The sequence below is a fragment of the Maledivibacter halophilus genome, from assembly GCF_900167445.1.
GTDB classification, from domain to species: Bacteria; Bacillota; Clostridia; order Peptostreptococcales; family Caminicellaceae; genus Maledivibacter; species Maledivibacter halophilus.
This window is the reverse complement of record NZ_FUZT01000015.1, coordinates 1-57,671: the sequence shown is the minus strand read 5'-3', so window position 1 is coordinate 57,671 and position 57,671 is coordinate 1. Positions and strand designations below refer to the sequence as shown.

General features: G+C 30.0%; 64 protein-coding genes (1 of these 64 running past the window's edge). 56 read left to right on the top strand and 8 right to left on the bottom strand.

The window, feature by feature from the left end; translation table 11 throughout:
• From ffh to B5X81_RS22320, 12 genes are all read left to right on the top strand, one after another.
• Positions 1-1,161 carry the 3' portion of a signal recognition particle protein gene (gene ffh, locus B5X81_RS22375; protein ID WP_079495060.1) on the top strand. Its footprint begins 180 nt before the window's first position, so the window shows 1,161 of its 1,341 coding nt (coding positions 181-1,341); its start codon lies beyond the left edge, outside the window; it ends in the stop codon at positions 1,159-1,161.
• A gap of 38 nt (positions 1,162-1,199) precedes the next feature.
• Positions 1,200-1,469: a 30S ribosomal protein S16 gene (gene rpsP, locus B5X81_RS22370; protein WP_079495059.1), complete on the top strand. Its 270-nt coding sequence runs from the start codon at positions 1,200-1,202 to the stop codon at positions 1,467-1,469.
• Positions 1,470-1,492: 23 nt separating this feature from the next.
• Entirely contained in the window at positions 1,493-1,723 is a 231-nt protein-coding gene (locus tag B5X81_RS22365; RefSeq protein WP_079495057.1) for a KH domain-containing protein, read from the top strand.
• Positions 1,724-1,949: 226 nt separating this feature from the next.
• On the top strand, positions 1,950-2,459 hold the full coding sequence (gene rimM / locus B5X81_RS22360) for a ribosome maturation factor RimM (protein WP_079495056.1): 510 nt from the start codon (positions 1,950-1,952) through the stop codon (positions 2,457-2,459).
• Positions 2,456-3,223, top strand: coding sequence for a tRNA (guanosine(37)-N1)-methyltransferase TrmD (trmD, locus tag B5X81_RS22355; protein WP_079495055.1), 768 nt, complete (start codon positions 2,456-2,458; stop codon positions 3,221-3,223). The genes rimM and trmD overlap by 4 nt, the downstream gene beginning before the upstream one ends.
• 173 nt (positions 3,224-3,396) lie before the next feature.
• Entirely contained in the window at positions 3,397-3,741 is a 345-nt protein-coding gene (gene rplS, locus B5X81_RS22350; RefSeq protein ID WP_079495209.1) for a 50S ribosomal protein L19, read from the top strand.
• Between the two features lie 73 nt (positions 3,742-3,814).
• The gene (lepB, locus tag B5X81_RS22345) at positions 3,815-4,288 is read left to right on the top strand and encodes a signal peptidase I (RefSeq protein ID WP_170917559.1); all 474 of its coding nucleotides are present in this window, start codon (positions 3,815-3,817) and stop codon (positions 4,286-4,288) included.
• A 5-nt stretch (positions 4,289-4,293) separates the two neighbouring features.
• Positions 4,294-5,145 (top strand): ribosome biogenesis GTPase YlqF, encoded by an 852-nt coding sequence (ylqF, locus tag B5X81_RS22340; RefSeq protein WP_079495052.1) that lies wholly within the window; start codon positions 4,294-4,296, stop codon positions 5,143-5,145.
• A gap of 426 nt (positions 5,146-5,571) precedes the next feature.
• Positions 5,572-6,327, top strand: a complete 756-nt coding sequence (locus B5X81_RS22335) for a ribonuclease HII (RefSeq protein ID WP_244282214.1) — start codon at positions 5,572-5,574, stop codon at positions 6,325-6,327.
• 76 nt (positions 6,328-6,403) lie between these two features.
• The gene (locus B5X81_RS22330) at positions 6,404-7,876 is read left to right on the top strand and encodes a hypothetical protein (protein WP_079495048.1); all 1,473 of its coding nucleotides are present in this window, start codon (positions 6,404-6,406) and stop codon (positions 7,874-7,876) included.
• 4 nt (positions 7,877-7,880) lie between these two features.
• A complete protein-coding gene (locus B5X81_RS22325) occupies positions 7,881-8,138 on the top strand; it encodes an EscU/YscU/HrcU family type III secretion system export apparatus switch protein (RefSeq protein WP_079495047.1) in 258 nt (85 codons plus the stop codon).
• A gap of 8 nt (positions 8,139-8,146) precedes the next feature.
• Positions 8,147-8,506: a YraN family protein gene (locus B5X81_RS22320; protein ID WP_208985122.1), complete on the top strand. Its 360-nt coding sequence runs from the start codon at positions 8,147-8,149 to the stop codon at positions 8,504-8,506.
• Positions 8,507-8,553: 47 nt separating this feature from the next.
• Here the strand turns inward: B5X81_RS22320 and B5X81_RS22315 are convergent, their stop codons facing one another.
• From B5X81_RS22315 to B5X81_RS27650, 3 genes are all read right to left on the bottom strand, one after another.
• Positions 8,554-9,087, bottom strand: a complete 534-nt coding sequence (locus B5X81_RS22315; protein WP_079495044.1) for a LysM peptidoglycan-binding domain-containing protein — start codon at positions 9,085-9,087, stop codon at positions 8,554-8,556.
• Between the two features lie 96 nt (positions 9,088-9,183).
• The gene (locus tag B5X81_RS22310) at positions 9,184-9,411 is read right to left on the bottom strand and encodes a DUF2164 domain-containing protein (RefSeq protein ID WP_079495043.1); all 228 of its coding nucleotides are present in this window, start codon (positions 9,409-9,411) and stop codon (positions 9,184-9,186) included.
• Between the two features lie 340 nt (positions 9,412-9,751).
• A complete protein-coding gene (locus B5X81_RS27650; protein ID WP_170917558.1) occupies positions 9,752-9,898 on the bottom strand; it encodes a hypothetical protein in 147 nt (48 codons plus the stop codon).
• 323 nt (positions 9,899-10,221) lie between these two features.
• Here B5X81_RS27650 and B5X81_RS22305 point away from each other — a divergent pair, with 323 nt between their 5' ends.
• The 3 genes from B5X81_RS22305 (at position 10,222) to B5X81_RS22295 (ending at position 12,301) form a co-directional block, all read left to right on the top strand.
• Complete coding sequence (locus B5X81_RS22305) at positions 10,222-10,665, top strand: MarR family winged helix-turn-helix transcriptional regulator (protein ID WP_079495041.1); 444 nt, start codon at positions 10,222-10,224, stop codon at positions 10,663-10,665.
• A gap of 29 nt (positions 10,666-10,694) precedes the next feature.
• Positions 10,695-10,922, top strand: a complete 228-nt coding sequence (locus B5X81_RS22300; RefSeq protein ID WP_330397441.1) for a DUF2798 domain-containing protein — start codon at positions 10,695-10,697, stop codon at positions 10,920-10,922.
• A gap of 260 nt (positions 10,923-11,182) precedes the next feature.
• Positions 11,183-12,301, top strand: coding sequence for a YifB family Mg chelatase-like AAA ATPase (locus B5X81_RS22295; RefSeq protein ID WP_079495038.1), 1,119 nt, complete (start codon positions 11,183-11,185; stop codon positions 12,299-12,301).
• Here the strand turns inward: B5X81_RS22295 and B5X81_RS22290 are convergent.
• Positions 12,219-13,880, bottom strand: a complete 1,662-nt coding sequence (locus B5X81_RS22290) for a recombinase family protein (RefSeq protein WP_079495037.1) — start codon at positions 13,878-13,880, stop codon at positions 12,219-12,221. The two genes, B5X81_RS22295 and B5X81_RS22290, sit on opposite strands and share 83 nt — an antisense overlap.
• 253 nt (positions 13,881-14,133) lie before the next feature.
• Between B5X81_RS22290 and B5X81_RS22285 the strand changes: the two genes are divergently transcribed.
• Positions 14,134-16,764, top strand: coding sequence for an ATP-dependent helicase (locus B5X81_RS22285; RefSeq protein ID WP_079495035.1), 2,631 nt, complete (start codon positions 14,134-14,136; stop codon positions 16,762-16,764).
• 141 nt (positions 16,765-16,905) lie between these two features.
• Entirely contained in the window at positions 16,906-17,907 is a 1,002-nt protein-coding gene (locus B5X81_RS22280; RefSeq protein WP_079495034.1) for a hypothetical protein, read from the top strand.
• A 47-nt stretch (positions 17,908-17,954) separates the two neighbouring features.
• On the opposite strand, the gene B5X81_RS22275 is transcribed toward B5X81_RS22280, so the two are convergent.
• Positions 17,955-18,461, bottom strand: coding sequence for an ImmA/IrrE family metallo-endopeptidase (locus B5X81_RS22275; protein ID WP_079495032.1), 507 nt, complete (start codon positions 18,459-18,461; stop codon positions 17,955-17,957).
• A gap of 159 nt (positions 18,462-18,620) precedes the next feature.
• Between B5X81_RS22275 and B5X81_RS22270 the strand changes: the two genes are divergently transcribed.
• The 3 genes from B5X81_RS22270 (at position 18,621) to B5X81_RS22260 (ending at position 21,463) form a co-directional block, all read left to right on the top strand.
• The gene (locus tag B5X81_RS22270; protein WP_079495031.1) at positions 18,621-19,004 is read left to right on the top strand and encodes a DUF6979 family protein; all 384 of its coding nucleotides are present in this window, start codon (positions 18,621-18,623) and stop codon (positions 19,002-19,004) included.
• 250 nt (positions 19,005-19,254) lie between these two features.
• A complete protein-coding gene (locus B5X81_RS22265) occupies positions 19,255-19,764 on the top strand; it encodes an RNA-guided endonuclease TnpB family protein (RefSeq protein ID WP_079495029.1) in 510 nt (169 codons plus the stop codon).
• A 160-nt stretch (positions 19,765-19,924) separates the two neighbouring features.
• Positions 19,925-21,463: a DUF4829 domain-containing protein gene (locus tag B5X81_RS22260; RefSeq protein WP_330397436.1), complete on the top strand. Its 1,539-nt coding sequence runs from the start codon at positions 19,925-19,927 to the stop codon at positions 21,461-21,463.
• A gap of 491 nt (positions 21,464-21,954) precedes the next feature.
• On the opposite strand, the gene B5X81_RS22255 is transcribed toward B5X81_RS22260, so the two are convergent.
• Complete coding sequence (locus tag B5X81_RS22255; protein WP_079495028.1) at positions 21,955-22,167, bottom strand: DUF3006 domain-containing protein; 213 nt, start codon at positions 22,165-22,167, stop codon at positions 21,955-21,957.
• Positions 22,168-22,184: 17 nt separating this feature from the next.
• Positions 22,185-23,477, bottom strand: coding sequence for a ComEC/Rec2 family competence protein (locus B5X81_RS22250; RefSeq protein WP_139380439.1), 1,293 nt, complete (start codon positions 23,475-23,477; stop codon positions 22,185-22,187).
• 656 nt (positions 23,478-24,133) lie between these two features.
• On the opposite strand from B5X81_RS22250, the gene B5X81_RS22245 reads away from it, so the two are divergent.
• Genes B5X81_RS22245 through B5X81_RS22235 form a run of 3 tightly spaced genes read left to right on the top strand, consistent with a single transcriptional unit; the run spans position 24,134 to position 31,354 of the window.
• Positions 24,134-27,016 (top strand): ATP-dependent helicase, encoded by a 2,883-nt coding sequence (locus tag B5X81_RS22245; protein WP_079495026.1) that lies wholly within the window; start codon positions 24,134-24,136, stop codon positions 27,014-27,016.
• 13 nt (positions 27,017-27,029) lie between these two features.
• Positions 27,030-28,745 carry a DNA methyltransferase gene (locus tag B5X81_RS22240; protein ID WP_244282210.1) on the top strand — a complete coding sequence of 572 codons (1,716 nt, stop codon included), beginning with the start codon at positions 27,030-27,032 and terminating at the stop codon, positions 28,743-28,745.
• A gap of 2 nt (positions 28,746-28,747) precedes the next feature.
• The gene (locus B5X81_RS22235) at positions 28,748-31,354 is read left to right on the top strand and encodes a TnsA endonuclease N-terminal domain-containing protein (RefSeq protein WP_079495024.1); all 2,607 of its coding nucleotides are present in this window, start codon (positions 28,748-28,750) and stop codon (positions 31,352-31,354) included.
• A gap of 341 nt (positions 31,355-31,695) precedes the next feature.
• Here the strand turns inward: B5X81_RS22235 and B5X81_RS22230 are convergent, their stop codons facing one another.
• Entirely contained in the window at positions 31,696-32,046 is a 351-nt protein-coding gene (locus B5X81_RS22230) for a helix-turn-helix domain-containing protein (protein ID WP_079495022.1), read from the bottom strand.
• Positions 32,047-32,203: 157 nt separating this feature from the next.
• Between B5X81_RS22230 and B5X81_RS22225 the strand changes: the two genes are divergently transcribed.
• The 33 genes from B5X81_RS22225 to B5X81_RS22090 form a co-directional block, all read left to right on the top strand.
• Positions 32,204-32,425, top strand: coding sequence for a helix-turn-helix transcriptional regulator (locus B5X81_RS22225; protein WP_170917557.1), 222 nt, complete (start codon positions 32,204-32,206; stop codon positions 32,423-32,425).
• Between the two features lie 36 nt (positions 32,426-32,461).
• The gene (locus B5X81_RS27930; protein WP_139380438.1) at positions 32,462-32,683 is read left to right on the top strand and encodes a hypothetical protein; all 222 of its coding nucleotides are present in this window, start codon (positions 32,462-32,464) and stop codon (positions 32,681-32,683) included.
• 25 nt (positions 32,684-32,708) lie between these two features.
• Positions 32,709-32,852 carry a hypothetical protein gene (locus B5X81_RS27645; RefSeq protein ID WP_170917556.1) on the top strand — a complete coding sequence of 48 codons (144 nt, stop codon included), beginning with the start codon at positions 32,709-32,711 and terminating at the stop codon, positions 32,850-32,852.
• Positions 32,830-33,033, top strand: coding sequence for a hypothetical protein (locus B5X81_RS22220; RefSeq protein ID WP_079495019.1), 204 nt, complete (start codon positions 32,830-32,832; stop codon positions 33,031-33,033). The genes B5X81_RS27645 and B5X81_RS22220 overlap by 23 nt, the downstream gene beginning before the upstream one ends.
• A gap of 17 nt (positions 33,034-33,050) precedes the next feature.
• Positions 33,051-33,224, top strand: coding sequence for a hypothetical protein (locus B5X81_RS27640; RefSeq protein ID WP_170917555.1), 174 nt, complete (start codon positions 33,051-33,053; stop codon positions 33,222-33,224).
• Positions 33,225-33,263: 39 nt separating this feature from the next.
• Positions 33,264-33,509 carry a hypothetical protein gene (locus B5X81_RS22215; RefSeq protein WP_079495018.1) on the top strand — a complete coding sequence of 82 codons (246 nt, stop codon included), beginning with the start codon at positions 33,264-33,266 and terminating at the stop codon, positions 33,507-33,509.
• 102 nt (positions 33,510-33,611) lie between these two features.
• Positions 33,612-33,806, top strand: a complete 195-nt coding sequence (locus tag B5X81_RS22210) for a hypothetical protein (RefSeq protein WP_079495016.1) — start codon at positions 33,612-33,614, stop codon at positions 33,804-33,806.
• Positions 33,807-33,821: 15 nt separating this feature from the next.
• On the top strand, positions 33,822-34,787 hold the full coding sequence (locus B5X81_RS22205) for a ParM/StbA family protein (protein WP_079495015.1): 966 nt from the start codon (positions 33,822-33,824) through the stop codon (positions 34,785-34,787).
• The gene (locus B5X81_RS22200; protein ID WP_079495013.1) at positions 34,774-35,106 is read left to right on the top strand and encodes a hypothetical protein; all 333 of its coding nucleotides are present in this window, start codon (positions 34,774-34,776) and stop codon (positions 35,104-35,106) included. Before B5X81_RS22205 ends, B5X81_RS22200 begins: the two co-directional genes overlap by 14 nt.
• A 123-nt stretch (positions 35,107-35,229) precedes the next feature.
• A complete protein-coding gene (locus tag B5X81_RS22195; RefSeq protein ID WP_079495012.1) occupies positions 35,230-36,246 on the top strand; it encodes a helix-turn-helix domain-containing protein in 1,017 nt (338 codons plus the stop codon).
• A gap of 18 nt (positions 36,247-36,264) precedes the next feature.
• Positions 36,265-36,492 carry a hypothetical protein gene (locus tag B5X81_RS22190; protein WP_079495010.1) on the top strand — a complete coding sequence of 76 codons (228 nt, stop codon included), beginning with the start codon at positions 36,265-36,267 and terminating at the stop codon, positions 36,490-36,492.
• Positions 36,493-36,649: 157 nt separating this feature from the next.
• Positions 36,650-37,279: a hypothetical protein gene (locus tag B5X81_RS22185; RefSeq protein ID WP_079495009.1), complete on the top strand. Its 630-nt coding sequence runs from the start codon at positions 36,650-36,652 to the stop codon at positions 37,277-37,279.
• 110 nt (positions 37,280-37,389) lie between these two features.
• On the top strand, positions 37,390-37,665 hold the full coding sequence (locus B5X81_RS22180) for a hypothetical protein (RefSeq protein ID WP_079495007.1): 276 nt from the start codon (positions 37,390-37,392) through the stop codon (positions 37,663-37,665).
• A 49-nt stretch (positions 37,666-37,714) separates the two neighbouring features.
• On the top strand, positions 37,715-38,305 hold the full coding sequence (locus B5X81_RS22175) for a hypothetical protein (RefSeq protein WP_079495006.1): 591 nt from the start codon (positions 37,715-37,717) through the stop codon (positions 38,303-38,305).
• A gap of 271 nt (positions 38,306-38,576) precedes the next feature.
• Positions 38,577-39,008 carry a hypothetical protein gene (locus B5X81_RS22170; RefSeq protein ID WP_079495004.1) on the top strand — a complete coding sequence of 144 codons (432 nt, stop codon included), beginning with the start codon at positions 38,577-38,579 and terminating at the stop codon, positions 39,006-39,008.
• A gap of 12 nt (positions 39,009-39,020) precedes the next feature.
• On the top strand, positions 39,021-41,168 hold the full coding sequence (locus B5X81_RS22165; RefSeq protein ID WP_079495003.1) for a hypothetical protein: 2,148 nt from the start codon (positions 39,021-39,023) through the stop codon (positions 41,166-41,168).
• An 8-nt stretch (positions 41,169-41,176) separates the two neighbouring features.
• A complete protein-coding gene (locus B5X81_RS22160) occupies positions 41,177-42,133 on the top strand; it encodes a hypothetical protein (protein ID WP_079495001.1) in 957 nt (318 codons plus the stop codon).
• A gap of 26 nt (positions 42,134-42,159) precedes the next feature.
• On the top strand, positions 42,160-43,869 hold the full coding sequence (locus B5X81_RS22155; protein WP_079495000.1) for a P-loop NTPase family protein: 1,710 nt from the start codon (positions 42,160-42,162) through the stop codon (positions 43,867-43,869).
• 16 nt (positions 43,870-43,885) lie between these two features.
• Positions 43,886-44,701, top strand: a complete 816-nt coding sequence (gene cpaB / locus B5X81_RS22150) for a Flp pilus assembly protein CpaB (RefSeq protein ID WP_079494998.1) — start codon at positions 43,886-43,888, stop codon at positions 44,699-44,701.
• A complete protein-coding gene (locus B5X81_RS22145) occupies positions 44,698-45,591 on the top strand; it encodes a P-loop NTPase (RefSeq protein WP_079494997.1) in 894 nt (297 codons plus the stop codon). Before cpaB ends, B5X81_RS22145 begins: the two co-directional genes overlap by 4 nt.
• Complete coding sequence (locus tag B5X81_RS22140; RefSeq protein ID WP_079494995.1) at positions 45,584-47,155, top strand: ATPase, T2SS/T4P/T4SS family; 1,572 nt, start codon at positions 45,584-45,586, stop codon at positions 47,153-47,155. The genes B5X81_RS22145 and B5X81_RS22140 overlap by 8 nt, the downstream gene beginning before the upstream one ends.
• A 95-nt stretch (positions 47,156-47,250) precedes the next feature.
• On the top strand, positions 47,251-47,421 hold the full coding sequence (locus tag B5X81_RS27635; RefSeq protein WP_170917554.1) for a hypothetical protein: 171 nt from the start codon (positions 47,251-47,253) through the stop codon (positions 47,419-47,421).
• The gene (locus B5X81_RS22135; protein ID WP_244282207.1) at positions 47,422-48,126 is read left to right on the top strand and encodes a DUF2786 domain-containing protein; all 705 of its coding nucleotides are present in this window, start codon (positions 47,422-47,424) and stop codon (positions 48,124-48,126) included. It abuts the gene before it with no gap.
• Between the two features lie 57 nt (positions 48,127-48,183).
• Positions 48,184-48,609, top strand: coding sequence for a hypothetical protein (locus tag B5X81_RS22130; protein WP_079494991.1), 426 nt, complete (start codon positions 48,184-48,186; stop codon positions 48,607-48,609).
• Positions 48,610-48,645: 36 nt separating this feature from the next.
• Entirely contained in the window at positions 48,646-48,903 is a 258-nt protein-coding gene (locus tag B5X81_RS22125) for a hypothetical protein (RefSeq protein WP_208985121.1), read from the top strand.
• A 94-nt stretch (positions 48,904-48,997) separates the two neighbouring features.
• Entirely contained in the window at positions 48,998-49,948 is a 951-nt protein-coding gene (locus B5X81_RS22120; protein WP_079494987.1) for a type II secretion system F family protein, read from the top strand.
• Between the two features lie 15 nt (positions 49,949-49,963).
• Positions 49,964-50,899, top strand: a complete 936-nt coding sequence (locus tag B5X81_RS22115; RefSeq protein ID WP_079494986.1) for a hypothetical protein — start codon at positions 49,964-49,966, stop codon at positions 50,897-50,899.
• 28 nt (positions 50,900-50,927) lie between these two features.
• Positions 50,928-51,068: a hypothetical protein gene (locus B5X81_RS27630; RefSeq protein WP_170917553.1), complete on the top strand. Its 141-nt coding sequence runs from the start codon at positions 50,928-50,930 to the stop codon at positions 51,066-51,068.
• A gap of 3 nt (positions 51,069-51,071) precedes the next feature.
• Positions 51,072-51,461: a hypothetical protein gene (locus tag B5X81_RS22110; protein ID WP_079494984.1), complete on the top strand. Its 390-nt coding sequence runs from the start codon at positions 51,072-51,074 to the stop codon at positions 51,459-51,461.
• 45 nt (positions 51,462-51,506) lie between these two features.
• Positions 51,507-51,890, top strand: a complete 384-nt coding sequence (locus tag B5X81_RS22105; protein ID WP_079494983.1) for a hypothetical protein — start codon at positions 51,507-51,509, stop codon at positions 51,888-51,890.
• Positions 51,891-51,901: 11 nt separating this feature from the next.
• Positions 51,902-52,396 carry a hypothetical protein gene (locus B5X81_RS22100; protein ID WP_079494981.1) on the top strand — a complete coding sequence of 165 codons (495 nt, stop codon included), beginning with the start codon at positions 51,902-51,904 and terminating at the stop codon, positions 52,394-52,396.
• Between the two features lie 157 nt (positions 52,397-52,553).
• Positions 52,554-53,594, top strand: a complete 1,041-nt coding sequence (locus B5X81_RS22095; protein WP_170917552.1) for a tyrosine-type recombinase/integrase — start codon at positions 52,554-52,556, stop codon at positions 53,592-53,594.
• A partial coding sequence (locus B5X81_RS22090) for an immunoglobulin-like domain-containing protein (RefSeq protein WP_139380437.1) occupies positions 53,581-57,671 on the top strand: 4,091 nt, incomplete at its 3' end. The genes B5X81_RS22095 and B5X81_RS22090, both read left to right, overlap by 14 nt.

The window sequence follows — 57,671 nt, the reverse complement described above, 5'->3', positions numbered from 1 at the left end:
GTTGGTCATGGAGTTTTAGAGAGCTTAACACCAGGACAGCAGGTAATTAAAATTGTTAATGAAGAATTAACAGAGCTAATGGGAAATACCCAAAGTAAAATTACTTTTTCTTCAAAACCTCCTACTGTAATAATGTTAGTTGGATTACAGGGAGCAGGTAAGACTACAACTGGTGGTAAACTTGGAGGACAGCTTAAAAAGCTTGGTAAAAGACCTGTATTAGTTGCCTGCGATGTTTATAGACCTGCCGCTATTAAACAGCTCCAAGTAGTTGGAGAAAAGCTTGATATACCAGTATTTTCCATGGGAGATAAAATGAGCCCAGTAAATATTGCAAAGGCTGGTATTGAGCATGCTAAAAAATATGGCAATGATGTTGTAATAATAGATACTGCAGGAAGGCTTCATATTGATGAAAAGCTTATGAATGAACTTAAGGATATAAAGACAGAAGTCACACCCCATGAAATTATGTTAGTTGTTGATGCTATGACTGGTCAGGATGCAGTAAATGTTGCAAAGGCCTTTGACTCAGAATTAGGCTTAGAAGGTATTATATTAACTAAGCTGGATGGTGATACTAGAGGTGGAGCTGCTTTATCAGTTAGGGCTGTAACAGGTAAACCTATAAAATATATTGGGGTTGGAGAAAAGCTTACTGATCTTGAACCCTTTTATCCCGATAGACTAGCTTCAAGAATACTTGGAATGGGCGATGTATTAAGTCTTATAGAAAAGGCTCAAGCTAGTTTTGATGAAAAAAAGCTGAAAAATTTAGAAAATAAAATAAAAACCCAGGATTTTAATTTAGAAGATTTCTTAGACCAGCTTGAGCAAATGAAGAATATGGGACCACTTAGTTCAATATTGGAAATGATGCCTGGGATGAATAATAAGCAGCTAAAAAACTTAAATGTAGACGAAAAGGAATTAGTTCATATAGAAGCAATAATTCAGTCAATGACTGCTGAAGAAAGGAAAAATCCTAATATAATTAAAGGCAGTAGAAGAAAAAGAATTGCTAAGGGTAGTGGAACTAGCGTTCAAGCTGTAAATAAACTTTTAAAACAATTCCAGCAAACTAAAAAGATGATGAAACAAATGGCTGGTATGGAAAAAGGGCTTAAAAAAGGCGGTAAATTTAAATTGCCGTTCTTTTAAGAATAAATATTTTTATTAATTTAGAGGAGGTGAATTATATGGCAGTAAAAATCAGACTAAGAAGGATGGGTGCTAAAAAGAGACCTTTTTACAGAATAGTTGTTGCAGACTCACGTTCACCAAGAAATGGTAGATTTATTGAAGAAATTGGGTACTATAATCCTATCTCAGAACCCGTTGAGGTTAAAATAGATGACGAAAAAGCCGTTAAATGGATTAATAATGGAGCTCAACCAACTGATACAGTAAAGGATTTATTTAAAAAGCATGGTATAAACGAAAAGATTGAAGAAGCTAAAAAGGCATAAGTTGGCTTCTAGGGGGTGAAATTATGGGAGAATTAGTTAAAGTTATTGCTAAGGCTTTAGTGGACCATCCCGAAGAAGTACAGGTTAATGAAATTGAAGGTACTCAATCGGTTATTATTGAACTAAAAGTTGCATCTGAAGACATGGGTAAAGTTATTGGGAAGCAAGGTAGAATTGCAAAAGCAATTAGAACCGTTGTTAAAGCAGCTGCTACTAGAGAAAACAAACGTGTAGTAGTGGAAATTATTCAATAAAATTATAGGGTGTGGCATAATATTAGCTTAGAATATACTTGAAAATAATGATTTGTCATGAACCCGAAAGGATTAGGTCTACCCTAATCCTTTTCTGTGTAGTTAAGTTTAAATAAAGGTATAATCAATTTTTAATATTAATATTTTATGAATAATCCGAATTTAAAAAAGACATTATAAAGATACTGTTTTAGCTTTAGATTTTATATTATGAAAGGGTGATTGGGTGAAGGATAAAATAAGAGTAGGACAAATTGTTAATACTCAGGGTTTAAGAGGTGAAGTTAGAATATACCCACTTACCGACAGAAAAGAAAGGTTTGAAGAGCTAGATTGTCTATATTTAGAAGATGAAACTAATATGGAGCTTGAAATAGAGAAGGTTAGATATAAAAATCAACTTGTAATATTGAAATTTAAAGATTTAGATAGTATAAATGATGTAGAAAAATTAAAAAATAAATATATTGCAATAGATAAGGAAAAGATTAAAGAGCTTCCAGAGGATACTTATTATATTTTTGACCTGGTGGGTTTAGAAGTTATTGAAGAAGACAATACTTACATAGGAAAGCTTATAGATGTTATACAAAATCCAACACAAGATTTATATGTAGTTCAGCATGAGGATAGTAAAAAAAAGATATTTATTCCCGCTGTAAAGGAATTTATAAAGGAAATAGATATTGACAAAAATATAATAAAAGTCAAGCTTATAGAAGGTATGATGGAATGAATATAGATATACTAACGCTTTTCCCTGAAATGTTTAACAGTATAATGGGGGAAAGTATTATTGGAAGAGCTAGGAATAAGGGTATAATAAAAATTAATCCAATAAATATACGAGATTTTTCAAAGAATAAGCATAATAGGGTAGATGATTATCCATATGGTGGAGGAAGTGGAATGGTTTTAATGAATCAACCTTTATTTGATGCATTAAAGTCTATAACACAAAATAGGAAGAATAGTAGAATTGTTTATTTAACTCCCAAAGGAAAAACATATAATCAAAAAATTGCAAAGGTCCTTTCAAATGAAGAGAATTTAGTTTTGTTATGCGGGCATTATGAAGGCATTGATCAGAGAATTATAGATGAATGGGTTACAGATGAAATTTCTATTGGTGATTATGTACTTACTGGTGGAGAATTACCTGCTATGGTACTGATAGACTCAATTGCAAGATTGATTCCCGGTGTGCTGGGGAAAAGTGAATCCTTCATTGATGAAAGCTTTTATAGTGGGCTTTTAGAATATCCCCATTATACAAGGCCTTCAAATTATAAAGGACGTAAGGTTCCTGAAATATTATTGTCAGGTAATCATAAATTGATAGATGAATGGAGAACCAAAGAATCAATAAGAATAACTATTGAAAGAAGACCGGACTTAATTGCTAAGCTATTTAAAAGAGATGATATCAGTATGAAGGAGAAAGTAAAGTTAAAAAAAATGATAAATGAGGTTATAAAGATAAGTAACTCTAAAGTATGATGAATTTTTAATCTTGGTTGTTCATATAAATGAAAAAACATATAAAAATTTTCTAATTTATTGTTGTCTAGCAGTTAATGCTATGATATAATAACTTGTGGCAATACGGGCGGTCCTCTTCTAATAATTCTTAGAATGAACGTCTAGGATGAAGGGAGGTAAAAACTATGAATATGGAAATCATTAAGGAACTGGAAAAGGAGCAACTTAAATCTGACTTACCTGAGATTGGAATAGGTGATACTGTAAAAGTCCACCTAAAAGTTAAAGAGGGTAAGAGAGAAAGAATACAGATTTTTGAAGGTATTGTTCTTAAAAGACAAAATGGTGGCGCTAGAGAAACCTTTACTGTAAGAAAAATTTCATCTGGAGTTGGTGTTGAAAAAACTTTTCCAATGCATTCACCAAAGATTGATAAAATTGAAGTTACAAGAAGAGGTAAAGTTAGAAGAGCTAAGCTGAATTATTTAAGAGAAAGAGTTGGAAAAGCAGCTAAAGTTAAGCAAAAAAAATTTTAATTTAGCATGTTAAAGGGGACTGATATCAGTCCCTTTTGTTGTCTTTCATAAATATGAGATGGTGTGTAAAATTATGGCTAAAAAAATATTTAAATATATTTTGACATCTATTATATTTCTTGCTATAATTACTGCTTTTATATTAAAGCCCATTAGGATTCAAGGCAATTCTATGTATCCAATTTTAAAGGATGGTGATTGGGCTTTAATTAATAAAATTGCATTTTTATTTTCGTCCCCTAAGAGAAAAGATATAATAGTTTTTAGGTTGCAAAGAGACAATAGAGATTATATAATAAAACGTATTATAGGATTAGAAAATGAAACAATTAAGATCATATCTGGCAGTGTCTATATTAATAATAAAATGTTAAATGAGTCTTATTCTAGTGATTCTTCTAATAGTAATTTTCAAAGTAGAGTTATTCCTGAAAATAATTTTTTTGTAATTGGAGATAATAGGAAAATTAGCATAGATAGTAGATATCAAGATATAGGCTTTATTAATAAAAAACAGATAATAGGTAAAATAATTTTTAAGTGGTGATGTGTATGAATATAAATTGGTATCCAGGTCATATGAAAAAGACCAAAGAGCTTATTAGAGACAATCTAAGGCTTGTAGATGTTGTTTTAGAACTTTTAGATGCTAGAATACCAATAAGCAGTAAAAACCCTGATATAGATGGTATTATAGGGAATAAGCCCAAGGTTATTATTTTGAATAAGTCTGATTTATGTGACCCAAAGATATTGAGACAATGGATTGATTATTTTGCAATGCAAGGGACCGAAGCTATACCTATTAATTCCATTAGTGGTGAAGGAATGAACAATCTTATTGATGCAGTTAAAAATTCTGCAAAGGATAAAATAGAAGCTATGAGAAATAAAGGTAGAAAAATTCGTCCAATAAGGGTTATGATAGTTGGAATCCCAAACGTAGGGAAATCTTCACTGATAAATAAGCTAGCAGGGAAAAAAACAGCTAAAACTGGTAACAAGCCTGGTGTAACTAAGGGTAAACAATGGATAAGACTTAGAAAGGATTTAGAACTTTTTGATACTCCTGGTATACTTTGGCCAAAGATTCAGGATGAAAATGTAGGTTTAAACCTAGGGTTTACAGGAGCAATAAAGGACGAAATATTAGATAGGGATGAGCTGTGTGTTAAACTTATTGAAAAGATTAGCTTTAAATATCCTGATAACTTAAAAGAAAGATATAAGATTGACAAATTAGATGAAGATCCGGTTATTAATATGGAAAGTATAGGAAAGAAAAGGGGATGTATGAGGTCAGGAGGTATAATAGACTATTCTAAGGTTTCAAGAATAGTCTTAGATGAGTTTAGAAAGGGTATCCTTGGAAGGATTACATTAGAAGAGCCTGGGGATTTGTAGTAGGTTAAGTTACAAGTTCCATGTTCCAAGTAAAAGATAGAGCATAGGAGCACTTTAAAGTGCTCCTCGTTTTTGTAATGTGTTATTTTATTAAGTGAGCAAATTGCATAATTACCTTCCCAAAAGATTATCTACTACATATAGTTTTAAAATCTTCAAAGCCATACCATATATATTATGTAACCCAGCCAAATTAGAGTTATGCAATTTCCTCAATTAACATTCATAGGAAATTTAGCTTAAAAAATAGAGGAAATTAAAAGGAATCAATAGAAATAAAATAATAGCAGAAAACATAAAATTTTTTAATTACAATAGAATGATCAAAAAACTTGCAGCTTAGAATATGTAAGTTGTAACAACAAATAACTTGTAACAACAAAAATTTAATTTGGAAAGGATAATTAATATATGGATTTTTCAAAGATGTCTTGCAAAGAGATAGAAAAATATATTAATAATTTAGATGAGAAAGATAGATTTTCCTATATAGATATTCTTAATCAGGATAGTAGAAAATCAGTAAGAAAATATGCATTAAAATTGGAAAAAAAGCAGGAGAGTATTAATAAGGAAATAAAAAGATTAGAAGAGCTTTGGCAAATAGAAGGAAGATTTTTTGACTTAGGGTATAATTTGATAGCCGGCTTAGATGAAGCTGGTCGAGGGCCTTTAGCGGGTCCTGTAGTGGCTTCTGCTGTAATACTGCCTAAAAATAAAATCATCCTCGGAGTAGATGATTCAAAAAAGATACCTGAGAAAAGAAGAGAAAAGTTATTTAAAGAAATATATAATTCAGCTTTATATGTAGGAGTTGGAATTGTAGATAATAGAATTATAGATCAAATAAATATATTTAATGCTACAAAGCTTGCAATGAAGAGGGCTATATATGATTTAAAAATAAAACCAGACTTTTTATTAATAGATGCTTTAGAATTAGCCGATATAAATATAAAGCAAAGAAGTATAGTTAAAGGGGATAGTAAAAGTATATCTATAGCAGCTGCATCAATTATAGCCAAGGTAACGAGAGATAATTTAGTTAGAGAATATGACAGAAAATACCCAGGATATAATTTTTCAAAGCATAAGGGCTATGGAACAAAAGAGCATTATGAAGCAATTAATAAATACGGGGTAACTCCAGTCCATAGGAAAAGTTTTTTGAAAAATATATAGCTCCTAGTTATTGGCTTTTCGCTATTGATTTTAAACTATTTCTTTTGACAGTTTGTCCATAGAAAAGGTGATTATTATGGAAATACAAAACCTGATTAATGCAATATATAACAATAAAATCCAAGTTAAAAGTGACTTGCTCTCACGATTAATGTTAGGAGATATATTAAAGGCTAAGGTTTTAGCTATGGTGGGAGATACAATAACTCTTGAACTAAGCAATAAACTTACTATAGAGGCAAAGGATATCTCTGGATTTAATTATAATGTGGGAGATACTGTTGAATTTATTGTTGTTGACAAGGTAGATGAAAAGTTATTTATAAAAAGTAATGCTAAGGGATTGAATTCTTTAGAAGGTAAACTATCTCAAATGGGTATAAAATTAGATGAGAATAATAAAAAATTAATAGAACTTCTATATAAAAATCAAATACCAATAACTAAGGATATAATCTCAGAAATAGAGTCGACAAAAAAATATTATGGTAAAGTTATTGAATATATTAAGGAAAATGATATAGGATTTAATAAAAATATGTTAAATGATAATATTAAAGACCTTCTTAAGAATTTAGTTCAAAATAATCATGAACCCTATTTAAAAGCCACAACTAAAGAAAACATTGTTGAGAAGAATAATGTATTAGTTAATGAATCAGATTTACAGAATGAAAAGAATATGATTCCTAGCAAAATGTCTAAATCATATGATAGGCCCCCAATTATTAGTGAATTTATTAAGGGTGAGAACAATATTACTTTTGAAAAACTAGTTTTTATGCTTAAAAATAATATGGATTTTAATACTAAAAATATTGTATTATTAGACAATATAGTATTAGGTAAAAGGAATATAACAAATCAAATTGAAAATCTCATAAAGATTTTAGAAGAAAAAGTTTTACCAGAAGGTTCAGATGTCAATAATAAGGAAAATTATCCTATAAAAAATATTAAAGAAAATATTTTGCAAATACTCCGAAGATTTAATATATCTAATATAAAAGATAAAGATGAATTGAACTTAGCAATAAGGGAATTGATGGAAAAATTTGAGACTGTTAAAACCAGTGGTTTTAATAAGGAAGTCACCGAAATATTTAATAAACATGTAGAAGAAATAAAAACTTCATTGGATTTTGTCAATAAATTGAATGATAATATGTCTTTTTTTCAGATACCATTATATATTAATAAGTCCCTTAAAAACCTTGATGTTTACATAAAAAATGATTCTAAGAATAGTAAGAAAATAAATATTAATGACACTAAAATATTTGTATCTCTTAACACAAATAAGATGGATTTAGTACAGGTGCTTATTGAAATAAATAGAAAAGATATAAATTTAAATTTCCGAGTACGTAATGAAAAAATAAAAAGCATTATAAAGTTCAACGAAGGTATTTTAGTTGAAAGTCTTAAAAAATATAACTTTAATAATATTGCATTTAAATACAATATTTCATCTGATAAAATTGATTTAACTAATATAACAATGAATGAAAATAAAAATGAATTAAGTACTTTAGATATAAGGGTGTAGTGATATGAAAAAGAAAAGAATTGCCAATGCCTTGAGATATGACTCAAAGAAGGATACGGCACCTAAGGTAGTAGCTCAAGGTGTAGGAATTACAGCTGATAAGATAGAAGATGTCGCTAAAAAGCATGATGTTCCTATTTATAAGGATGAAAAGCTGTCACAACAATTATATAATTTGTCTATTGGGGAAGAAATACCTCCGGAGCTTTACAATGTTGTTGCAGAGGTTTTAGCCTTTATAGCTAAATTGGATAATGAATAGGGGGATATATGTTGAGGACAAAAACTATAGGGGATATGGGGGAAGCAGCAGCAGTAAAATATCTAAGAAAAAAGGGATATAAGATAATAGACTGTAATTATAGATGTAGATTTGGAGAAATTGATATTATAGCAAAATTTAAAGATTATTATGTATTTATTGAGGTTAAAACTAGACGTAGTACACTATATGGTAGACCTATCGAATCTATAAATGCGGTAAAAATGAAACATATATTAAAAACACTTCAATTTTATCTGTCCCAAAATAGAATCTATAATTCTAACATACGAGTAGATGCAATAGAAGTTTTTATGAATAAAGAAAATTATATAAAGATAAATCATGTAGAAAATATTTTATACTGAAGGTACAAAGAAAAAACGATTGAAAAAACAATCGTATAAAGAGAAAATTAGGTATTTTCAAATAGCACAAGGTCACCTGGAGGATTTAATGAGCTATTTTCCTTATTTGCACTAATTAGAATTTTAGTAAAAGGATTCAATTCGATATTTTTAATTTCTCCTAGCCAAATAGAGGGATTTTTAGATACGTTAGATAGTTTTACATAATCATAGTTAAACATTCCCATTGCATAGGCATAGTAACTGTTGTAATCTCCTTTTAATCTATCTATAGGAGGTAAATTTGCTAAAATACATATTCCATTAGAGCTTGCCACAAGAACATAAGAATCCTTGGGAGCATTAGATGAAGGTTCTATAAATGAACAATGGGGATGGGGCTTTGGAATACAAATCACATCACCTTCAGTAATATAATTTAAATTCATTATATGACGATTGTACTTTTTTAAATCCCGTAAAGAAATATTGAAATTTGATGCAATTTTATGAATTGTATCTTCTTTTTCAACAGTATACTTTATAGCACAATGATTAAAACACCTTTGTGGTTTACGAGGTTGTATTTTTCTATTTAACATATGATCACTCCACTTAAAAAGCTTTTCATTATATATTATGCATAGGAGTATGAATGTGTTAAACCTATAGATTAAATGTTAAATATTTCTAGATTTTTAGATTTCTAGGTTATATAAGTCATCCAATTTGTCATTTATATAGATGATTGAATCCTTTATTCCTTGATTATAAAAAATGGGACCTATATTTTCACATAAAAAGTCTAGTAGTATAGTGGCAGCTAAATCTCCAATATCTTCTTCACGTTCCTTTGAAAAATATCTTTTGATTTCTGAGGTAATCAAATCTTTCGCTTCCTTATTTAAATTAATTTTTCTTTTCATAGGTAAAAAAACCTCCTGGATTTTAAATTTGTTAAATTAACTCGTTGTGCTGGTTCCTATATCGGGAGTTTTAATATTTCCTTTTCGTTCATGCTATAAACCTGTTTTTATATACGATTTTTAAGGTGAAAACAGGTTTATAAAAATCACTAAAATGAAATATTAAAACTCCCTAGTTTATATTTTAGAACAGAAAATTTGATTTACTAGCACAACAGGTTAAATTAGTCATATTATAACATAAAAAAAGCTGAGAATTTTCCCAGCTCTTTTAAATATTATATTTTCTAATTTGCTATAAGGGTAAACAACACTAAAATTCAATTTGTTTTACTATATATTAATGATGGGGCCTATTATGAGGCCCTGAACAGTCCCCACCAAAGAGATCTCCACCACTAAATAAGAAGAAAATTAACAATAGTAACAGTAAATTATTGTCCTTTCCAAAACCACCAAGTAACCCATCAAATAAATTACCAGACATTGATTCACCTCCAATTAATTATTAAAATATTCTTTTGTTCAATAGTATAATATTCCAGTGAAAGGCAATATGTTAAGGAAAATAATATAAAAATATATATTAATAAAGATAAACTACTTTGAAGTTTAATAAATTTTGTTTATCTATGGATGTATGACTGAGAAAGTAAAGAAATGGAAGTAGCCACTGAGATTTCTTTACCAGTGGTTATGGGAGTTAGTTGAACTATATTTATATAAATTTCGAATAATATCTAAAACGAAATCTAGTATAATGTTGACATGTCATCTAAAATTACCTATAATTAAAATAGGTGATAAATTATGGAAAACATATATGAGGAACTAGGCAAATGGATTTCTCTTATATACAGACAGTTTCAAATTTATATTAATAATGAATTAAAAGATTTAAATATAACATCTTCAGAATATATTTTTTTAATAAAACTATATGAAAATAAAGAACTGAATCAGGAAAAATTATCTTCTATGTACTATATTGATAAGGCATTGACAGCAAGAAGTTTAAAAAAACTTGAAAGGAAAGGTTATATTAAGAGATATAAAGATGAAGATGACAAAAGGGCTTATAGAATTTGTGTTACTAATAAGGCTTTATCAATAAAATCTAGGATAGATGGGGCATTAAATTCATGGGATAAAATTATTTCAGTGAATATTAGCAATGATGAGATTAAAGAGGTCTCTAGAGTATTAAAGGATATGTCTTTAAGAGCATTAGAGAAGTCTAATGATAAAAAATAAGTAATAATTTATAAAAGGGGGTTAAGAAAATCAAAATAAACAAAAAGTACAAGGGTATTATATTTTCATGTATAGCAGCAATATTAATATCTGTTCCAATTGCGTTCTTTATGGTAATAATAAACGTAGGATTTACTAAAGACTTTTTAAAAGCTTTTTTAAATTCTTCTTTAGTTGGAGTAGGTATATCTATTCCTTTAGCTAATATAGCTATTCCTTTGACTGAAAAAATTGTTAATAAAATAATAGAAGATTAAATTTAAAATAATTTGCTAGGGCAAATTAGATTCAAAAACTGTGGAATCTTTAAAAGATCTATGATGATTTTTTAAAGCTCCACAGTTTTGTTTTATATACATTTATTTTTATCTTATAATCTTTAGCTTCTCCCTTCGTCTTTAGAATTTTATGAGCATTAATCTATAAATAAATGGAAAAATTGTAAAATAAAGAAGGGTATTTGAAAAAAATATTGAATTATAACTAAAATACTCAAATTATAAAGGGTGATCTACAGGTGTTGTCAAATATTATTAGCTGTGTTCTTATTGGTCTTGATGGAGAAATAGTAAATGTAGAAACAGATATATCCAATGGTTTACCTTCTTTTTCAATAGTTGGGCTTCCTGATACTACAGTTAGAGAATCAAAGGAGAGAATAAGAGCAGCTATAAAGAATTCCGGATTTAATTTTCCAATTAAGAGATTAACTATAAATTTAGCCCCTGCCAATACAAAAAAGGAAGGTACTCATTTGGATTTACCTATGGCAGTTGGATTATTAAGTGCTTCAAATCAGATTTCTAATAAAGATTTGTCTGAATATGTCTTTATTGGTGAGCTATCTTTAAATGGTAAGTTGAACAAGGTTATTGGGGTTCTTCCTATTGTTATTTCTTTAAGAGAAAAAGGATATAGAAAAATTATTTTGCCAATTGATAATTATAATGAAGCTAGTATTATTGAAGATATTGAGGTTTATCCCTTTGAAAATCTAGCGGAGGTTATAGATTTTTTCCGTGGGGAGTTTAATATACAAAAGAAAATAAATACCAAAAATGAAAATCAAAAGCATAGAATCTATAATATGGATTTTAGTGAAGTGTCAGGACAACAGGGAGTCAAAAGAGCTATGGAGATAGCAGCTGCAGGAGGACATAATATATTATTAATTGGTCCTCCAGGCTCAGGAAAAACTATGCTGGCCAGAAGATTTCCCACTATACTCCCCGACATGGACATAGAAGAATCAATTGAAGTAACAAAAATATACAGTATTTCCGGTCTTTTGCCAAGTAATAAAGGTCTAATAAAGGTCAGGCCATTTATTGCGCCTCATCATACCACATCAAAAGTTTCATTGATAGGTGGAGGCAAAACACCTAAACCTGGAGACGTTTCTTTAGCTCATCTAGGAGTTTTGTTTCTAGATGAACTTACAGAATTTCAAAAGAACCATTTAGAAGTGTTAAGACAACCTATGGAAGATGAAAAAGTAACTATTTCTAGAGTAAATGCAACGGTAACATATCCATCAAAATTTATTTTAGTTGCTAGTATGAATCCATGTCCTTGCGTAAGCAAAATGAAGAACTATCATATTTTTGACTTGGAAGAAAATATAGCTCTAGCTTAACTATGTTTCTATTAATTCTTATTTCTTTTACAATACTTTTCAAAAGCTTTTTCTTTTCATTAAAGTGTAAATATCTATATGAGTTTTTAAAATCTTTTATGTATTGAATAATGCTTTCTAAATCATAGCTATATTCATAGCTACTATTAAGTTCATATTCTATATTATTAAGTCTAGTTTTAATATCTTGCTTGTTTTTTTCAAGTTCTTTATATCTCTTTTTAATAATCAATTCTGGGAGTGTACCTTTTCCTAAAGCAGATGCAAGATTGTTTATTTCATTTTCGATACTATCCAATTTATTATAAAATTTATTTCTTTTAGCCACTAGAGGGAGTTTATTGTTTTCTATTTCATTGTTGCCGTTTTCTATTAGCTCCTGTATTAATTTTTTATTATCACATAGACCAATAATATGATTAACTATTAAATCTTCCAAAATATCAGCTCTTACGTTGCTATTATCGCAAAGTACTTTGGCCTTTTGTTCTTTAGTTATACATCTAAAATATCTGTATCGTTTTTTAGATTTGTTACTACCAAATACAGACATAGAAGCATCGCACCTGTCACATTTAACAAGTCCGGATAGAGGAGATATATAACTTTTTCCTTCTCTTGGAGCTCTGCTTTTGTTGAAATTTAACTTTTCCTGTACACTTTTGAATATTTCCCCAGAAATAATTCCATGGTGTTCTCCGATAGCTAAAATCCATTCATCTTTATTGCGTTTTCTAGTAGTCTTTTTATGGGATTTTCTGCGATTATAATACATTAGACCATTTGTAGTACCATTAAAATCTTCCTTATCGTTTATTATTTGCACGTCAGTATTATTTTTAAAGTAGGTATAAACTTCAGGGTCTGCTATACAATAAAGGGGATTTTTTAATATCCTGGACATTTGGTTATGAGACCAATCAGTTCTATTTTTAGTTTTATATCCTTTTTCATTTGCTCTGGTAGTATTACTTCTTATAGAGCCATCAGATTCTAAATACCATTTATAAAACTCTTTTATTTTTGCTGCTTCATCATTATTTATTACTAATTTTGAAATCTTTTTATTTCTTCCATTATTCTCTATAGTTTCTTTAAGTAGATCAAAACCATATGGTACTGGTCCACCATTCCATTTTCCCATTTTAGCACGGTCAATCATGTTATCTTTAACTCTTTCAGCAATAGTTTCTCTTTCTAGCTGAGCGAATACACTGGTTATGTACATCATTGCTCGGCCCATGGGTGTAGAAGTGTCAAAATTATCTTTAATACAAATAAAACCTATATCTATAGAGTTAAGTTCTTCAATTAGATTAGAAAAGTCATTTACACTTCTAGAAATTCTATCTAGCTTGTAACATACTACATAATTTATTTTCCCATTATGTATATCCTTCATCATTCTTTCAAATCCAGGACGTTCTAAAGTCTTACCTGAAACATCATAATCCTCATACACTACATGGTCCCATTCACGGAGCTCACATAGAGCTTTTCCCCTGTTTATTTGGTTTTCTAAAGATTCACCTTTATCGGTGGCTTTAGATTTTCTTGCGTAGATTGCTGCTGTTGGCATAGTAACTACTCCTTTCTATAATCGAACGTGTGTTTGATTATATTTTAGCATAAATATTAAGAGATTATAAGTTAAATAAAAAAACAACATAAAAAACAGAAAGTCGACAGTAATTTACAAAAAATAACTTCAAGATCGTTTAAAATGTAAATAAGTGTATTATGAGAAAATAAAATAAATTTTGCTTTAAAGTCATCAAAAAATATTTATTGATCATAGATAAACTCAAAGAGAGAATAGAAAGGAAATAATAATGAGACTATTAGATAAACTTACTGGAAAGCAACAATTACTTGCTGAACTAGAACTATTAAAGGCACAAAATAATCAGCTATTAATAGAGATATCAGAGAAGAAACAAGCTAAAAAAGAAATAATGACATTACAAGAGGATAATAGGAATTTACAATTTGAAAAAACTAAATACAAGAGAGAGCTGGATGAATTAACTGATAGAATTAAAGAACGTGAAGAGGAATTAAGAGAATTAAAAAGTAAAATTGATTGTTTTGAGTGCTCTATTAAAGAAAGTGCTATCACATTAGAAACGTATAAGGAAGATGTAGAGACTACTTCGAAATTAATAAATGTATATAGTAGACTTTATGGTTCGATAAATATAGATGAGAATAAAAAAAATAAAAGTGAGATAGTTAATAAGTACGATGATGACAGAGTATTTTTTGAAGATATGCGGAAAAAGAATGATGGAAACCCATTTAACCAGGAACAAACTGAAGCAATTAGATATAATAAAGGTCATTTAAGAATAGTTGCTGGTGCTGGTTCAGGGAAAACTCAAACTATTTGTGCAAAAGCTGTATATCTAAATCAAATGGAAGATGTAGATTATAAAAGAATTTGTATGATTACATTTACAAGAAAAGCAGCCACTGAGATGAAAGAAAGAATAGAGGAATTTTCGTCTTTTGATACGAGAGTGAATAGAATGTCTATAGGTACTTTTAATAGTGTTTTTAAAAACATTGTTATAAAAGAGTTAATTAGGAAGAATATTTTAACTCAAAATGAAATAGATGCATTAAATATTATACTACCTAAAATTAAGAATGCTAAGAAAGATGGAAGTTGTGAGTACGAGGATATAGATAGCGATAAAATTCAATACAATTCTATTTTAAATAAACTTATTAAAAAATATGGGCTTGACAAGTTTGAAGAATTAGAAAACGATGAGAATTGTATTGCAGACAGAATTTCTTATTGGCAAAGTTTAAATTATTCCTATGAGGAAGTAAAACAATTTATCAGAGATCAATATGATGATAAATATGCCAAAATGAATCAACAGGAGAATGATGATAGAGTAAGTGAGAAATTTTACAAAATGCTTAATGAGTTTGAAAAAATTCGAAAAGAAGAAAATATAATGGTTTTTGATGATCAAATACTTAATATATATAAAGCTCTACAACTAGATAGTGTAAAAGAATATATTGAAACTAGGTTTGATTATATATTCATTGATGAATTTCAAGATACAAACCAATTACAAATTGATGTATTAAAATTGCTTTCACCTCCTGATAAGGAAAATTTAGCTAAAGTTATTATAGTTGGGGATCCAAATCAATCAATATATGCATTTAGAGGGTCCGATTCAAAATATATTCAAGAGTTTAAACAAGATTATCCAAGTCTTTATACTATTAACCTAATGAAGAATTATCGATCTAAGCAACAAATAGTTCAAAAAGCTAACGTACTTATTAGTAATAATAGTTCTAATAAGATACCTCCAATGGAATCTCATAATAAAGAAGACCATGAGTGTACTTTTGTAAAAGAATTTGACTGTGAAGAAAAAGAATCTGATTTCATTATAAAAAAAATACATGAATTAAGCACAGGCTTTTTTACATATGAAGACGAAGAGTCTGGAGAAGAAATAGTAGATAAAAGTAATCCTAATTATACTAAATGTTCAATATTGTATCGAGCTAAGCATCAAGTAACAAGAATATTGCAGGAGTTAGAAAAGAGAAAAATCCCTTTTGTTATAGATGAAGAAATAGATTTAAGTATATTTAAAAATAAAACTTTCATGAAGTTTTTTGAGCCTTGGATTAAATTAACTGACCAAAATACAGATAAAAATGAAATATGGTTCGGGAAAAATGGAATCTTAAAAAACTTATTAAATAAGTATTTTGTGAAAAGTTCTAGTATAGTAGAGTATCGGAGATTAAATGGTATATCTATGACATATGATGATGTTATAAAACTTATAGAAACTAAGTCTAACGATAGAAATTTGAAGAACCTTGGTTCAGAGAGGGCTAAGCAAAAATATTTTAAAAAACATAAAGATAATATTAGCAAATATCTAAAGTATTTAACAAACATCGAGAATACTAAGGATACAAACCTTCACGAACTTTTAGACTGTATTATGAATTTTCCTGCTACTTATAGTGATATAGATGATTGGAAAAACATAAAAAATGAACTGCAAGCATTTAATACTTTTAAGGAATTGTATGAATGGAAAAATAATTCTGAAACATTTAATAAAGAAAGAAAAGATAAATTAAAAAAATATGAAAACAAGCAATTAAATGCAGTTTATTTACTTACTATTCATAAAAGTAAAGGATTAGCCTTTGAAAATGTTTTTAATATTGGCTGTTATGATGGGGGGATACCTAGTGCTAAAGCACAAAAAAATATGAGTAAAGAAGAGCTTGAAAAGTATAGAAGTGTTGCAACACCAATTTCAACTATTGAAGAAGAGAGAAGACTTATGTACGTTGCACTTACTAGGGCAAAGAAGAACGTATTTGTTACATATCCTACACATGTAAATAGTCAGGCTAAAAAAATCTCTGTGTTTATTTCTGAAATAATGTCACAAAAATATTAATATATTTATATCTTCCATATGCTGATAAAATAATATTTAACTATAGTGTTTGTAAGAGGAGATGGGAAAAATATTTAGAATGAATTATGCATAGATTTTAAGCTAATTGAAAAATTTATTATTGGATTTGGAGGTTAATACATGACTGATTTAATGAAAAACCCTCCTATGTGGGCAGCTGTAATTACAGGGGTAATAACTATACTTGGATTAATCATTCAATGTGTAACTTTTTTTGTTAAGCATAAATATGAATCAAAAAATAACTTTGAAGAAGTTCTAAAAGAAAAAATGGGAAAAATATACACACCATTATTAATTGAATTTTATAAAATGCCAGAGACAGGTTATTTTTTATCCGAATGTGCTAAGGAATTAATTAGTAAGTATGGATATTTACTTTCTGATTCTTTACTAACCAATATATTGGAACTTGAAAAAATTGAAGAAAAGCATGAAGAGAAAATAAATGATGAAGCTTCTAAGATAGAATATGAAAACTTAAAAGATAAAATTTTTCTAAAGCTAAGGAAAGATTTTGATGAGCTGCAGGATATTTATAATAATAATTTTACAGTTCGAAAGAATAAGTTCTTTAAATCGTGGTATATAAAAATAGAGTGGACAATGATAAAATTTTGTGTTTTCTTGACTAGTCTCTTTTATTTTAGACTTGCTATCTCTTTCTTATTTAGGTGGCTAAGTAAACCTTTATCGGACGGCACAAATAATAAAACTTTAGATGTTTTAATTTCTGCTTGGATTTTGATTGTAATTATTACGTCAATTATTGGTGTTCTTTTTATTTTGAGATGTGGAATAAATAAGCTAATAAATGTAATAGGGAGATTTAAAAAATACTATTATAATAAGGAATATGTAGAAAAAACAGCTAATTATTATTGTAGAGTTTGCAAAAAAGAATACAAGCTATACAAGTATTCTAGGTTTTCATCTTGTGAAGAACATAGTTTTAAACAAGATATTATTGGATTATTCAAATTATACCCTTGGGCTCTATGTGATGATAAATATTATAGAATAATTAAAAAGAAGAAAATTAAGAAGGAAAATAAAGAAAAAGAAAATGATCAACAAATTGAAACACACTGTGATACTAGTCAAATAGAAAAGAGTAACTAATTCAATCCAGTCCAGGAAATAAAAGAATAGCTTCCTGGACTATCAACTCAAATTTCCTCATAAATATACAAACTAGGCAAACTAGTCAAAACCAAATATTTCTTTTCATCAATTTGCCATTTAATCTTTTCCTTGGCCATAAATTTTAGCTTATGTACGAAGAATTCTTGAGTAACATAAAAATAATCAAGTATCTCGTCAACGGTCCCAACCAACCTATCTTTAATGGCCTTCAAGAGTAGCTCAGTCGGTAATAGAAAATTTGTTGCCCATCTAAGAGCAAGCAGCTCCTTTTTATCTATAGCTATTCTTTCTGAATATATCATTTTTCTTTTTGGAGTATAATCTCCAACAGCAGTTTTGTAGTGCCCCACTTCTTCAGCAAGAATAGTTCGATATAGTCTCTCATCCCTTTGGATTTCTTTATTAATAAGGATCAAATGAAAATCCCCATCAGAATAAAAATATCCCAAAGCGGAGTAGGGGAGAGGAGCAAATTCTTTGACAATACCTGAATTATTGATTATGGATTCAAGCTGTTCAGTCTCAATCATATAATTCCCCCTTTACATAACGAACTTATGTTCTATTTTAACATATTTTTTTAATTTTGGTAATATAAAATTGTCGAATTTAATTTTAATGAAAAGTTTAGTGATATAATTTTTATAAATAGCACAACTATTATTTATTCATAAAAGGAGGACAAAGGTATGAGTAAATATGGTATAGCTGCAGTAAAAACTGTTGAATTAATTAGATCATATAATAAATATAGTCCTAGAGAAGCTTGGGATATTGTTACTACTGTAATGTTTGGATATAAATCTCCAAGTCAAAAGAAAGGATGTCCAAGGAATGCTTTTTTAGGTCTATGTGAAGAAGGAATAGTAAAAGGAGTTTATCCTGGAGAATATACAAATTCTATAAAAAATAAAAAGTATGCACTTAAAGCATTAGATATACTAAAAGAAAATCCTGAATTGGTAGAAGATCCTAAAAGACTATGGTGGCTTACAATGGAAGGAAAATATAAATCACATAATGGACAGATGGATGTAGTTATTGCTTTATTCAATAATAAATTGATTATCTAAACTTAGCTAGAAATACCAAAACCCCGAGGCTAAAACCTCGGGGCACTTTAAATTTTATCATCAATCAAGAAACAGTAGAGCAACACTCAACATATCTCCTCAACACTTCATCAACCAAACAAATATTATGTTTCTATAATTACAGAACTAGAGATAGAACCTATGGAAAAATCGAATAAAAAAATAGGAGTTGACTTAGGTATCAAAGATTTTGCTATATTATCTAATGGTAAAAAATAAAAAATCATAAATATCTAAACAAATTTACAAAAAAATTAGCAAAGGAGCAAAAAAATTAAGTAAAAAACAAGAGTATAGTAATAACTGGTACAAACAAAAACAAAAAGTAGCTAAATTACATGAAAAAATAAAGCATCAAAGACAAGATTTTCTACATAAATTATCTAAAAGAATTGTAGACGAAAACCAAGTCATAATTCTTGAAGATTTAGCAGTAAAAAATATGATGAAGAATAAAAAGCTAGCAAAAAACATTGCAGATGTAAGTTGGCATAAATTCTATACTTACTTAGAATATAAAACAAAATGGTATGCAAGGGCAATACACAAGATAGATAAGTGGTTCCCAAGTAGCAAGATATGTTCATATTGCGGACATGTTATGGAAGAGATGCCCTTGAGTATAAGAAAATGGGATTGTCCTAAATGTGGTATAAAAAATATAGATAGAGATGTAAATGCAAGTATAAATATACTAAAGCAAGGAATAAAAGAACTAAAAAAAGAAAATGTAGCGTAAATAAAACACCGTAGGGACTACGGATTGAGCCTGTGGAGAGTCAAATAAGACCTTGCTAACATAGAAGGCATAACTCTGAGAAGCAGGAAAACTTCTTAGGCTAGACCTAAGAAGTCACCACTTCTCAGCTGATAGGCGTAAGTGGTGGAGGTTCACTCCATTGGTATGGATTACATTTATGTTAATGAGTATAGATATGGAGCTATCCTGTGATGAGAGAGTATTGAAAGAAATGGATAGAGACATTAAAAAACATTATACCAATTCTTTATTTTCTTTAGCTACTGGAAAGCATATCTTTAATGGAAGTCCTTTAGCTTTTGGTGAGGGCAATATAAAAAGGAGGATTAAAAACGTGCTAAACTATAAAAAGCCAGGATTTTGGGTGGTGACTATATCATTCATAATTGTAATTGTTGTAGGAATTGCTCTTGTTACAAACCCAAAGCAGGGCAGTGCGGCTCAAAGGAAGGATGATTTAACAGGAGATTTATCAGATATACCAGAAGTGATGTATAACACAGAATATAATAAGGTGAAAATTGACTTTCTATCCGATATGATGGGATTTAAGCCAACCAATAAATTTGAAACAAATGATTCGCGAACAGTAGCATATATAGATTCAACACTTAAGACCAGTATAACGCCCGCACAAGAGGATAACTTGAATAATAATCACACAAATCAATATAGAATAGAATTGTCTAATGACATTGGTGGATATAGCTGTTCACTCTATTACGATACACTGTATGACAAAGCATATGTTGTAAAAGATGGTGGTCTTTATGAGATTGGGATAGATTTTGCACGGTATATTAATTCCTTTATGGAGAATGCAAATATTGATTTTCATATAGATGATGCTGATGCAGTAGCTTTATTTCAGACATATGGATGGACGGTTGATTACCAGATTAATTCAATGAAAGATAAGCTTAATAATATCAAAGTCTTGACTGGTTTTAATCCAAATGCATATTATTTCGCTTACAACAATGAGCTCTCAAAGGATATTGGTTTGGACATGAGTGAATACTCTGATACTCTAGATATAGACATTAATATTTATAGGATTCATGAAAGCATGCCACAGGAATTTTATCCGATACAGGATGGTAGAGGTATTGTTGTGAAAGATAATGACAAAATAATTGGTGCTTTCATTAGTGCTGGGCGCCATAGTACTTTTAATGCTTGTAGCCTAAAAGGAAATGGTTTTGAAAAAGTGACTGGTCTAACACTTAATGAATGGTTTTCAAAGATGATTAAGGTAGATAATAGCACCGAAAAAAGATTATCGAAATTAGAACCGGAGCAGGTTATTGCGGAATATTTTATGTCTCTTGATCAAAAAGATGCTAATACTTCAGGATACTGCATCTCAAAAAAAGCTCTATTAGAGAATTTGACTTCCAATATGATAAATGAGGAGTTATTTAATGAAGGGATTGGATTGCCCTTAACAGGCGTTGGTATTAGAGCTAAATCAAACTTTGATAATCTGAAGTCTGCAAAACTATTTAAAACTGAATTGATTGATGAAGCCGATAAAAACACAAAGATATTTAGAGTAACTGTAGACCTTCAATACAATAAGGAGATAACTATTGGAAGTGGACAACAAGATTGGGATTGTCAAATGGTTTATGAATCTCCTCAGACAGGATGGAAAATAGAAGGTTTCGGACATTAAAAGCTTAATAAAGATTTTCAGATTAAATTAAACGGAGTATTAGATTGGGTCAATTCATTGGTGAGCATGTAGATTGTTGTGGTTTAAATTACTAAGGCTGAAATATTTAGATTTCGCATATGTTAAAATTAGTTGATATCGGGCTAGTAGGTATTATCAACAAGTTGAACTACTTGACATCATCTGATATTAGCCAAAACTTAAAGTTAAGCTTGAGGAAGTGAAATATTGTAAGATGGTAGGTAGTTGTAATGAAAAACTCTTTATTTGGATAGTGATTAATAAGGGTATATAAGCATAACAGCATAAACACAATGTTAATAGCAAACTTAATTATTGGAAAAGTTTAGGAAGTATATTCATCCCAAATTCTCCACATATAATTATAGTCAATAAGAGGACATTTTTTTGTCTATAATAAAAAAACTCCTTTCCAGTAAGAACTGTCAAATTAAACTAGAAAGGAGTTTTTAAATATATAAATCATTAACCTATTCCCATAAATCATCTATCAACTTTTCAATCTCTTTTTTCCTTTTATTTGTTTCTTCCAAGTCAATTGAATATTTACCATCTATTAAAACAATTACATCTCCTTCTTTAGCATCAGAAGGTAGTTTTGATTTTTCAATATCAATCATAATCCTATCTTCTTTCTCACAGACAGCATAATCTCCTTCAAACCTATCTATTACAAGCTTCAACAGTGATTCCCTCCTTCCTATTGTGGGGGATGACATCTACCACATGGTCCATATCCTTGATTTTTAGCATCTTCAAGAGAAATAGGAATCTTACTCTTTTTAAGAGAACCGCAATCACCTAAATGATACTTGGAGCCGGTATTAGTGATATATACGGTTATTTCATTGTTAGTTGGAGCTGGTTCTGGCTCTTGTACTTTTTCTTCATTAGTTGTTTGAATATCTTTAGTTTCAACATTTTCTACCGGTGGAGCATTAACTTTTATAACAGAAGCATTTTTATCAATAGTAATATTTTGTCCATCTGATGTAACCACAATTGTACCTGATTCATCAGTCCTATATACATTTATATTATTGCTTTTCAATCTTTCTAAGACAACATTATCTGGATGGCCGTATTTATTATCTTTGCCTACACAAATAACAGCATGTTTAGGAGATGCTACTTTTAAAAAGGATTCAGTAGTGGAGCTTTCACTTCCATGATGGCCAGCCTTAAGAACATCAGCTTTTAAATCATATCCTTTTGATAACATTTCATTTTCTGATACGTCTTCAGCATCACCAGTGAAAAGGAAAGAGTTATTACCATATTGTACTTTTAAAACAATAGAGTAATTATTAGTATCATCATAATCACTGCTATTAGGGGCTAGTATAGTACATTTGGCTTCACCTAAATTAAAAGTATCTCCAGGAGTAGGGGTGGTTACTTTAAGTCCCTTGTTTTTGATAGAAGTTAGAACGTCTTTGAACGTTTTAGTATTAGATGAAGCTTTAGGCATATAAACTTTTTCTACACTAAAATTATTTATAACAGTATCTAAACTTCCAATATGATCCTCATGGGGATGAGTGCCTATAACAGCATTTAACCTTTCAACATTTTGTTCTTTTAAATATGAGTATACTAGGTCGCTATCTCCATTATTCCCAGCATCAATAAGCATATTTTCACCTGTAGGAGCCTTTATAAGTATAGAGTCAGCTTGGCCTACATCAAGAAAATGAACTTCCATATTTCCTTCTACGGAAGGAGTATTAGTATTATTTTGTTCATTAGTAGATATGTTTTGCTCTTGATTTTCAGAGTCAGAAATATTACTATTAGCATTTGCCTCATCTGCAGTACAGCCAGTAATGGTTAATAATGAAAAAGCTACTACAAGTAATAATCCATATGTAACAAAGACTTTTTTTCTGTTTCTTTTTTCTCCCCATCTAATAATGGCAAGAGAGGGTTTTATAACTCCTGCTACAATTGCAACAAAAGATACTAAAAACATTATTAGAAATAAATTGCTCATAAAAAAACCTCCTTAAATATATATTGATACATAACTATTATAGGATAATTTGAATGCAATTAATATCAAATTTTGTCGAAAGAGATAGTTTAGTTTGTAAACAAATAAATGAAAATTGTATTCTAGCAAGGAAAATGGAAATATATGTAGAAATGCAAATTTAATATTTTTGAAAAGTTAACAATGAAATATATATTAATGATTATTTATGATATGGTCAACCGTATCAATATAACGGTGGTTTTTTATTGATATATTCCCTCATGCACCGCTGTGGAGACTGTCGTGTTGATAGAGAAGAAATAGATTGATTTTAAGAGTTTTAAGGAATTATGAGTGAATTAAATAGTGTATAATATGGTTCCTCAGATTAAGTTCGAGGGAGTTTTTATTTGAGGAGGTTCTACTATTTGTCCAATACATATAATTACGCGAAAAAAGAAGGATTTTTGTGTAGTTGTATGGAATATTTGTGGGAGATAGTGTATCGATGATATATCCTTATTTCACAAATAATATAGTTAACAAAACTTCAAATAAGACCTACTAGAAATCTATATATCAGATACACAAAACCATATTCAGTGTTCTTTATAAATGGTCTGATTTTATGATGTTGATAAAAGTACTCATATTATAGTAAGGTGGTATTGTGGATGAGCAAATTTAAGTATGGTAGTGCAAATAAGGAGCAGATTGAAGCAATAATAACAACTGAAGGACCTCTTCTTATAATAGCAGGTCCTGGAACTGGAAAAACTTTTACATTGGTTAAGAGAGCCATGTATTTGATTGTTGAAAAAAATGTGGAACCCAATAATATAATGATAGCTACATTTACTGAGAAAGCAGCTAAAGAGATACTAACGAGAATATCTAATGAATTAATAAAAGCGAATATAAAAATAAATGTAAATGAAATGTATATAGGTACATTCCATTCAATTTGTATGAGAATTATAAAAGATAATATTGAATATACACGACTAAAAAAGAATTTCCGATTACTAGATCGATTTGAACAACAATATACAATTTTTCAAAATATCTCAAAGTTTAGAGAAGTTGAGAATTTTAATTTATTGATGGGAAATGAAAAAGGAACATGGAGACAATCAGCAAAATTAATCAAATACATTAGTACGGTAAATGAAGAGCTGCTTGACTATGAAAAATTTATAAACGATGAAAATGAATCCATTAAGGCTTTGAGAGAAGTAATGGATATATACAATCAGTTGACAGAAGAAGAAAACTTATTAGATTTCTCAACTATTCAACTAGAAGCTTTTAATTTATTAATGAGAGAGACATCAGTTTTAAGTAAAATACAGAACCAGATTAAGTATTTAATGATTGATGAGTATCAAGATACAAATTATATTCAGGAACAGATTATATTCAAAATTTGCTCAACTCATAATAATATTTGTGTGGTTGGCGATGATGACCAAGGTCTGTATCGATTTAGAGGAGCAACGATTAGGAATATTTTTGAATTTCCTAATAAGTTTACCAAAGGTATGTGTAAACAAATTAGCTTAGTAAAAAACTATCGTTCAGAGAAAAAAATTATTGACTTTTATAATAAATGGATGGATATTACATATGGTACTAGATTCAAATTTCACTGGGGTAAATATAGATATAGTAAAAAAATTATACCTGGACGTGAAGGGCTAAAGGATGTAGAAAGTGTATTGAAAGTAAGTAGTGATGAGTTAGAGAGTGAATGGCAAACTGAAATTTTAAAAACTATCAAAAAATTAATGGAATCAAAAAAAATAACTGATTTAAATCAAATAGCTTTTTTATTTAGATCAGTAAAAAATGAAAGAGTAATCAAACTTTCTAGATTTTTAGAAAAAAATAATATAAGAGTTTATTCACCTAGGTCTGAGATGTTCTTTGATAGAAAAGAACTTAAACTTATCATTGGAGCAATAATCGCTACATTCCCATTATATGTAAACAAACTAAATCTAAATGAGTTTACCTACTTAGGAGAAAAGCATAATAGATATTATATATCATGCCTCTTGTTATTTAATAATTATTTAAGAGAGAGTAAGAATGACAATTTAAAGACTTGGATTAAACATCGAGCCTATGAACATTTAAGCGGTAATTCTAATATGGATTATGCATATTCAGGATTGATTTATCAATTATTTCAATTTGAACCATTTCGTAGTTACTTGGATGATGATTTATCTAAAGGAGTTGCAGACTTAAGACCTTTACGAAATTTATCTATATTTCTAAATATGGTAGCAAAATATGAATACTTGCATAACATTTCTGTATTAACCCCTAAAAGTATTGATAAGAATACAGAGCTTTTGTTCAATATGTATTTGAAATTTTTAATTGATGGTGGTATAAAGGAGTTTGAAGATGATACTGAATATGCTCCAAGTGGATGTGTATCATTTTTAACTATACATCAATCAAAGGGGTTGGAGTTCCCTATAGTAGTAGTAGGGTCTTTAAATTCAACCCCAAGAAAAAATAATGATGACTTACTAGATTTGTTAGAGACTAAATACTTTCACAGGACTTCATTTGAACATAAGGATAGTATTAAATATTATGATTTTTGGAGATTATATTATACAGCTTTTTCAAGGGCGCAAAATTTGTTAATATTGACTGCAAATGTAAAGGAAGGTAGAGGAAAAGAGCCGAGTAAATATTTTGACAAGACATATAAATCTCTTACAGAGTTATCGGATTTAGATTATGATTTTAGTGAATTTGAATTTGATAATGTAAAAGATGTTAATCTAAAATCAAATTATTCATTTACATCTCACATACTACTTTATGAAAACTGTGCTTTACAATATAAATTTTTTAAGGAGATAGGATTTACACCTGTAAGGATGGGGGCTACATTTTTTGGTACATTAGTTCATCAAACTATAGAAGATATTCATAAGGCAGTCTTGAGGAAAGAAGAAAAACTTATTACTAAAGATAAGATAACAGAATGGTTTAACAATAATTATAACTATTTAGTAAAAAAAGAAAGAACTTATCTGGGTGAATCCCAGCAAAAATCGGCACTGAATCAAGTGATTAGATATACCCTTAGGAATGCAGAATTATGGGATAAAATTAGAGAAGCTGAGGTTGAAATTAGCCTTGTAAAAGAAGATTATATTTTAGAAGGTACTGTAGATTTAGTAAGAGGAGATAATAATACTTTAGAAATTATTGATTTCAAAGCAGAGAAAAAGCCAGATTTATTCAGAGATAAAGAAAAAATTGAAAGGTATAGGAGGCAGTTGGAAGTATATGCACATATAATTGAAGAGAGATTTGGAGAAAAAGTAAGTAAGTTAAATTTGTATTATACAGGTGAGAAAGATGGAGTTCCAGTGATTTCTTTTCCTAAGAACAGCAAATCTATAGATAAAACGATTGAAGAGTTTGATAAGATTGTAGGAAAAATACAGTCAAAGGACTTTACTAAATTATCTCAGTCTGAAGTTTTATGCTCAAATTGTGACATGAGATATTATTGCAAAAAATGATAAGGAGGTTTAAATGATGCAAGAACAATTAAAAGTTGAAAATTATGAATTTGAAGCAAAAAAAACTATTAAAGGATATCCGGAATTACACTGGACAGGTAAAAGACCATATAGAACAACACAGTATTTCCCAGCTCAATTAAAAGAAAGTTACGGCTATGAAAAAGAAGGGTGGATGAACAAGATATTTTGGGGTGATAATCTCCAAGTTATGAGCCATATGTTAAGAGAATATAGAGGTAAAATTGACTTAATATATATCGATCCACCTTTTGATAGTAAAGCAGATTATAAGAAAAAGATCAAATTAAAAGGAAAAAAAATTACTAATGACAATAACTTCTTTGAGGAAAAGCAATATACAGATATATGGAGTAACGATGAGTATTTACAATTTATGTATGAAAGACTTATTCTTTTAAGAGAACTATTATCTGATACTGGCAGTATCTATTTACACTGTGATTATAGAAAAGTGCATCATTTAAGGTGTATTATGGATGAGGTTTTTGGAATAGACAACTTTAGAAATGAAATTAGCTGGTGTTATACTGGCCCATCAGCTCCAAAAGGTGCCTTTCCAAGAAAACATGATAACATTCTATTTTATTCTAAATCAAAGGATAATAATTTTAATGGGGACTTTGTAGAATATAAGAGTGGAATTCATAATACTGGACAAGTATTTGGCAGTACTGATGGAGACGCTGATAAGATAGAAAAGCTTAAAGAACGTGGTAAACTTGTCGAAGACTGGTGGACTGACATATACACTACTGATAGAGTTAGATCTGAGATGTTAGGATATCCAACCCAGAAACCTGAAAAACTTCTAGAGAGAATTATTAAAGCTTCATCTAATGAAGGAGATATAGTCTTTGATTGTTTTATGGGTTCAGGTACCTGTCAGGCTATAGCAATGAAATTAGGTAGGAAGTTTATTGGTGCAGATATTAATATGGGCTCTATTCAAATTACCACTAAGAGGTTAATAAGCTTACAAAAAGAATTGAGTGATAAAGACGACGTCTTTACAGGTTTTGAAGTATACAATGTAAACAACTATGACTTCTTTAGAAATCCTGCACAGGCTAAAGAATTATTAGTTGAGGCATTAGAAATCCAAACAGTAGATTCTAGGAATATTTATGATGGAGAAAAGGATGGAAGAATGGTTAAAATTATGCCAATTAACAGGATATCTACGAAAGCTGATTTAGAAGAATTAAAGGCCAATTTTCCATATAAAACTTTTGAAAAAAGAAAAGCAGAAAAAACAAATGAGCCAGTTGAGAAACTATTGTTAGTGTGTATGGGCCATGAGCCAGACTTAAAGGTGTCTCTAGAACAAGAGTTAAGTGATTATAAATTAGATATTGAAATAGTTGATATATTGAGGGATAAAAGTGTTTTAGAGCTCAAAAGAGACTCAGAAATTGAAGTTGAAATAGATAATGGAATATTGAAGATAGTAAATTTTTACCCGATGAATCTTTTGCAGAAACTAAGTATACAAAAAGAATTTGTGGATGATTGGAGACAATTAGTTGAATCAGTGATGATAGATTTTAATTATGATGGAGCTGTAATGCAACCTTCTATTACGGATATCACTGAAAAAAACGAAATAGTTAATGGAGAATACTCTATACCAAAAGATGCAGGAACGGTAAGAGTAAAGATTACAGATCTACTGTCAGAATCATTAGAGTGGGAGGTTAAATTATAGTTATGGCTAATGAATTAATGTTTTCATTTTTTGAGGCCTTATGGTTCTTTTATGATTCAAATAGAGGTAAGATCAGAAGAAATTATAAAGGTATATCTAAGAAATTTCTTGATTATAACAATAAAGAAATTAATACAGATGCGTTTCTTCGAAAACCACAATTTGAAGCATTAGAAGTGTATATATTTATGAAAGAGTTTATGGATAATAAGCAAATATATCAGATATTTGATGATTGGTTAAATAAGAAGGAACCTTTTTCACAAGCTTCATATTATACTAATGATCGAGACCAAGTGAGTATGTTTGATTTACAAGCTCAAAAAGATGAGACAAGAAAGTTATTTAAATTAATGAAAAAAAATAGTGAGATTTATCCTAATTATATATTTGCATTAACTATGGGACTTGGTAAAACATTATTAATGGCCACATGTATATTCTATGAATTTTTATTAGCAAATAAATATCCTAAGGATGAAAGATTTTGTCATAATGCTATTGTTTTTGCTCCTGATAAAACTGTTCTAGAATCACTCAAAGAAATACTTGATTTTGACAAAACGAAAGTAATTCCAAAAGAATATGCAAGTGTATTAGATGCAAATATTAAATTTCATTTTCTTGATGATACAGACATTACACTTAATACTTTAGACAATTCTGATTTCAATGTGATTATTTCAAATACACAAAAAATTATATTGAAGAAAAAACACAAGAAAGAAACACCAATGGATAAGTTGTTAAAGCTAAATGAATCGCAAAAATATGGTACATCGCCTTTAGGTGAAATGATGGGAGAGTTGTATGATTTTGACGAAATAGAAAATGAAGGTGAGATGTTATTAAATCAAAGATTTGAAAAACTTACTAGGCTTAGGCAGTTAGGGATATACGTTGATGAGGCACATCACATGTTTGGAAAAGATCTTGAAAAAGCATTGATGAAAAACAGTCAGAAAACTAGTCTAAGAACTACTATAAACGAGCTGGGAAAAAGTTTAGATGCAAGAGGTACTCAGGTGGTTGCATGTTATAATTATACAGGAACACCTTATGTTAAGAATATAGTCTTGCCAGAAGTCGTTTATGCATACTCATTAAGAGAAGCAATAGGGAATGAGTATTTAAAAACTGTAGGTATTAAAGGATATGAAAATGTAAAAAATGAAGAATTTCTTAGAAGTGCAATAAAAGAGTTTTGGGAAACTTATGGTGAAAATAGATATGAAGGGTTATTACCTAAAATGGCTATCTTTGGATCTAAAATTGAAGAAGTAGCTGATGATATACGGCCTACTGTTGAAAAAATTTTAAGTGAATTAGGAATTCCACAATCTAAAATTCTTGTTAATGTAGGGGATACTACTATAACTAAGAGTGATGATATTAGACACTTTAATAATCTTGACAAACCCGGTACAGAAGGTGCTGATAAACAGTTTATATTATTAGTAAACAAAGGAAGAGAAGGATGGAATTGTAGATCTTTGTTTAGTGTTGCATTATTTAGAAGCCCAAAATCAAAAGTATTTGTTTTACAAGCGACAATGAGGTGCCTTAGAAAGATAACTGATGAACAACAACATGCAAGTGTTTTCTTATCAAAAGAAAATATGGATGTATTAGAAACAGAGCTAGAACAAAACTTTAGACTAAGTATTAATGATATAAATAATCAAAGTAATACTAAGAAAAAAGTTGAAGTAGAAGTAAGACCAGTACCGCCTCCACGAAAGCTGAAGTTAAAACGTGTGAAGCATAAATACAGTGTTATAGAAAAGAAAGACGTTGGGGAGATAGATTTTCAGTTAGAAGAACTAGATTATAATAAGTACTTAACATATATTCATGAAAAAAGAAATTTATCCGATTCTATATCGACAAAATCAATTGAAGCTAACGAGGTTAAGCTTAAGAGAAAATATAGTAAAATTCTTTTAGTTTCAGAAATAGCGAGATATATGAATATAAGCAGTATTAGAATTGATAGACTACTAACTAATTCTATAGATAGTATTGATCAAATAATTCAAAAGGTAAATGATTTTAATGAGTTAGTATATGATCATTTGATTCCAACATTATTTAATCATTTGTACAGTGTTGAGTATAATATTATAACAGAGGATGTACAGGTTATACTATTGAAAAGTCCGGAAAAAGAAGATCATTATAGATATAAAGTTGAGCCAAACTTATTAGTGTCGTATCAGGATTCAGATGCTATTAAATATAAAAATAAGAGTTTTCATGCTGATAATTACTGTTTTGATTCAAAACCAGAGAAAGAATTATTCTGGCAATATATTAAGAGTGATAAAGTGAAAGAAATATATTTCACAGGGATGTTTACAAGTTCTCAAAATGGTTTTTATATTCAATATGCGGATCCTCAAACAAATACATTAAGAAATTATTACCCTGATTTCATTGCTAAATTAGATGATGGGTCATACGAGATAATAGAAGTAAAAGGTGATAATAAGATAGATGATGAGGTTGTCATAGCTAAAAAGAGAGCGGCAGATGAAATAGCAGCTGAAAGTAATATGATATATAAGATGTATCCATCTAGTGAAATAATGAAAGGCTATGTTATATAGTAATTTATATAACTAAAAAAAATTCAAAAAAGAAAAAGCCAAGTTCTTATCTAAGAATTTGGCTTTTTTTAAAAATGGAATATCATCATCTATGTGTAAACGTAAAATAATAGATACATAGACAATTCTAAAGGCTATATGCTATGATTTTCATATGTTCTTTGAAAAATAAATATAAAAAAGAGCCCTGATTATTTTTCTAGAGTAATTTTAAAGCGTAGTAATAAGGTTATCTATTAGATTTGAAATTTTGTTAATAGTTTAATATAAAAAAAATTTAATAACACGACCCTTAAAAAACACCCAAATCCAAAAGAATTTGGGCTGTAGTATTACTTATTTTATTTTTTATCTTGTTTATATTTCAACTTAATAAGCTCAACATATTCCTCAACCTGCCTAATAGCCTCATCAGGAAGTCCGTCCGTATCTATAGTATGAAAAGCTTTAGTTTCAATTTTAGGTTTTTCAGGATTTCTTACGTCAGTTCTGCCTAGGAGGTAGTCAGTAGTAGTGTCTAATATGTCCGCTATAATTAAAAGTGTTTGTGAATCAGGTATAGTTCTTCCAGTTTCATAATTAGCTACAGCAGTTCTAACTATTCCTAGCTTATTTGCTAAATCTTTTTGAGTTAAATCTTTTTCTTTTCTAAGATTTTTTAATCTATTTTTAAATTTATTTATATTCTCCATATTAATACCTCCTATAAAATATTATAAGTCATCGATACTGACAAAATCTATACATGTCACCAAATAAAACTTTTTTATAAAACACTCTTGACATTGTCATCTAAAATGACTTATAATAATGTCATACAAGATGACATTATGTGTAAGGAGGAAAATTATGAGACTTAACATGATAAAGAGAAGAAAGGAGTTAGGATTAACTCAAAATGATGTGGCAAAACAAATAAATAGAAGCAGAAATACTTATGCCAGCTATGAAATAGGCACAATAACACCTTCACTTGATGTGGCTATAATGATAAAAAGAACTTTAAAAACATATAAAGATGATATTTTTTTGAATTTTAAAGTCACTAAAAATGACATAAATTCAGCATGAATATATTATATGTATTTTCTAATTATTTAAAATCATATGAAGTCAATAGAAAATCAGAAAGGAGAATCGAGGATAAATAACTACAAAGATGCTCTCAACGTTCTAATTACTAGTGAATGTTATGACTTGAAGGAACCTTGTAAGAGATTCTTTGAAGGTTATCATGGGGAGAAGCTCTATGAAATTATCAAGGAGCTTACCTTTGAGGAAGGGCTAGACCCATGTGAATTTCTGTATCATTTAGGATATGTAAAGTAAAAAAATCAAGAAAGGGGATAAGAAAATGGAAAAGATAGAAAAGTTAAAAGAGTATATGGAAAAAGAATTTGGAGTTACGCCTGAAAATATAGATCAAAAGTTAGAAGAAATGAAAAGAATCTTCCTCAAAAGGGGGTTTGTAATAAGTGAAAATAAAAGGGTTCAATAAATTAACTCCTGGCCAGCAGGAGCTTCTTATCAGAACAAATAAAAGGCACAAAGCTGGAGTAGGAACTGACTACAAAGATGGATGGACCCCAATAAGTGTAGAGTCAATAGGAAGAACTTTAAAAGTAGTATTCAAAAATGGAGAATGGTTGCATTATACACAAAATGGAGATTGGTTTTAGAGAAGGGGGAAATTAAAATGACAAGATTACCAATACCTCAATTATCAGAAATAAGAGTGTTGCCACCAGATAAAAAAACTGAAAGTAGAAGGAATGAATTTATATCTATCTTAGCTACAGCAGTAAGACGAAGAGCTATGGCTGAAGCAAAGCAAGAAGACGATAGTAAAAGTGATCCAGGTGATAATTAATTTTATAAATCTATATAAAAGGGAGGTAAAAGAAGAAAAATGGATATATCAATTTTTTATATAGCTCAGGCTGTATCAGGTACAAGTCAAGAAGGTAAGGAAAATATTGATATTAAAAAGCTTCAAAAATGGCTTGAAGAGTTTGCAAAGATTATCATGGAAAAAACACATAAGCTATGGCTTAAAAATATGGGAATTGAATCACTAGAAGAAATTGAAGCTGCAGTAATTGAATATTTAGAAATCTACCAAAAAGAAAAAGGCCCTTCTCAGATGGCGGTCTAAGAAAGGTCAATTAACAAAACATATTATTACCCTCATTATATCAGATATGAGGGGCAAAAACAACCTGTAAAGCATGAAAAAACGAATGGTTAAGGTGATTTTATGAATAACAGAAAATTAATGTTACGACAGATAGAAGCAACCTTAAAGAAGGAAAAGGCTTATCTAAAGGAGTTTAATAAGAAGCTTAGTGATCCTGGGATTAATGGAATGGAGAGAGAAAAGACTCTTATATTTAGAAAGGCATGTATTGATGCTATAAATAGACATGAAAAGTTTAAATTGCAGTACGTTTGAAAGGAGAAAAAAATTATGAAAGTAGTGAGTGTAGATCCAGGAAAGGACAGCACAAAGTATGCATATATAGGGGAAGATAGAAAGATAAAAACAGGCCGCTTTAAAACTAGAATGACTATTTTAGATGATTTAAATAACAATGACATAATTGGGGAAGACAGCTTTAAGGTTGATTATGATGGAAGCACCTTTGTTATTGGAAATCAAGGGAGTGTAGATGCAGCAGATGAGAGAAGTAAAAAGAACAGTATTCACAAGATCGCAACCTTAGTGGCTGTTACTCAAATGTTAGGTCCAGAGGAAAAAGAAGTAGTCCTTGTTAACAATATTCCTTCAACCAGTTATAAGTCGAAGCAGCTTAAACAGGAATACATGGATTTCTATAAAAGCCAGGATGAAATCGACATTACAGTCAATGATATACCCTACAATTTTAAAATAACTGATGTGCTTTTTCTTCCTGAAAGTATTGGATGTATTTTTCGTTACCCTCAGTTGTTTGAAGGTAAGAGCTGCATTATTGATATAGGCAAATATAATATAGGCCTTGTTGTTGTAGAAAATTGTTCAATTCAATATATGACCACCTTGGATTTTGGAGGTACTGAATTAGAGAACAGAACAATAGAAAATCTAGAATCAAAGTTTGATAAGGGAATAAGCAGATATAAGATAATTGATTATCTAAAGAATGGATACATAGAGTCCTGGGGAGAAAAAGTCAAAGGGTCTGAGGAAGTTATAAGCCAGTGCAAAATTGAATATTTAAATGACATAATCAAGGAATCAGCAAAAAAGAAGGTTTCATTTGAGACTATGGAAAGACTTAATTTTATTGGTGGAACTTCTTTATTAATAAAGGATAAAATAAATACTCATCCCAAGTTTTCAAAACTGAGCAATGTTTTAAATGATGCTAAAGAAGTAAGTGTCATAGGGAATCTATTATTTGGAGAGAGAAAATATAATGACAAAGCATAGGTCTAAAACCCAACTTATATCAATTAAAGATGAATTCGATGATGTATGGGAATTAATAGCCCTACTAAAAAAAGATAAGAAAAATATATCTGATTATATTTGCAGGGCTATTAGATTTTATAAAGAGAATAGCAGCAAGCCAGAAACTAATCTTACAGAAGCGAGAGTCAGATTAATAGTAAAAGAAGAAATGAAAATACTTCTTGATGGTATGGAGATTGTAAAAAAGGATGAAGAACTAAATATTGATAATATGCTTAATAATAAGAGTTTTGAAGCAGCATTTAGCAGCTTTGAGGAAAGTGATGATGATAATTAGTTATATAAAACTTATATAAGACTTATATAATAATTCACTGATAATTTTAAAAACTTATATAAAGTTTATATAAGACTTATATAAGTGTTAAGTCAAATAGATAAATATTAGGGAGGTGATAGTTTGAATAAACTTAGAGATAAAAGAAAAAAGAATTGGTTTTATATAGAGAATGCTGTTGTTGATAGGGAAGATTTATCATCAAATGAAAAACTGATATATATGGCTCTTGCTAGATATGCAAATGAAAGTGATGAAGCTTTTCCAAGCTACAGTACTTTGTCCAGAAAAACATCTTTAAGTAAGAGAACAATAATTAACGGAATAAAGAGCTTGATTGAAAAAAAATTAATTAAAAAGACAAAGAGATATAGTAATTCTTCTAAAGAAAATAATTCGAATTTATATACAATATTTTCTGCTCAGCTGCCTAGTGCATCTGGTGCACCACCCCCCAGTAAATCCGATGAACCACATGCTGAAACACAGCATATTCCAAGGGTTGTATTCCCTGGTGAAATGGGTGCACTACCTCCTAGTGCAACAGATGCACCACCTAGTGAAATGGGTGCACCCCCTAGTGTAATAGATGCACCACCTAGTGAAACAAGTGCACTACCCCCTGGTGCAACAAATGCACTACCTAGTGCACCAGCTGCACCCAAAAAAGACCTACATAAAAATACTAATATTATTAAAAATACTAACTTAAGAAATAAAAACTATACGCAAATTGAAAATTTACGTCTTAGGTATTCAGAAAATCAACTTAAAATTATTGATGAGTATTTTGATATTTTAAGATGGACCAGGAAGCATGGGAAGATAGCAGATAGTGTAATTATTAAAATTTATGAAAAGTGGAAGGAATTTAAAGTTGATTCAGTTATGTATGCTTTAAGTGTTTATATAAACAATCCTAAACATCATGATAAAAAAGAAAATTATTGCTATGGGATAATGAGAAATGCAACGTCAGAGCAGATTACAGATTGTAAATATATTGCACTAGGCAATGATAACAGTGTGAAGTATAGCTTTGTTCCCAAAGACAAGAAAAATGCTTTTAATGATTTTAAATCAAGGGCTGACAGATATTCAAATGAAGAGCTTGAAAAAATACTGGGATTAAGAAAATAAAAAGTTGGAGGCTTTAAAATGATTAAAGGTCAGATTACCTTAGAAGATGTTGTGAATTTTGACCTGAAGATTAGTCCCAAACCATATTGGATAAAAGTTTCTAAAAATAAAATATGGTGTCCATATTGCAATAGAATTAGGACTTTTAAAAACAACAGCTTTTACGGTGTTAGGAAATGTGAAGTATGTGGAATATCAATAAAAGATTATTATGTTAAAAAATTCAATAAATTAGAGTTAATTTGATGGATAGATCGATATTTAAGGAGGATTGAATATGCAAGTAATTCAATGCAATGTAAGAAGCTGTGGAAATAACAAAAATGGCTTTTGTTACTCCAAGGTGATTTATATAAGTGAAACTGGAAAGTGCAAAGAAAAAAATAAGGATTAAGGTGAGAATATGTTTAGTATATGCTCTAGATATATTGAATGCTCAAAACAAGAGTTTTGCATTCATCCCGATGAGGAAATGAAAAATGAATGCAGGTACAATCTAAAGCTTAAGGAAGGATTTAATTTTTATAGCAAAAGTAAAAATAAAGGCCTATTTCTAATTATAAATAGCAGAATGTTTTTCATAGGCAGAAGAAGCTCCTATGGAAGCTATACATATGACCTGAAGGATAATGAGAAGGAAGAAGTAATTCCTAAGCTAAAAGAAAAGGGTCTGCAAATTGAAAACAAAGTACGATATAATCTATGCAGAAATGATATTGCATCCGACAGTAATAGAGCCTGCTGTCTTGTTATCCTAACAGTTGATGATAGAAAATACAATATAAAAAACTTCAATACAAGATGCGTAACTCAGGATACTGCTACAATGATTAGAGATTATCTAAGAGAAAAAGGATTTTTAGCAGCAGTACAAAAAATCGGGTCTACGGCTGTAAATCATAAGATTAGAGCTAGTGAGAAAAGAGAAATTGAAGCTCTTAAAAAAGTCAATGCTAAGGAAAATAAATGCAATACTAATAAGCCAGATGTTTTAAAAGGTCAGATATCTATGTTTGATTTGTATGCTATTTAATTCAAATAAATAATTATTTTAACATGATATCATATGGAACAGTTGTTCTGTATAAAGTTTTAAAGAAAAAAGATTTTGTTGTAGAATAATTTTAAAAGGAGGCGGAATTTTTGACACAGGATGAATTGAAAAAATTTGTTGACGAAGGTGGAGTTGAAAAGATAGGTCATGCAGCTTATGCACTTTTGTCCCTTATAAGTCAAAAAGCTGAAGAGCAGGGATATCCCGAGATAATTGAGATTAGTGTAAGGGAAAGCATGTATAAGGCAAAAATAAGATCCTATCAGCGTTTATGTCAGGTTAGAGATAATTTGAAGGAAGAAGGCTGTATAAAATCCTATGAACCAAAGGGAGACACTGGCTTTTATTATTTGAACTATGACTAAAATACTAAAGCAACAGAAAGGGCAAAGACTGGTTAAAGGGGGTAAAAAAATGAAGGCATTAGCACAAGCTAAAACAGAAAATTGGAGCAACTGGATTGAGATTAAAGAATCTTACAAGGAAAGCAGTAAAAAAATCAATAAATTTATACAGAATAAAAATATTATACCGAATAAGAATATTCATGATGTAGTGGATTTAGAAATTGCAAGGGAAATGAAAAGAGATCTTACAAAAACTACAAAAAATCTTGAAAGAAAAGTTTTATATGAATTTAATGCATTTTCCCTAGAAGATATAAAAAACAGTAAACTCACAAAAAGAGAAGTGGAAATTTTAGAATACCGCGTTAAAAACCACTATACATTTGAGAAAATCAGCGTGATATTAAATACAAAACAGAGCAGTATATTTAAATCATATACAAGTGCAAAAGAAAAAATAGAGAGATATAGGAGAATGAATGTAAAAGAAAAGAAATTGAGTAAATTAAGTCCTCAGCAAAATAGAATTCATGAACTGTTAAAGAAAAATAAAACTAATAGAGAAATAGCCCATGAGATTAATACAACAATTGACAATGTGAAAAAGCAAAAGAAAAAAATAAAGGAAAAACTAGGGGGGACCAAAAAAGGTGAATAAATAACAGAGGGAAAAGTGTGTCCAAAATTAGAATTAAAAATTCAATAGTAAATATAAAAGTAAAATCTAAGGAAATCCTTAGTTTTTTATTTTGCTTAAATTTTCGTTTTTGAGAAATAGAACTAAAAATTGAGTGAGGCGTGCTATGATTTATTTTTATATGAAGAATAAGGAGTAGAGTCTAAATATATTAAAGGTTCTTACTGAAACCTTCATTATTTAGATGTTTAGTGGAGCCGGAAACAATAGTAATAGAAAGGGAGATGAATAATTGAAAAAAAATAAATTTGTTATACTGTTGCTTATATTATCTATAGTACTAACCATGAATTGCGTATCCTTTGCAGTAGATGAAGACGATGACGATGGTATAGAAGAATATGAACTTCCAGATCCAAGAATATACATACCAGATATAGAGACAGGGACACAAGGGGCAAGTGGGTTCGTAAAAGTAATTAATATCATTATAGGTATAGGAGGAACAATACTGCTTGGGTATATTGCATATACATCTATTTTTGATATCAAAGACCTTGTAAAGGGTTCAAAGTCAATTGATTCAATGAAGGGTAGAGGAATAGCCCTTTTAATATCGATTGTACTTGTTCTACTAGCAATTACTGGAACATGGGTGCCAATTATATACTTTATATGGGAAAAAGTTTTTATACCAATACTAAAAGCATTTGTAGAGTCATAATGAGGTGGTTTTTTGAAAAAACAGTATAAAATTTTATGTTTTGTAATAAGTATTCTTATTATATTTACCTCCATTGCACTAACAAATACTGCATTTGCTGAAGAAAACTCAAGTATTGAAAAAAAATCAGGTGCTGAGGAAGATTCAGGGGATGAAGAAAATGAAAACAAAGGACTTATAGAAGCAATAAAAAGAGCAATTGACAATATAATAGAGCTCTACGAATCCATACAGCTTTTGTTTGAAGAAGGTCTAGTTGGGATTATAAACAAAACAGTATCTCAGCATTTAAATGATGCACTATCATCGGTGGCTGGAGTATTTGGAAAGGTATATTTAGTTACACCAGGTATAGGGAGAATAAAGTTTGTAAAAAAAGCATGGTCAGTACTTGTTATAATGTCAATAGCACTTATAGGACTTTCCCTTATAACTACTGCATATAAGGTAGGAAAGGGAGATGGAGATAGTCAAAAGGGAAGAAAGGCAGCTAAGTCAGTTGGAATAGCGATAGCTTTTGTTCTAATTAGCCTATATCTTGTGGATTTAGGTATATGGGCACAAAACTGGTTCTGGACGACTGTTTTAAAGGAAAGCCTCCCAACAATTTTAAGTGACCACTATAAAAACCTTTATGAGATACCAGGAGATATGGTTCTTAAAATTGCCTTTGGGAATTATACTATGAGCCTAGACGATCTAATGACCTTAGAAATTACTGAGGTCTTTTTAAATCCTCAAAATGGAAGTGCCGGAGGTCTTTTGGGCCTAATATTTTCAATGACTCTATTATTTCTATCAGGAATAATAGGATACCTTAGATATATAGTATTATGCGGTCTAGGAATTGTATCTCCTGCATATTTAACTGGAGGAGCTTTAATGGGGGACGATAGACCTGCAGCAGGACTTTTAAACATATTAATTAGAACGATAACTCTACAAAGTATATTTGATGTAGGCTGGATCACAATGGTTATGTTATCAAGGCTTGAGGATGCAGCAGATATAATATATTCTATCGGAATAGCTCCTGTGGTTGCTAATATATTTATTCTTTTAATTGTATTAATCATAGCAATACTTTATTGGGTTATTCCTATGTGGAAGGCAGCAAAGAGTCCAGTTACCCTAGCAGGAGGAGAAGTAATTGAAAGATTTGGAGATATTACAAAAACACTTAGCAGTGCAAGTGGATCTGTTGCACGAAACATGGGATGGGTAAGAGCAGAAAGTGTAAGCGTGCAGGGGAAAGAAATGGGAAGTAAGCTTAAGGAATTGGGAAACAAAATAAAAACTGGAAATTTAAACGTACCATTTAATCCTATTTCAAAGGCACCAGAAAGAATGAATATAGATGATATAATATCATCTACAGTTTTAAGGGATAATGGCACTCAGACAACAAAAAGAAATCATGAGCTTTATGTAGGAGAAGTGCCTAGGGAAAATCTGAGTAGTTTAGTAGCTAGTATGAGTAAAAAACTTCCTAAAGAAGCCTTTTATTATGATAGTGAGGATAAAACAATTGAAATTAAAGATAAATACTATGATGCTGCTATTGACATTATAAGAAAACATAATTTTATAAAGGAAAATAAGGAACTTGAAAATATAAACAGTCAAATATGGAAGAGTATTGAGGTTCCACTAACAAGTGTTAAGGGATTAAAGGAGTATATTGAAAATAATAAAATAATCAATGAAGAAGATGTGATATTTGATAAAACAAAACCAAATAAAATATTTATCAATTCATCAAGATTTGACGAGATAGCAAAACAAATTAAAAACTTTGATTTTGTTGAAAACCTTGGACCTGATAACAAGAAGGAAGTTACAAGTATTAAAGAATGGAAGGAATTAGAGCTTCCTAATAAACAAGGTCTAAACCTTGTAGAAAAGCAACTTGAGGGAAAAGAAGGCATAAAGGACAATATGTATGAAATTGACACTAGAAATAATAAGTATAAGGTTTATATTGATCCAAAGCATGAAAATAAAGTTATGGGACAGATCAAGAAGGCCTTTGAAAGCGTGATTCCTTACTGGAGTAAGGGCAATAAATATGTTATTTATGAAAATGGACTGCCAACTATAAACCCATATCCTCCGGAGAATGGTTTATATCTTGGGAAATGGAAAAAGGGTAATAGGTAGGTGTATCTATGAAAGAGATAGAAACAACAACGATTACATCGGATGTTAGAAAGGATGTTCAGCTCTTTGGGGTAGTGGAACTAAAGCACTTTCTAACAATAATTCCTTCAATGATAATAGGTGTGTTAGTCTTTGGCTTTCTTCCAGGGCCAATTTTACCTCGATTTTTAATATTTCTGTTGTTTTTCGTTGGGGGAGTATACATAGCACTAACGGATATGGTGTATAAGCACAAAGTAAAAAAGAGAAGGAAAAAAATAATAGAAGACTTAGACGTAGAGAATATTAGCGAAATATCAGCTTATGACTCACCATTTATGGTATTTAAAGATAAAACAGTAGGAATATGTATTAGGGCCGAGGCTCCACCCTGGGAAAGCAGCAGTGATAATTCAAAGAAATTTGACCTTGTAATAACAAAAACCCTTTTAAGACAATGTTCTTTAAATAATTTTGAGTTAACTGTATTTGCAGAAAATAGAGAAGATAACTCAACCCTTGATACAAGATATAAGGAGCTTTTTAATAAAGGTGATCCTTTATACTTGCTTGGTGAAGCAAGGAACAAATGCCATGAAAAAATTAAAAAGGAGCATGGTAGAAAAACCTACTATACAGTTAGACTAAGGCAAATAGAGGCCAAAAGGAGCATAAAGGAGTCAATAAAGGATACAAGGGATATGGCTTATGGAGTTATTTCAGAGCTAAGTAAAATAGGCCTTATGGGATTTGTTATTAGTACAAATGAAATAGAAAAGAGCGTAAGAAAAAATCTTCTTCCAGAAGGAAGGATATATAAGCCGGTATTTATGGATCAATCCTTCTTTGAAAGAATAATAGGAGCTATAGATATTATAGGCAGATTTATTAAACTTAGAAAAAATAAAACTGAAGAAAAAAATGAATATACAAAGGATGAAATAGACCTTGAAGATATCAACCCAGAAGATATTCAAAACTTATAATACTTATAAGGAAAGGAGGATAGAAATTGTCCAATTTACATTTAGTTTTTGAAAAAAGTGATGAAGGTATAGTAAATTACCTGAGGGATAATTATAACGTAATTAAGTGGGATGTAAGCCTAATAGAAGCTATTAAAAGCATAAAAGAAGATGTATGCCCTGAAATTATGATAATTAGTGAATATGCAACAAAAAATCTTTTGACTGAGGTTCAGCAGTTAAGGGATATTATAACAGAGGGTACAAGGATAGTACTGCTCTTATCCGGTAGAAGATCTGAAGATAATGAATTGTTGAATAAGCTTGATAAAATTGATATAGATTATTATACAACAGATAGCTTTAAGGCTAAGGAAATTAATAAATGGATAAGCAGCGCAAAGGATAAGCTTCCAAGTTCTGTATGGATTGCTTCTGACACCCATGAGGAAGCGCTTGGGATTCGAAGTGAAGTACCAAAGCTCATACACAGAAGCTATAAAATTACAAAAGTAATAAAAAACCAAGAAAAGCTCTTTGAATTCCTTGAAAAGAAACATCCCGATCTTATTATCATTGGATACATACAGGGAGATTTAGAAATAAAAGATTTGATAGAAGAAATAAATAAGATTTGTGATAAAAAGACAAGGATAGTTCTTACATACGAAGACAAAGACAAGGAGAAAGAAAAGGAATTTAAAAAACTAGGAGCTGAGATACACTATATAGTTAAAAAGAAAAAAGAAAAGGAAGCAAATGAAAAGAAGGATTTTACAGAAAAAAATCATATAAAGCCTAAAGATGAAAAAAGCAGATTCAAACTAAATAAGATAAATATTTTAACTAGGACAAAAAAAGAAAAGGAAGAAAAGAAAGATAGCAATAAAGAGAAGTCAGAAAAAGTAATCTATACAGCTGCTCTTCCTATGGATTACAGAAAGATAATTGGTGTGTTTAGCCCTTATTCTGTAGGAAAGACAACTATATCTGCTTCCTTAGCATTAGCCACATCAAACAGCAATATAAAAACTTTACTTGTAGATTTAGATTTATATAAAAAGGATCTATACTATCACTTTGTAATAGAAGATGGTGTAGATTCTTTTAAATTCAAAAAATTAGTTATAGATGTAAATGAAAGTAGGGATATAGATTTAAATGACTATGTTATAAAAATAAATAGAAATCTAGATATTTTAACAGCACATAGAGACATTAACATTGATATAGACAAAGGGATAATTAGATCCTTAATAAGAAAATCAAAGGATTATAACATAGTGATATTTGATATCGGTGCAAATCTATCTATTGATTTGAAAAATTACATACTTGAGGAATGCGATGAAAAACTTCTAATAACCGATAAAAATTTGACATCACTAAATGGAATACCCTACAAGCTTAAAAATATAAACAGGGACAATCTTGCAGGTGTAAACCTTGTTATAAATAAGAATATAAAGCTAAGGGTCTTTGATGATAATGAAACCTTAGAATATTTTAAAAATATATCCTTTGGAAATACAGATAAGTTTGACATTAACTTTAGCAGCGTTTATAAAGTGAAATATGCTGCTAAAACTATACTTGAAGGTCTTCTAAAACGAAGAGCTGCCTTTGGGTGTGGAGATGAAGAGTTTGATAAGGATATTATGGATATTGCATTAAGTATATATCCAGTAAAAGAAATAAAAGAAAGTAAAGAAACAGGAATTACAGAGAAAATAAAAAATTTAATTAAGGCCCACTAATATGGAGGTGTAAATATTGAAAAAAATAAAAGGAAGCCTGGCACTTGTACTGATTGCTGTTATAACCTTTAGTGGAGCAGCATTTATTAGTTTTTATTTGATGCCAAAGTTCTATGAAAGCAAAAAAGAAACAATAATGATTCCTATGTTAATAAAGGAGAAGGATATAGGTGAGAAAATAGATGAAAAGAATATAAAAATGGTTGAGATAGGAAAATACAACTTGCCCAAAGATGTGGTAAAGACAATAGAGGAGATAAAAAATAAATATGTTTCTTCTTTAAGTATTAAAGCTGATAGATATGTATATAAAGATCAGCTTTCACAAGAAGAACCTAAGACAGCTTTGAAATACAAAATTAATGATGGTGGATTAGCAGTGCCTACTGACCTTGCTAAAGCAGTGGGAGGACTGATTAAAGCAGGGGATATCGTGGAAGCTCATATAGTTGAGAGAGATGAAAATTCTCAAAAAATGATAGCGACCTTACATGATGAGTTAAGGAAGCTAAAAGTTTTAAAGATACTTAATGCAAATGGTATCTCAACAGAAGCGGTAGATGAAAACTATAAGGGATATGAAAAACCGGATTTTGTAGTATTTGATACACTTACGGATATACAGAAAAAACTTCTTATAGAAGGAGCATATAACGGGGAGATTCATTTAAGTTTACTTAATCCTGATAATTTAGAAAATTATAAGCAAAAAGCTGACATGGAGAAAGCTCCAGAAGTCAAAAAAGATGAAGAAAAAATAGAAAAGGAAAAAGAAAGTAGCAACAATCCTCAGACAGACACGAAGGAAGAAGGAGGATTTGAGATACAATGAGCATAAAAAATATTAATTACAAGGTAAATATGATATGGGGACCTAAAGGAGATGTTGGGAAATCTACTATAGCTTCATACATTGCCACAAGATTTGCAAAAGAAGGGTATATAGTAGGATTAATAGAGCTAGATAGATACATTTCAAGTATTCCATACATTTTAGGAATTGAGGATATGAATGGGAGAAGCCTAAGCAAGGCTATCACAAGTGAAAGCGAAAAAGACATTCTTAGAAATTTTGTGCTGCATCCTGAGTACGATCTATATATAATGTCTTTAAACATAAATGAAGATAAGAAAATAACAAGTCTTCTAAGATACCCTGAAAAGAGAATAGAAGAAATAATAAAGATAGCTAGATCTAAGTTTGATCTAGTTTTTATTGATTGTCCTTCAAACTATATAGAACAAGGATTTATAGTGCCACTAAAACTAGACGTGGACAGGATGATATGTGTAATTGATAATGACATAGCAAAAGTAGCAGGAATGAAGCTATATGATAGATTCTTTTATGAAACTGAGGTGAATTTCGGCGATGTAATAACTGTTATAAATAAAGATAAAGGAATCTTAATAGAAAATATGATAAAGAAAGTTGTAAGTGAAGATTTAAAGGTATTAAGATCAAGGGAAATATTTAAAATACCACTTAACGAAAGGTTCATAAAGGCTAAAAATGAAGGGGTAAATCTAGCGGATGTAGTTCCAGTAAGCAAGCTTGAAAGAAATATATCTAAATCTATAAATGATATATATAATCATATATTGGATTTTGAAGAAAAAACAACTACTCAGGATAACTTTTTAGAGAAAAAAGATAAAAAGGGATTATTTAAGAAAATTTTTTCTAGGAATAAAAGATTGGGAGGCGAGATAAATGACTAAAAAGGGCTTTGAAAATGAAGTGGCAGCAGATATACAAAGTTTTATCTATGAAAGAAAAAGCAATGTAGATCAGGACAAAACAGTTAAGGGAAAAAAAAAGCATGGTACAAAAACAAAGGAAGAAGCTGTAAATGAGGTAAGGGAATATCTTAAATCAAAGTATCTAGAAGAATTTCAAAATATAACAAATAATAAGGAAGCATATTTAAAAATTGAAAAGGCTATAGAAACCTATGTAAATGATAATGGACTTAGGATAGAGGGAATAGAAAATACTCCAAAAGTAATTGCAACTGAAATCAAGCAAGATCTTTTAAATCTTGGGGTATTAACTGATCTTTTATTTCCAAATGAAAATAAAGACGATATAAGGGATGAATATGTAAAAGAGCTGCTAAAGGTAGGTTCACTTGAAGAAGTTCAAGTGGATGATTGGAATGATATAAGGCTCATTATTGGAGGTAAAAGATATAGAACAAATTTAAGCTTTAATAATGCTAATCAAGCTCAAAGAATAGCTGAGAGGATAGTTAGAAATGGCCATTCTACAGGACTACTAAGTAAAGATAATCCCGTTGTGAAATGTAGAATCGGAAATAATATAAGGGCTACTATTGTTAGAGATCCAATAGCAAGAAGGCCAAATGATATGATGAATCCAGTAACACAAATGGCGATCAGAAAACAGGTACATCATGTAATTAAAAAAGAGCAGCTTTTGCAATGGAAAACCATAGATGAATATGGAGATTCATTACTGGAGCTATTAATAAAGTATGGGGCGAGGATAGGTTTTTATGGAGGTACGAACACTGGAAAAACCGGAACAATGGGATCGTATATTCATAGAATACCGAAAAACAAAAGATGGATTGTTCTAGCAGAAACAGATGAGATGAATGCTAGACTTCTCGATGAAAATGGAAAAGCCAAAAACAGCATAATAGTGTGGGAGATAAAACCTGGAGTATTAGGTTTTAGGGATGCTATAATAACAGCTCTTACCTTTTCTCCAGAGGGAATTGTGGTTCAAGAAATAAAGGGTGAGGAAGCTGTAGAACTTATAACTGCAGCTATAACTGGACATCCAATAGTTACTACACTCCATGCTCTCAATATTAATGTATTTGGGAAAAGAATTCTTACAATGTATAAACAATCTGGAAGCGACCTTGATGATGATCTTATTCTCGATCTTACTGCAGATGCATTCGATATTGCTGTAAATATGGCAATGTTAGACGATGGAAGCAGAAAGATTGTAAATATTTCTGAAATCAATGGATATGACAGAACTAAAAAAGCATTTGATACTACAACTTTAGTCGAATATGAAATAGAGGATACTTATGAAGTACCAGCGGTAGATCCCCTTGGAAATCCTGTTATAGATCCAAATACCAAACAGGCAATGGAAGTAGTGATTAAAGGTAGGCATGTAATTAAAAACCCTATAAGTGAAAAACTGGTACAGCAACTCATGATGCATGGAGCATTAAAGGCAGATTTAGAAAAATTCACTGATGTAGAGTTTCTTAAAAAGAATCCTACAGATAGAGAGTAGCGATATTCTCAATTAAAATAAGACTTAAAAACTGGAGAGATAATAAATGAGCGAACTTGATAAAGAATTACAATTTAGGTTTAAGAGGTGTAAACTTGGAGTTTATTGAAGATGTTAAAGAGCAAAGTAAAAACAAATATGATCCTAATAAATTATCTAGAGAATTATTAGAAGCTTATATAGATATTGAAGTATGTAAAGAAGAAAGCAATAAGAAAATGTGCCAAATAGTTAATAAAACTTCTGACGAGGACAATGAAAGGTAGGTGAATAACTTGAATATTAATGTAATAGAAAAGATTAAAAAATTATTAGCATTAAGCGAGAGTTGTAATGAGAATGAAGCAAAATTAGCAATGTTAAAAGCTCAAGAGTTACTAATTAAGAATAAACTATCAATGCAAGAAGTTAAAGATTTTAAAATACATAATAGCATTATAAAGGAAAAAAAGAGTAAAATAACATTTACAAAAGCTAAATGGAAAGCTCATTTAGCAGGACTTGTTGGAGAGAATTTTGGTTGTTATTACTTCTTCAAAACCAGATATACTAATACAATTGTATTTTTGGGAAGAGAAGAAGATGTTGAAGTATGCAATATAGTTTTAGAATATGCTATTGATTGCATAGATAGTTCTATAAAGAAATTGCAATATAAATATAGGAAAGAGGGTTTAAGTGTAAAAGGATTAGCCAATGACTATGCAGTAGGGTTTATAGCAGGTTTAAGTGAACAATTTGAAGAACAGAAAAGAAAAAATCAAGAATGGGGTCTTGTTTTAGTAAAAGACAAAGAAATAGTTAAAGCATATGAAGAAAAAGAATTTAAAGGTTCAATAGATACAACTATTAATTTCAAGGGATATGATGAGGCATACTGTAAAGGGCATAAAGATGGGCAAAATTTTAGTATCGCAGATAAAATTGCCGATGGTACAAAAGATGTGCTCATGACGTTACAAAGTGGTTGAAAGAGTAGGAGAGACTATGCAAAGTTTACATTTTGTATGAAAGGAAAATGATCATAAATGAAAGAAATAAATGAAAGAAAAAAACATGTAATAATTTTTATTGGAGGTATAATTATAACTTTTCTTTTGCTTCCTAGTTTACTACCTAATTTCTTAAATGTGTTCAATGACACTATTAAAGAAAACAATCAAAATAACCCTTATTATTATACAAAAGGTATTGTTAAAGAAAAGTATATTAAAGATGGATTATTTGGCTTTGAAACCCAATACATAAAAATACAAATAGATGATTGGACTGATAAAGTTGCTAGTGTCGAAGTAGAGTATTATTTATTAGCTGAAGAAGATAATCAGCTATATGTAATACTGGACAGCAAAAAGGAAAAAATTGTAGAATTAAAATTTAGCGACAAAGAGCTTAATAAATATATAAAATCAGAAAAAAAGATTGGGAGACACGTAAAGCTGTTAGAAGAATAATACATTGTTCAATAAGAAGTATAGTTAGTTAAGTTAATGGAGAAAGGAGAATATAAAATGATTAATAATGATATTAGAAACGATCCAGATTACGACCAAGATTATTATAGAGAAGAATATGAAGATATGATGGATGAGAAGTTCAAAAAAATAAATAAAGAGAAAGGAGAGCAATGTGGACTCGATTTTAAAGAAAACAATTTACAATGCAAAAAATGTAAAAATTTTGAGTACTGCAAAGAATGGAATGACTATTGTAATTTATTAGTAAGTGAACAAAATCCATTTATATAATCAGTAAAGTAAGAGTATTCCTGCTTACATACTAAGATATTGATGAAAATGTTCTAAAAAAATATTAAGGATTAAATTATTGGAGGGAGTTGAGATGAAGGTTAAAATTATAAATACTATATTAATTTTTTTAGGTTGTATTAGCTTGACGATTCCTTTAATGGATATGGAGGCTATTTTTATGATAAAAAAACCTAAGAAAAGGATTGATGATGGGCGAAAAGCTAGAAGGAAGGCAAGAAGAGAAGAAATTGTAAAAACAAAAGATAGTTTTTACAAGAGATTTAAAAAGGCAGGAAAGAAAATAACAGATGAACTTGGATTCATAAGCTATAAAACTTTTATAATGTTTACAATTGTCGGAGGTTTTATAGGGTTTATATCAGGACAAATTTTTAAAAATCCTGTAGCATCAATAATATTAGCACTTGCTGGAGCTATTTTGCCATATTTAATTTTAAATTTAATTCTTAGAAAAAGAAATATTGAGAAGGAAGAAAAGCTTCAGATTGTTTTAGGAGATATTCAGGCAGAACTTATAGAGGTAAAAGACTTTATAAAAGCTATAAAGAATAAGCTTCCTGCAATTGAAGGAGTATCCAAGGTTTTATATAAGCATTTTAAATGGTTTGTAGATATGATAGAACTTCTTACTCCAGATAATAATGAAGAATATATGAGAGAACTAGCTGAAAGAATAGATACTCACTTTTTTTCAGAGTATATGAAACTGGCAATTCAGTATACGAAAGGAGATTCATCTCTAATCTATACTATGGAGTCAATACCTGCAGAATATGCACAGCATTTATCAAGAAATCAGAAATATAAAAAGATAATAGAGAAACACAATAAAAGCTTTATAACTACTGTATTGGCGCTGCCATTCGCAATAGTGTTTTTAAAGCTTATGAGTAGAGAATACTACATGATCCTTGTAAATCATTTTGTTGGGAAAATAACTTTAGCAGTGGTTCTATTAGCTTATCTAATAGGAGCTATAATTTTTATGAAATACAATAAAGATATAAAGTATCAAGGTTAAAGGAGGTGAAATTGATTGGCATACTTGTTATTCCTTTACACTGTATATTCTATACTTCTTTTTCAGTTTTTTAAAAACATATACAAAATAGCATTAATGCCAAATAAAAAAAGCAAGCGAAGAATTCAAGCTATAACTGAAATTGGGAAAGAAAAGAAGGATATTTTAGATTTTGTTGGTGAAAAAACGAAAACATTTACAAACTACATTGAGGAAATTTTAAAAAGGAAAGGTTTTATAAGTGAATTTGAAAAAGAAAAACTAGAACACAAACTAAGAAGAGTAGGAATGGATGAATCAGCAGAGAGATTTAAAGCTAGACAGATAACATATCCTTTACTGTCTTTAGGAATGGGAGGACTCTTGTCCACTATTATTCCTTCTGTAGTAGGAATAGGCATGCTTAGATATATATTTATAGGCATGTCAGTTTTTATGGCATTTTTTAGTATATATATACCAAAGGATCAGCTAGATAAAAAAATTCAAACACATAATATAAAGGTTCTTAGTGAAATGCCTAGATTTATAAGAACTTTTAGATATTCTCCGGAAGACAAGGACATTCTTGAAATTATAAAGGAGTACCTAGAATCCGGAGAAAGTTATCTTCAGTATGATTTAATGCAGGTTATTGCAGATATAACCGCAGGAGTTTCCGTAGACGATGCTTTAGATAGTTTTTCAAAGAATATTGATATGCCTATAATAAAAGATTTTATAGTTGTTTTCAAATCATCTATTAAGAACAAAAAAGAAAATGAAACCAATCTGAAAATAAGGGAAAACAAAATTATTGAAGAATATGAAAGTTTTATTGAGGAAGAACTAGAAAGCAGACCAGTAATACTTGAGGCTGTAATAGGAACGCTTGTCAATGCACTTCTTTTATTGTTCATAACTCCAATGGGAGTTTATGCAGTAAAAGAGATGTTTTTAATGATTAGATAAAAAAATATTTTTTAAGGAGGAATTTTAAATGGAAAAAGGCACACTTAAGATATTGGGAATTTTTGCAGGAGCAGCTGTTGTAGTAACATTAACAGCGGTAATAATGACAAAGGGACCTGACTGGATTATTGATACAATAGATTGGGTAAAAGCAGAGCTTGGAATGTAATAAATGAAATCCATTTTTAACAGAATATTTTCTATCGCTGCAGGTGCGATAATATTTTTTATTATACTAAATGCATATATAATAACTAAGGATAAAGCTGATCTTAGAAAAATAGGAAATGCTGTAAAATATCATGCGGAAAAGAGTGGTGGGTTTACTTCACAAACGGAGGACCTTTTTTTTGAGACATTAAGAGAGAAGGGATTAAAAGATAAGTTAAAAGAAATTATAGTTAGACCAGGACCAGGAGCAAATGTTAAGGTTCAAAAAAGAGAAATGTTTGAGTTTGAGATTATCTATAAAGGAGAGGTTCTCATACCTTTCGCAGACAATATAGAATATGAGTCCAGTATTCCCTTTAGGGGATATTCTCATAAATACCATAAGCCATAATGGATTATCCATTATGGCTTAGTAATTATTAAATGGAGGGGTTAAATGGAACAATACTTCAATGATGCAAGGGAGATTGTAGTTTTCTTTATGAAACTGTTTTTAATTGCTTTATTTGGAATAATGATACTTAACTATGTGAGCCTTACTATAGTAGTAGAAAAAACAATAAATCAAGCAGAAAAAGATGGATATATAGATTATGATGTGTTTTTAGATAATGTTCAAAACTCAAGTATTAATATGAGTGATGTTGTTGTAGAGAAAGTAGAGCCTGATTTTGGAGAGTATGTAAATAAACTAGGAGATTCATTAAAACTTCATGTATCTGGATCATATGAGGTTCGATTATTTGGTAAAAAGAAGATTTTTAAATATAGCATAAAAAAAATTGGAATAAATCAGGGTTACTATGGAGCTGGGTACTAGGAGGTGACACTTTGGATCATCCAATTTTCCAAAAAATAAAAGTAATAATTCTAATATTGGTTATATTACCTGTATTTGCTGAGGCATTTAGATTTATAAAGTTTCAAACTATGTTTCAAGAGGATATATATGACTGTGCAATTAATGCTATAGAATTATCGATGGATGATGAGTACAGAAAAAGCAATATAAGCTTAATCGATGAGACTCTTTGCATTAATATATTTTATGAAATTTTAAAAGATAAATATAAGCTTGGAAACAGTCTTGCTCCTTTAGGATCATCTTTTATAAAAGGGCAGATATATATAAATTCGATATTAGTTGAGGAAGGAAAATATTATTTAGACTCAAATGGTAGAGCTGTTACGGATGAATTTCCATCTATGTATGTCAAAGGGCATTTTTACATAAGGCCCTTTATAATGGCACCAATTGAGAAAATAGAAGTGCCATTTGAAGTTGAGGCAGTAAATAAACGGATATTAAAGGGGGATGAATCATGAAACTAAGTTGTTTCAGTACTTGTAAAATGTTGAAATGTTTTTTAGAAAACATCTTTTTTTACACTCTTTATAGTGGTTGTACTTAAATACACATCTAATTTAAAAGAAGGTACTATAAATACCAGGTGTATAGATAGACATTAGTGGAGGCATGGATATGAAAAGAAATTTAAAGCCGTGGGATGAATCGAAAAATAATTTCAAAAAATATTTAGAAAGTTATATGTACCATATATCTTTAGAAAAGAAACTTACAAACGGGACGATCGATATCTATAAAAAAGAGCTAGAAAGGTTTTTTCAGTTTATAGAACAAAAATATAAAAATAAAAATATTAAAGAAATATCAGAAGATGAAAGTATTGTAAAAGATTATATTTATACTTTAGTTAAAAAAGGAAATGCTGAAAAAACTATTAATAGAAAAATAAGCACTTTAAGGATGTTCTTCAGTTATTTAATGGTATCAAAAGAATTTAGTGATATTAAAACTAGTCCTATGATAAATATTAAGAACCAAAAAGAAGAACAAAAACTTCCTGTTTATTTAACCTTGCAGGAATGCGAAAAATTCTTGTATGGAATTAAGTTCTTCAGCACCTATGCAACTAGGGATTATGCTCTGTTTCAGGTTTTTCTTAGCACCGGAGCAAGAATTTCTGAAATATGTAATTTAGAATTGAACCAGATAAATATAAAAAATGGAATAGTTAAATTGTATGGTAAAGGAAGAAAAGAAAGACAGGTAATTTTAACAGATAGCTCCATGGAAGCTTTAAAAGCTTATTTGTATAGTGGGGACAATAAAGATTTATCTAAAAAAGGTAGAGTTCCTAAAATAGATACAGAAGTAGTATTCCTCAATAAATACGGTATGCCTTTTACAACAAAAGGTATATATATGTTATTCAAAAGTCTAGCAAAGAGAATTGGTATATACAAAACGGGGCTTAGCCCTCATAAGCTTAGGCACAGTTTTGCTACTTTGTTAAAAAGTAGTGGAGCAGATATTCTAGAAATAAAGAAATTATTAGGACATTCATCATTGAGCTCAACTCAGATATACATGCACATAATGGATGATGATGTTCTAAGCAAAGTAAAGAGCATACATCCACTTAATAAAAAAGGAATAGATGATGATTTGATAAATAGGATAAATCGAAGGAAAAGGGGGTATTTTTATGAGGCTAGGTAGTTTGATGAGAATTAGAGAAAATATTAATTTTGGTAGGGTTTTAGTTTTGTTATTATGCTTTATAGTTGTTGGCCAAGTTTACTTTGTTACCTATAGCTATGCTGAACCACAAACAAAAACAATGACTGTAAATTTCTCTGAAAGTTCAGCACGAAGCAGAAGCAAAACAGTTACTATACCAAACCTACAGAATGTTGTAGGGGTAAAGGTTGATACAGGAAATGTAAATTTTTCAGTGAGTGGTGAGAATATAACAGTTAATACCAGTGGAGGTTCTTACAGCAGTAGAAGTTATAGCTCACGAAAATATTCAAAAACAGTTTCAGATAGTAGAACAAGTAGTAGCAGTAGTTTTCCTAGTACTATTTCATATGATAGTGGTGGATACAGTGGAACGCTTTCTAAATCTGGTTCAGCAAATAGTAGAGTTGTTAGTGGGAGTCCAGCTGATAGTAAAACTGTAACAGATTCCATTTCTGTAACTAGTAAAACTTATGATGAATGGTCAGCTTCCAGGTCCAGGTGGGTTTTTGTTGAATATTGGCGATCGAATGATCCAAAGACTATAACATATAAAGATGGAACATATTCAGGAACTTTACAACGAAGTGTTACTACTAATCAACAATATAAAACATATACTTATCCGTCTGATCCTTATGATGGACAAATATTCATAAGAAAGACTGGCTCATGGACACGGCATTACTCAGGAAAAGTAACAAAACCAGATACAAGAGTGTATGAATACACTCAAAACTATAACGGTAGAGTGTATAAAGGTGGATATAACTACTATTATAAATACACAGTTACAATCGAGTATTTAGACAACCAAGTACCAAACGTATCCATATCACAACCAACCGAAAATGAATATTTTGGTAAGAAAGAAGGTCACAACAATATTCTTTTAGAAGGAAAAGTTAATGATGATGATATTGGAGATGAAATTACAGTAAAATATACACTTCATCATATAGATTCAGCCACAAATTTGGCAGGACATACTGATGTAGAAATATTTAATGTATCGACGTCTGACGGCACAGATAAATCCTTTAATCATAGCATTACAATAGATGAAACTATGCCAAGTGGAAAATATGAACTAAGAATAATAGCTCAAGATGATAAAGGAGGAAAGGGCAAAAAAGTAGTACCCTTAAATATTGACAACACACCACCACAAACCAATCTTCCAACAGTAAATGCAGTAAGTGATACTGAAATTGAAATAATTCCTAATGCCATCGATACTAGTGGATTACATACAACGGAAACATATATCTATAACAGAGATAATACTGACTTGACAGAATATGTATCAGAAAGTTTATACAAAGATACAGAACTTACAGCAAATACACAATACACCTATAAATATAAAGCTAAGGATATTCTGGATAATGAAAGTGACTATTCAGACCCGGTATCTAAATATACACTGGCCCTTGATCCAACAGATGTAGATGTAATAGCTAAAACCAGTGATTCAATAACATTCGATATAACAAATACACACCAGGGAAATATACCGGAAACAAGATTAGAAGTAAAAGAAAAAAGAGCAGGAATTGATGGAGAAGTAAAGAGTGTTAGTGAGTGGTCCACTGAAACAGTAAGGGAAATTAACGGACTTTCAGAAAATACTGAGTATGAACTCTGGATTCAAACTAGAAATGGTGATCAGATAGCCAATGATAAATATTGTGCTGTAGAGAGTATTAGGACAAATATAGCACCAAGCTTAAGTATAGAAAGAGTAGATAGTAAAATTTACTCTGAAATAAATGGACACAATATGATACTTGTTACAGGGAACTTTAAGGACGAAGATCCAGGAGACAAGTTGTCTCTATGGCTGGAAATAGGAAACTCAGATATACCTTTAGATATAACTGAGACATTTAATAATATAGAAGCTGGTCAAGACAATCATTTTGATATTGAAATATATTTCCTTAGTGATGCTGATTATGAAGCAGTTGATACAGCTGATACATCAGGTTTTTCAGCCACAACAAATGGAGCTGTTACAATCGGTGAACAGAATACTAGCTGCAAAGTATTCAAGGAAGATGCTCCAGCAGGAAATCAGCGCTTTAGAGTATATCTTAAAAATGTTCCAGAAGGAACAAGTGAAGATCATACATTGAAAGTATTTGGAAAAGACGATAAAGGAGGAGTAACAAATAAACTTGGTATATTTAAAGGTGATGAGGCTGGATTTACAATAGATAAAACAGCACCTATTTTTACAAATATAACTTCTCCTAATGATGATGGCTTATATAAGGAAGGGGATACAATTGAAATCAATGTAACACTTTCTGAAAATTCCTTAGTAAATACAATAGAAGGAAAACCTACTTTAACCTTAGATTCTGAAGGAACAGCAGTCTATACGGGAGCCGAGGGAGAAAATACTTCCCTTTTATTTACTTATGTAGTAGGGCCAGATGAAGATTCCAATGATCTATCTGTTACAGGAATAAATTTAAGGGGTGGAACAATAACAGACAAATACGGAAATCCCATAGACATAATCTGGGATAATTTATTACCCGGTGAAAATACAAATTTAAATGATAACAGTGAAATAGTAATAGATACAACACCGGCGGTAATAGAAAAAGTGACATCCAGCAAAGATGATGGAGTATATAAAGAAGGAGAAGAAATACAAATAGAAATACAATTTTCTGAAGTGGTAAATATCATAGGCAGTTCTACATTGAATTTAAATAGTGGAGGATCAGCCCATTACAGCAGTGGAAGCGGTACAGATACATTGTATTTCGATTACACAGTAGGGAAAGAAGATAATAGTGATGATTTAAATTATGCTTCTATGGATTCATTAGTTTTACATGAAGATACATCAATTAAAGATAAAGCTGGCAACAATGCAATTATTACATTGCCAGATTTAGATAATGAAAACAGCCTAGGAAGCTTAAAAGATATTATAATTGACAATATACCACCTATTGTAAATAATATTGATTACAGCATAGACACCAAAAAAGTTACCTTTGATTTAACAGACACAGGGGCAGGGCTAAAAGAGCTTAAATACTTCTTCAGTGATATTGAAAAACTAGAAATGGATTTTGACACATATTATGATAATGTTGAAGGATCAAAAGAAACAATAGATTTAAGCCACGAAGGAGCTAATGTAGTTAAAGAGACAATTATCAACGCCAAAGATAAAAGATATATTCACTTTAAAGTTAAAGATAAACTTGACAATGAGGCTATATCATTTAAAGGATTAAATCAGCCTCCTAAATTAATAATTTCAACTGTAGAAGAAATAATAAATCTTGACTATAATAGTGAATTTATCCTAACTGGAAGTGTTACAGATGAAGATAAAGATATAGTTACGATTACAGCAGTTATAGGAGAAATTGAAAAAACAATGGATATAGATACTTCAGCAGATTCAAATTGGTCATTGACCTGGAAGGGCTCAGAATTAAAATCAGGATTATTTGAAGGAATAACTATTAACGCAGATGATGGGAAAGGCGGATATGACACTGAAAAATGGAATGGAAGTATTGCTATTAACCCTTATATAAGATTAAATGGAAATAATTTAGTAGAAATAGAAAGAGAAAATAGATTCATAGATCCAGGAACAAGTTCAAATTATTTGGTAAAAGTTACAGGAACAGTTGATACTTCAAAGCTTGGAAAATATGTATTAACCTATGAAGCAGAAAATCCTGTTGGTACAGTGGCTAGGGCAAATAGAACAATAGTAGTTATAAAGAACTTAAAGGATAGAATAAGAGATAAAATTGATGATATAAATAAAGAATTGGATGATTTAGAAAATACCAAAGAAAGTAATCTGCCAAGGGATATTGAAGACTTAAATAAATCAATAGATGAATTAGAAGATCAAATAAATGAGCTTCCTGAAGGAAAGGAAAAGGATGATTTTATAGATGAGCTTGAAAAAATAAAGGAAAGAAGGGATAAACTTCAGGAGAAAGTAAATAACAAGGATTATTTTGAAGATAAAATAGATAAAATATACATTGATTTTGAAAGGGATCC

Excerpts from the sequence above, each read along its gene's own strand:
- trmD (WP_079495055.1), top strand. The coding sequence starts at position 2,456 with ATGAATATAGATATACTAACGCTTTTCCCTGAAATGTTTAACAGTATA.
- B5X81_RS22160 (WP_079495001.1), top strand. The coding sequence starts at position 41,177 with ATGAAAGAGATAGAAACAACAACGATTACATCGGATGTTAGAAAGGAT.
- B5X81_RS22275 (WP_079495032.1), bottom strand. The coding sequence starts at position 18,461 with ATGATTGAGACTGAACAGCTTGAATCCATAATCAATAATTCAGGTATT.
- B5X81_RS22250 (WP_139380439.1), bottom strand. The coding sequence starts at position 23,477 with ATGAGCAATTTATTTCTAATAATGTTTTTAGTATCTTTTGTTGCAATT.
- B5X81_RS22235 (WP_079495024.1), top strand. The coding sequence starts at position 28,748 with ATGGCTAATGAATTAATGTTTTCATTTTTTGAGGCCTTATGGTTCTTT.
- B5X81_RS22105 (WP_079494983.1), top strand. The coding sequence starts at position 51,507 with ATGGAACAATACTTCAATGATGCAAGGGAGATTGTAGTTTTCTTTATG.
- B5X81_RS27930 (WP_139380438.1), top strand. The coding sequence starts at position 32,462 with ATGAAGTCAATAGAAAATCAGAAAGGAGAATCGAGGATAAATAACTAC.
- B5X81_RS22110 (WP_079494984.1), top strand. The coding sequence starts at position 51,072 with ATGAAATCCATTTTTAACAGAATATTTTCTATCGCTGCAGGTGCGATA.
- B5X81_RS22280 (WP_079495034.1), top strand. The coding sequence starts at position 16,906 with ATGACTGATTTAATGAAAAACCCTCCTATGTGGGCAGCTGTAATTACA.
- B5X81_RS22285 (WP_079495035.1), top strand. The coding sequence starts at position 14,134 with ATGAGACTATTAGATAAACTTACTGGAAAGCAACAATTACTTGCTGAA.
- B5X81_RS22145 (WP_079494997.1), top strand. The coding sequence starts at position 44,698 with ATGAGCATAAAAAATATTAATTACAAGGTAAATATGATATGGGGACCT.
- B5X81_RS22305 (WP_079495041.1), top strand. The coding sequence starts at position 10,222 with ATGGAAAACATATATGAGGAACTAGGCAAATGGATTTCTCTTATATAC.
- B5X81_RS22120 (WP_079494987.1), top strand. The coding sequence starts at position 48,998 with ATGAAGGTTAAAATTATAAATACTATATTAATTTTTTTAGGTTGTATT.
- ylqF (WP_079495052.1), top strand. The coding sequence starts at position 4,294 with ATGAATATAAATTGGTATCCAGGTCATATGAAAAAGACCAAAGAGCTT.
- rpsP (WP_079495059.1), top strand. The coding sequence starts at position 1,200 with ATGGCAGTAAAAATCAGACTAAGAAGGATGGGTGCTAAAAAGAGACCT.
- B5X81_RS22190 (WP_079495010.1), top strand. The coding sequence starts at position 36,265 with ATGATTAAAGGTCAGATTACCTTAGAAGATGTTGTGAATTTTGACCTG.
- B5X81_RS22130 (WP_079494991.1), top strand. The coding sequence starts at position 48,184 with ATGAAAGAAATAAATGAAAGAAAAAAACATGTAATAATTTTTATTGGA.
- B5X81_RS22200 (WP_079495013.1), top strand. The coding sequence starts at position 34,774 with ATGACAAAGCATAGGTCTAAAACCCAACTTATATCAATTAAAGATGAA.
- B5X81_RS22125 (WP_208985121.1), top strand. The coding sequence starts at position 48,646 with ATGGAGAAAGGAGAATATAAAATGATTAATAATGATATTAGAAACGAT.
- B5X81_RS22310 (WP_079495043.1), bottom strand. The coding sequence starts at position 9,411 with ATGAAAAGAAAAATTAATTTAAATAAGGAAGCGAAAGATTTGATTACC.
- B5X81_RS22185 (WP_079495009.1), top strand. The coding sequence starts at position 36,650 with ATGTTTAGTATATGCTCTAGATATATTGAATGCTCAAAACAAGAGTTT.
- B5X81_RS22245 (WP_079495026.1), top strand. The coding sequence starts at position 24,134 with ATGAGCAAATTTAAGTATGGTAGTGCAAATAAGGAGCAGATTGAAGCA.
- B5X81_RS22095 (WP_170917552.1), top strand. The coding sequence starts at position 52,554 with ATGAAAAGAAATTTAAAGCCGTGGGATGAATCGAAAAATAATTTCAAA.
- lepB (WP_170917559.1), top strand. The coding sequence starts at position 3,815 with ATGGCTAAAAAAATATTTAAATATATTTTGACATCTATTATATTTCTT.
- B5X81_RS22325 (WP_079495047.1), top strand. The coding sequence starts at position 7,881 with ATGAAAAAGAAAAGAATTGCCAATGCCTTGAGATATGACTCAAAGAAG.
- B5X81_RS22205 (WP_079495015.1), top strand. The coding sequence starts at position 33,822 with ATGAAAGTAGTGAGTGTAGATCCAGGAAAGGACAGCACAAAGTATGCA.
- B5X81_RS27645 (WP_170917556.1), top strand. The coding sequence starts at position 32,709 with ATGGAAAAGATAGAAAAGTTAAAAGAGTATATGGAAAAAGAATTTGGA.
- B5X81_RS22225 (WP_170917557.1), top strand. The coding sequence starts at position 32,204 with ATGAGACTTAACATGATAAAGAGAAGAAAGGAGTTAGGATTAACTCAA.
- B5X81_RS22270 (WP_079495031.1), top strand. The coding sequence starts at position 18,621 with ATGAGTAAATATGGTATAGCTGCAGTAAAAACTGTTGAATTAATTAGA.
- B5X81_RS27640 (WP_170917555.1), top strand. The coding sequence starts at position 33,051 with ATGACAAGATTACCAATACCTCAATTATCAGAAATAAGAGTGTTGCCA.
- B5X81_RS22240 (WP_244282210.1), top strand. The coding sequence starts at position 27,030 with ATGATGCAAGAACAATTAAAAGTTGAAAATTATGAATTTGAAGCAAAA.
- B5X81_RS22315 (WP_079495044.1), bottom strand. The coding sequence starts at position 9,087 with ATGTTAAATAGAAAAATACAACCTCGTAAACCACAAAGGTGTTTTAAT.
- B5X81_RS27650 (WP_170917558.1), bottom strand. The coding sequence starts at position 9,898 with ATGTCTGGTAATTTATTTGATGGGTTACTTGGTGGTTTTGGAAAGGAC.
- B5X81_RS22175 (WP_079495006.1), top strand. The coding sequence starts at position 37,715 with ATGAAGGCATTAGCACAAGCTAAAACAGAAAATTGGAGCAACTGGATT.
- B5X81_RS22290 (WP_079495037.1), bottom strand. The coding sequence starts at position 13,880 with ATGCCAACAGCAGCAATCTACGCAAGAAAATCTAAAGCCACCGATAAA.
- B5X81_RS22365 (WP_079495057.1), top strand. The coding sequence starts at position 1,493 with ATGGGAGAATTAGTTAAAGTTATTGCTAAGGCTTTAGTGGACCATCCC.
- B5X81_RS22230 (WP_079495022.1), bottom strand. The coding sequence starts at position 32,046 with ATGGAGAATATAAATAAATTTAAAAATAGATTAAAAAATCTTAGAAAA.
- B5X81_RS22210 (WP_079495016.1), top strand. The coding sequence starts at position 33,612 with ATGAATAACAGAAAATTAATGTTACGACAGATAGAAGCAACCTTAAAG.
- B5X81_RS22330 (WP_079495048.1), top strand. The coding sequence starts at position 6,404 with ATGGAAATACAAAACCTGATTAATGCAATATATAACAATAAAATCCAA.
- B5X81_RS22140 (WP_079494995.1), top strand. The coding sequence starts at position 45,584 with ATGACTAAAAAGGGCTTTGAAAATGAAGTGGCAGCAGATATACAAAGT.
- rplS (WP_079495209.1), top strand. The coding sequence starts at position 3,397 with ATGGAAATCATTAAGGAACTGGAAAAGGAGCAACTTAAATCTGACTTA.
- B5X81_RS27630 (WP_170917553.1), top strand. The coding sequence starts at position 50,928 with ATGGAAAAAGGCACACTTAAGATATTGGGAATTTTTGCAGGAGCAGCT.
- B5X81_RS22215 (WP_079495018.1), top strand. The coding sequence starts at position 33,264 with ATGGATATATCAATTTTTTATATAGCTCAGGCTGTATCAGGTACAAGT.
- B5X81_RS22320 (WP_208985122.1), top strand. The coding sequence starts at position 8,147 with ATGTTGAGGACAAAAACTATAGGGGATATGGGGGAAGCAGCAGCAGTA.
- B5X81_RS22335 (WP_244282214.1), top strand. The coding sequence starts at position 5,572 with ATGTCTTGCAAAGAGATAGAAAAATATATTAATAATTTAGATGAGAAA.